At 65.7% G+C, this 56,244-nt stretch carries 56 protein-coding genes, 1 tRNA gene and 1 pseudogene (2 of these 58 cut by a window edge); 28 read left to right on the top strand and 30 right to left on the bottom strand.

The genetic code is table 11. The annotated features are described in order from the left end of the window. Positions 1-61, top strand: a tRNA-Leu gene (locus AC5Y30_RS07330); it begins 22 nt to the left of the window's first position. Positions 62-138: 77 nt separating this feature from the next. On the opposite strand, the gene AC5Y30_RS07325 is transcribed toward AC5Y30_RS07330, so the two are convergent. Both AC5Y30_RS07325 and AC5Y30_RS07320 read right to left on the bottom strand, forming a co-directional pair. Then, a complete protein-coding gene (locus tag AC5Y30_RS07325) occupies positions 139-498 on the bottom strand; it encodes a nuclear transport factor 2 family protein (RefSeq protein ID WP_499917410.1) in 360 nt (119 codons plus the stop codon). A gap of 56 nt (positions 499-554) precedes the next feature. Further along, entirely contained in the window at positions 555-1,049 is a 495-nt protein-coding gene (locus AC5Y30_RS07320) for a DinB family protein (RefSeq protein ID WP_499917409.1), read from the bottom strand. A 297-nt stretch (positions 1,050-1,346) separates the two neighbouring features. On the opposite strand from AC5Y30_RS07320, the gene AC5Y30_RS07315 reads away from it, so the two are divergent. The 3 genes from AC5Y30_RS07315 to AC5Y30_RS07305 all read left to right on the top strand — a co-directional run bounded on the left by AC5Y30_RS07315 (position 1,347) and on the right by AC5Y30_RS07305 (position 4,347). Then, positions 1,347-1,955, top strand: a complete 609-nt coding sequence (locus AC5Y30_RS07315) for a GNAT family N-acetyltransferase (protein ID WP_499917408.1) — start codon at positions 1,347-1,349, stop codon at positions 1,953-1,955. A 125-nt stretch (positions 1,956-2,080) separates the two neighbouring features. Beyond that, positions 2,081-3,913, top strand: coding sequence for a putative alpha/beta hydrolase (locus AC5Y30_RS07310; RefSeq protein ID WP_499917407.1), 1,833 nt, complete (start codon positions 2,081-2,083; stop codon positions 3,911-3,913). A 2-nt stretch (positions 3,914-3,915) separates the two neighbouring features. Further along, positions 3,916-4,347, top strand: a complete 432-nt coding sequence (locus AC5Y30_RS07305; protein WP_499917406.1) for a hypothetical protein — start codon at positions 3,916-3,918, stop codon at positions 4,345-4,347. Between the two features lie 633 nt (positions 4,348-4,980). On the opposite strand, the gene AC5Y30_RS07300 is transcribed toward AC5Y30_RS07305, so the two are convergent. From AC5Y30_RS07300 to AC5Y30_RS07285, 4 genes are all read right to left on the bottom strand, one after another. Then, positions 4,981-5,310, bottom strand: coding sequence for a GNAT family N-acetyltransferase (locus AC5Y30_RS07300; protein WP_499917405.1), 330 nt, complete (start codon positions 5,308-5,310; stop codon positions 4,981-4,983). Beyond that, a complete protein-coding gene (locus AC5Y30_RS07295; protein ID WP_499917404.1) occupies positions 5,297-6,292 on the bottom strand; it encodes a pirin family protein in 996 nt (331 codons plus the stop codon). The genes AC5Y30_RS07300 and AC5Y30_RS07295 overlap by 14 nt, the downstream gene beginning before the upstream one ends. A gap of 63 nt (positions 6,293-6,355) precedes the next feature. Then, entirely contained in the window at positions 6,356-7,738 is a 1,383-nt protein-coding gene (locus AC5Y30_RS07290) for an acyl-CoA dehydrogenase family protein (protein ID WP_499917403.1), read from the bottom strand. A 93-nt stretch (positions 7,739-7,831) separates the two neighbouring features. Continuing rightward, the gene (locus tag AC5Y30_RS07285) at positions 7,832-8,248 is read right to left on the bottom strand and encodes a WhiB family transcriptional regulator (protein ID WP_499917402.1); all 417 of its coding nucleotides are present in this window, start codon (positions 8,246-8,248) and stop codon (positions 7,832-7,834) included. A 143-nt stretch (positions 8,249-8,391) separates the two neighbouring features. On the opposite strand from AC5Y30_RS07285, the gene AC5Y30_RS07280 reads away from it, so the two are divergent. The 6 genes from AC5Y30_RS07280 to AC5Y30_RS07255 all read left to right on the top strand — a co-directional run bounded on the left by AC5Y30_RS07280 (position 8,392) and on the right by AC5Y30_RS07255 (position 12,661). After that, the gene (locus tag AC5Y30_RS07280; RefSeq protein WP_499917401.1) at positions 8,392-9,174 is read left to right on the top strand and encodes a helix-turn-helix domain-containing protein; all 783 of its coding nucleotides are present in this window, start codon (positions 8,392-8,394) and stop codon (positions 9,172-9,174) included. Then, positions 9,171-10,001 carry a C40 family peptidase gene (locus tag AC5Y30_RS07275; protein WP_499917400.1) on the top strand — a complete coding sequence of 277 codons (831 nt, stop codon included), beginning with the start codon at positions 9,171-9,173 and terminating at the stop codon, positions 9,999-10,001. Before AC5Y30_RS07280 ends, AC5Y30_RS07275 begins: the two co-directional genes overlap by 4 nt. A gap of 48 nt (positions 10,002-10,049) precedes the next feature. After that, on the top strand, positions 10,050-10,412 hold the full coding sequence (locus AC5Y30_RS07270) for a DUF4226 domain-containing protein (protein WP_499917399.1): 363 nt from the start codon (positions 10,050-10,052) through the stop codon (positions 10,410-10,412). A 132-nt stretch (positions 10,413-10,544) separates the two neighbouring features. After that, positions 10,545-11,990: a DUF4226 domain-containing protein gene (locus tag AC5Y30_RS07265; RefSeq protein ID WP_499917398.1), complete on the top strand. Its 1,446-nt coding sequence runs from the start codon at positions 10,545-10,547 to the stop codon at positions 11,988-11,990. Between the two features lie 45 nt (positions 11,991-12,035). Then, on the top strand, positions 12,036-12,353 hold the full coding sequence (locus AC5Y30_RS07260; RefSeq protein ID WP_499917397.1) for an ESX-1 secretion-associated protein: 318 nt from the start codon (positions 12,036-12,038) through the stop codon (positions 12,351-12,353). Beyond that, the gene (locus AC5Y30_RS07255) at positions 12,350-12,661 is read left to right on the top strand and encodes a DUF2694 family protein (protein WP_499917396.1); all 312 of its coding nucleotides are present in this window, start codon (positions 12,350-12,352) and stop codon (positions 12,659-12,661) included. The genes AC5Y30_RS07260 and AC5Y30_RS07255 overlap by 4 nt, the downstream gene beginning before the upstream one ends. Positions 12,662-12,685: 24 nt before the next feature. Here AC5Y30_RS07255 and AC5Y30_RS07250 read toward each other — a convergent pair whose 3' ends face one another. After that, on the bottom strand, positions 12,686-12,829 hold the full coding sequence (locus AC5Y30_RS07250; RefSeq protein WP_499917395.1) for a hypothetical protein: 144 nt from the start codon (positions 12,827-12,829) through the stop codon (positions 12,686-12,688). Between the two features lie 82 nt (positions 12,830-12,911). Here AC5Y30_RS07250 and AC5Y30_RS07245 point away from each other — a divergent pair, with 82 nt between their 5' ends. Beyond that, positions 12,912-14,612: a DUF5632 domain-containing protein gene (locus AC5Y30_RS07245; RefSeq protein WP_499917394.1), complete on the top strand. Its 1,701-nt coding sequence runs from the start codon at positions 12,912-12,914 to the stop codon at positions 14,610-14,612. 72 nt (positions 14,613-14,684) lie between these two features. Beyond that, positions 14,685-15,005: a DUF2710 family protein gene (locus tag AC5Y30_RS07240; RefSeq protein WP_499917675.1), complete on the top strand. Its 321-nt coding sequence runs from the start codon at positions 14,685-14,687 to the stop codon at positions 15,003-15,005. Positions 15,006-15,124: 119 nt separating this feature from the next. On the opposite strand, the gene AC5Y30_RS07235 is transcribed toward AC5Y30_RS07240, so the two are convergent. Further along, positions 15,125-15,898 carry a TIGR03084 family metal-binding protein gene (locus tag AC5Y30_RS07235; RefSeq protein WP_499917393.1) on the bottom strand — a complete coding sequence of 258 codons (774 nt, stop codon included), beginning with the start codon at positions 15,896-15,898 and terminating at the stop codon, positions 15,125-15,127. Positions 15,899-15,948: 50 nt separating this feature from the next. Continuing rightward, a pseudogene (locus AC5Y30_RS07230) lies at positions 15,949-17,281 on the bottom strand (MFS transporter). Positions 17,282-17,380: 99 nt separating this feature from the next. Here AC5Y30_RS07230 and AC5Y30_RS07225 point away from each other — a divergent pair. Then, positions 17,381-17,986: a YqgE/AlgH family protein gene (locus AC5Y30_RS07225; protein WP_499917392.1), complete on the top strand. Its 606-nt coding sequence runs from the start codon at positions 17,381-17,383 to the stop codon at positions 17,984-17,986. A 20-nt stretch (positions 17,987-18,006) separates the two neighbouring features. Here the strand turns inward: AC5Y30_RS07225 and AC5Y30_RS07220 are convergent, their stop codons facing one another. Together AC5Y30_RS07220 and AC5Y30_RS07215 are read right to left on the bottom strand one after the other, a co-directional pair. Then, positions 18,007-18,348: a hypothetical protein gene (locus AC5Y30_RS07220; protein ID WP_499917391.1), complete on the bottom strand. Its 342-nt coding sequence runs from the start codon at positions 18,346-18,348 to the stop codon at positions 18,007-18,009. Between the two features lie 68 nt (positions 18,349-18,416). Then, positions 18,417-19,577, bottom strand: a complete 1,161-nt coding sequence (locus tag AC5Y30_RS07215; RefSeq protein WP_499917390.1) for an LpqN/LpqT family lipoprotein — start codon at positions 19,575-19,577, stop codon at positions 18,417-18,419. 185 nt (positions 19,578-19,762) lie between these two features. Between AC5Y30_RS07215 and leuS the strand changes: the two genes are divergently transcribed. Continuing rightward, entirely contained in the window at positions 19,763-22,672 is a 2,910-nt protein-coding gene (gene leuS / locus AC5Y30_RS07210; protein ID WP_499917389.1) for a leucine--tRNA ligase, read from the top strand. A gap of 6 nt (positions 22,673-22,678) precedes the next feature. Here leuS and AC5Y30_RS07205 read toward each other — a convergent pair whose 3' ends face one another. The 7 genes from AC5Y30_RS07205 to AC5Y30_RS07175 all read right to left on the bottom strand — a co-directional run bounded on the left by AC5Y30_RS07205 (position 22,679) and on the right by AC5Y30_RS07175 (position 29,464). Next, the gene (locus AC5Y30_RS07205) at positions 22,679-23,350 is read right to left on the bottom strand and encodes an SDR family oxidoreductase (RefSeq protein WP_499917388.1); all 672 of its coding nucleotides are present in this window, start codon (positions 23,348-23,350) and stop codon (positions 22,679-22,681) included. A gap of 58 nt (positions 23,351-23,408) precedes the next feature. Then, positions 23,409-23,912 (bottom strand): MarR family winged helix-turn-helix transcriptional regulator, encoded by a 504-nt coding sequence (locus tag AC5Y30_RS07200; protein ID WP_499917387.1) that lies wholly within the window; start codon positions 23,910-23,912, stop codon positions 23,409-23,411. Positions 23,913-23,977: 65 nt separating this feature from the next. Beyond that, positions 23,978-24,727 (bottom strand): amino acid ABC transporter ATP-binding protein, encoded by a 750-nt coding sequence (locus AC5Y30_RS07195; protein ID WP_499917386.1) that lies wholly within the window; start codon positions 24,725-24,727, stop codon positions 23,978-23,980. After that, positions 24,724-26,538 (bottom strand): ABC transporter substrate-binding protein/permease, encoded by a 1,815-nt coding sequence (locus AC5Y30_RS07190; RefSeq protein WP_499917385.1) that lies wholly within the window; start codon positions 26,536-26,538, stop codon positions 24,724-24,726. The genes AC5Y30_RS07195 and AC5Y30_RS07190 overlap by 4 nt, the downstream gene beginning before the upstream one ends. Before the next feature lie 49 nt (positions 26,539-26,587). Further along, positions 26,588-27,328: a GntR family transcriptional regulator gene (locus tag AC5Y30_RS07185; RefSeq protein WP_499917384.1), complete on the bottom strand. Its 741-nt coding sequence runs from the start codon at positions 27,326-27,328 to the stop codon at positions 26,588-26,590. A 113-nt stretch (positions 27,329-27,441) separates the two neighbouring features. Then, positions 27,442-28,254: an LLM class F420-dependent oxidoreductase gene (locus tag AC5Y30_RS07180; protein WP_499917383.1), complete on the bottom strand. Its 813-nt coding sequence runs from the start codon at positions 28,252-28,254 to the stop codon at positions 27,442-27,444. A gap of 19 nt (positions 28,255-28,273) precedes the next feature. Further along, positions 28,274-29,464, bottom strand: a complete 1,191-nt coding sequence (locus AC5Y30_RS07175) for an NADH:flavin oxidoreductase (protein ID WP_499917382.1) — start codon at positions 29,462-29,464, stop codon at positions 28,274-28,276. A 49-nt stretch (positions 29,465-29,513) separates the two neighbouring features. Here AC5Y30_RS07175 and AC5Y30_RS07170 point away from each other — a divergent pair, with 49 nt between their 5' ends. Continuing rightward, a complete protein-coding gene (locus tag AC5Y30_RS07170) occupies positions 29,514-30,530 on the top strand; it encodes an NAD-dependent epimerase/dehydratase family protein (protein ID WP_499917381.1) in 1,017 nt (338 codons plus the stop codon). On the opposite strand, the gene AC5Y30_RS07165 is transcribed toward AC5Y30_RS07170, so the two are convergent. From AC5Y30_RS07165 to AC5Y30_RS07125, 9 genes are all read right to left on the bottom strand, one after another. Further along, entirely contained in the window at positions 30,468-31,076 is a 609-nt protein-coding gene (locus AC5Y30_RS07165; protein WP_499917380.1) for a TetR/AcrR family transcriptional regulator, read from the bottom strand. The genes AC5Y30_RS07170 and AC5Y30_RS07165 overlap by 63 nt on opposite strands. A gap of 6 nt (positions 31,077-31,082) precedes the next feature. After that, positions 31,083-31,997 (bottom strand): Rv0045c family esterase, encoded by a 915-nt coding sequence (locus AC5Y30_RS07160; protein ID WP_499917379.1) that lies wholly within the window; start codon positions 31,995-31,997, stop codon positions 31,083-31,085. A 21-nt stretch (positions 31,998-32,018) separates the two neighbouring features. After that, entirely contained in the window at positions 32,019-33,227 is a 1,209-nt protein-coding gene (locus tag AC5Y30_RS07155) for a DUF1214 domain-containing protein (RefSeq protein WP_499917378.1), read from the bottom strand. Positions 33,228-33,229: 2 nt separating this feature from the next. Continuing rightward, a complete protein-coding gene (locus AC5Y30_RS07150) occupies positions 33,230-34,033 on the bottom strand; it encodes a sugar phosphate isomerase/epimerase family protein (RefSeq protein ID WP_499917377.1) in 804 nt (267 codons plus the stop codon). Between the two features lies 1 nt (position 34,034). Then, positions 34,035-35,204, bottom strand: coding sequence for a sulfotransferase family protein (locus tag AC5Y30_RS07145; RefSeq protein WP_499917376.1), 1,170 nt, complete (start codon positions 35,202-35,204; stop codon positions 34,035-34,037). Continuing rightward, positions 35,201-36,328, bottom strand: a complete 1,128-nt coding sequence (locus tag AC5Y30_RS07140; RefSeq protein ID WP_499917375.1) for an LLM class flavin-dependent oxidoreductase — start codon at positions 36,326-36,328, stop codon at positions 35,201-35,203. Before AC5Y30_RS07140 ends, AC5Y30_RS07145 begins: the two co-directional genes overlap by 4 nt. A 146-nt stretch (positions 36,329-36,474) precedes the next feature. Further along, entirely contained in the window at positions 36,475-37,581 is a 1,107-nt protein-coding gene (locus AC5Y30_RS07135) for an inositol-3-phosphate synthase (RefSeq protein ID WP_499917374.1), read from the bottom strand. A 56-nt stretch (positions 37,582-37,637) separates the two neighbouring features. Next, positions 37,638-38,180, bottom strand: a complete 543-nt coding sequence (locus tag AC5Y30_RS07130; protein WP_499917373.1) for a PadR family transcriptional regulator — start codon at positions 38,178-38,180, stop codon at positions 37,638-37,640. 155 nt (positions 38,181-38,335) lie between these two features. Beyond that, positions 38,336-39,214: a DUF1707 domain-containing protein gene (locus AC5Y30_RS07125; protein WP_499917372.1), complete on the bottom strand. Its 879-nt coding sequence runs from the start codon at positions 39,212-39,214 to the stop codon at positions 38,336-38,338. A 120-nt stretch (positions 39,215-39,334) separates the two neighbouring features. Here AC5Y30_RS07125 and AC5Y30_RS07120 point away from each other — a divergent pair, with 120 nt between their 5' ends. The 8 genes from AC5Y30_RS07120 (at position 39,335) to rplI (ending at position 46,541) form a co-directional block, all read left to right on the top strand. Continuing rightward, on the top strand, positions 39,335-39,769 hold the full coding sequence (locus tag AC5Y30_RS07120) for a DUF5318 domain-containing protein (RefSeq protein WP_499917371.1): 435 nt from the start codon (positions 39,335-39,337) through the stop codon (positions 39,767-39,769). Continuing rightward, positions 39,762-42,419 carry a transglycosylase domain-containing protein gene (locus AC5Y30_RS07115; RefSeq protein ID WP_499917370.1) on the top strand — a complete coding sequence of 886 codons (2,658 nt, stop codon included), beginning with the start codon at positions 39,762-39,764 and terminating at the stop codon, positions 42,417-42,419. Before AC5Y30_RS07120 ends, AC5Y30_RS07115 begins: the two co-directional genes overlap by 8 nt. Further along, positions 42,416-44,077, top strand: a complete 1,662-nt coding sequence (locus AC5Y30_RS07110; protein WP_499917369.1) for a glycosyltransferase family 87 protein — start codon at positions 42,416-42,418, stop codon at positions 44,075-44,077. Before AC5Y30_RS07115 ends, AC5Y30_RS07110 begins: the two co-directional genes overlap by 4 nt. Beyond that, positions 44,074-44,715 carry a DJ-1/PfpI family protein gene (locus AC5Y30_RS07105; RefSeq protein ID WP_499917368.1) on the top strand — a complete coding sequence of 214 codons (642 nt, stop codon included), beginning with the start codon at positions 44,074-44,076 and terminating at the stop codon, positions 44,713-44,715. The genes AC5Y30_RS07110 and AC5Y30_RS07105 overlap by 4 nt, the downstream gene beginning before the upstream one ends. A gap of 134 nt (positions 44,716-44,849) precedes the next feature. Continuing rightward, the gene (rpsF, locus tag AC5Y30_RS07100; RefSeq protein WP_007771721.1) at positions 44,850-45,140 is read left to right on the top strand and encodes a 30S ribosomal protein S6; all 291 of its coding nucleotides are present in this window, start codon (positions 44,850-44,852) and stop codon (positions 45,138-45,140) included. 89 nt (positions 45,141-45,229) lie between these two features. Further along, positions 45,230-45,754, top strand: coding sequence for a single-stranded DNA-binding protein (locus AC5Y30_RS07095; protein ID WP_499917367.1), 525 nt, complete (start codon positions 45,230-45,232; stop codon positions 45,752-45,754). 43 nt (positions 45,755-45,797) lie between these two features. Further along, a complete protein-coding gene (gene rpsR, locus AC5Y30_RS07090) occupies positions 45,798-46,052 on the top strand; it encodes a 30S ribosomal protein S18 (protein ID WP_003874730.1) in 255 nt (84 codons plus the stop codon). A 30-nt stretch (positions 46,053-46,082) separates the two neighbouring features. After that, positions 46,083-46,541, top strand: coding sequence for a 50S ribosomal protein L9 (rplI, locus tag AC5Y30_RS07085; RefSeq protein ID WP_065029504.1), 459 nt, complete (start codon positions 46,083-46,085; stop codon positions 46,539-46,541). Here the strand turns inward: rplI and AC5Y30_RS07080 are convergent. Next, the gene (locus AC5Y30_RS07080) at positions 46,538-46,783 is read right to left on the bottom strand and encodes a hypothetical protein (RefSeq protein WP_499917366.1); all 246 of its coding nucleotides are present in this window, start codon (positions 46,781-46,783) and stop codon (positions 46,538-46,540) included. The genes rplI and AC5Y30_RS07080 overlap by 4 nt on opposite strands. A gap of 289 nt (positions 46,784-47,072) precedes the next feature. Here AC5Y30_RS07080 and dnaB point away from each other — a divergent pair, with 289 nt between their 5' ends. Further along, positions 47,073-48,449: a replicative DNA helicase gene (gene dnaB / locus AC5Y30_RS07075; protein WP_499917365.1), complete on the top strand. Its 1,377-nt coding sequence runs from the start codon at positions 47,073-47,075 to the stop codon at positions 48,447-48,449. A 153-nt stretch (positions 48,450-48,602) separates the two neighbouring features. Further along, positions 48,603-49,751, top strand: a complete 1,149-nt coding sequence (locus tag AC5Y30_RS07070; RefSeq protein WP_499917364.1) for a toll/interleukin-1 receptor domain-containing protein — start codon at positions 48,603-48,605, stop codon at positions 49,749-49,751. Between the two features lie 128 nt (positions 49,752-49,879). Here the strand turns inward: AC5Y30_RS07070 and AC5Y30_RS07065 are convergent, their stop codons facing one another. After that, a complete protein-coding gene (locus AC5Y30_RS07065; RefSeq protein WP_499917363.1) occupies positions 49,880-50,347 on the bottom strand; it encodes a hypothetical protein in 468 nt (155 codons plus the stop codon). A gap of 456 nt (positions 50,348-50,803) precedes the next feature. Between AC5Y30_RS07065 and AC5Y30_RS07060 the strand changes: the two genes are divergently transcribed. Further along, the gene (locus tag AC5Y30_RS07060; protein WP_499917362.1) at positions 50,804-53,572 is read left to right on the top strand and encodes a P-loop NTPase fold protein; all 2,769 of its coding nucleotides are present in this window, start codon (positions 50,804-50,806) and stop codon (positions 53,570-53,572) included. A 126-nt stretch (positions 53,573-53,698) separates the two neighbouring features. Here the strand turns inward: AC5Y30_RS07060 and pdxR are convergent, their stop codons facing one another. Next, positions 53,699-55,108 (bottom strand): MocR-like pyridoxine biosynthesis transcription factor PdxR, encoded by a 1,410-nt coding sequence (gene pdxR / locus AC5Y30_RS07055; RefSeq protein WP_499917361.1) that lies wholly within the window; start codon positions 55,106-55,108, stop codon positions 53,699-53,701. A gap of 86 nt (positions 55,109-55,194) precedes the next feature. Between pdxR and AC5Y30_RS07050 the strand changes: the two genes are divergently transcribed. Both AC5Y30_RS07050 and AC5Y30_RS07045 read left to right on the top strand, forming a co-directional pair. Continuing rightward, a complete protein-coding gene (locus AC5Y30_RS07050; protein WP_499917360.1) occupies positions 55,195-56,082 on the top strand; it encodes a class I SAM-dependent methyltransferase in 888 nt (295 codons plus the stop codon). 27 nt (positions 56,083-56,109) lie between these two features. Further along, on the top strand, positions 56,110-56,244 hold the beginning of the coding sequence (locus AC5Y30_RS07045; RefSeq protein WP_499917359.1) for a nuclear transport factor 2 family protein. 369 nt of this gene lie beyond the right edge of the window; 135 of the gene's 504 nt are visible here — the first part of the coding sequence; the start codon lies at positions 56,110-56,112; the stop codon falls past the right edge of the window.

Here is a 56,244-nt window from a genome sequence, read left to right as displayed (position 1 = left end):
CGCGCTGGCTTCAGGTGCCAGTGTCCTTCGGGACGTGGGGGTTCAAGTCCCCCTTCGCCCACACTGAGCGGTTCGACGACAGGTCACGGCCTCGAAAGGGGTCGTGACTTTCGTTTTTGTGGAACTGCATTCGCCTCGCTACGTACCGGCGAGGCGATAGGTTCCGTGTCCCTCGACGATCGCGCCGTCCTGGAAGGTCAGGACCTCGCTTACCGGGTCGCCGTTCTGGTTGCGGTATGCGATGACGATCGTGTCGATGCCTTGGTAGACGCCTTCGACGGAGAACCTCAGATCCGGCATGCGTGCCAAGGCCCCTGTCCAGTACTGGCGCAAGGCTGCCTTGCCGCGGACGACGCCCTGCGTTTCCGGGAAGAGCTTGGCTGCCACCGGCGATGTGAATACGACGTCGTCATGAAAGTCGGCGAGGACGGCTTCGACGTCGTGAGCGTTCCAGTTGCGCGCCCACCGTTCGCTGAACGCGACCGCATCGACATGCATGTCGGCACTGTAGCGCCGGGATTCAGCGACGCTTCTAGCCGAACGCCGGGTCGGGGTCATAGTTGGCGACGAATGTCGAGAAGATGGTGCTGCACTTCGTGCGCGGTGTGCACCGCGACCCAGCGTAACGACCGCTCACTGGTTTCGGGGTAGTGATAGACGAGCGTGCGGTCCCAGTCATCGGCGGAGAGCCGGGCTAGCACATTGCTGAATAGCGTTGCGGCGTCGGCCAATTGACGAGCAACTCCGACGGGATCCTGCTCGTTGTAGCCGTCGTGCTCGGCGCGTACCTCGCGACCCATGGACGCGCAGTCGGCGCCATTGACCCGCCGCGCCGCGAGCACCCGCTCGCGTTGCACGAGCAGCACATCGCGTAGATGGCACCCGTACTCCAGCGGAGACCACACGTCGGGCCGCGCACGCAACCGTACGTCGCCGTCACTACAAAGAAGCGCACCGACTTCGGCTGCCCCTTCGCGGATGTCATCGCCGGCGGTTGCGGCACGCCGCAGGTCATAGCTGAAACCGCATTCGGCGCAGGGGCCCGTCACGGGATCATCATTTCAGACCGGACCTTGAGCGTCCGCACCAAACGGTGAGAGTGACGGCACGATTCAAACCTGTTGTGGCTGTGGTGATTGCCAGCAGGCCCAGGCCCACAGGATGCGGGCCGCCGATCGCCGGCGCGATCGGGCGGCTGATGGCCTCGACCGAGATTGAGACACGCCACCCAAGGGCGGGTCAGGGTAGCCTAACCTAATTTGACGCGGTAGGGTCCGACCCGTGACGTTGACTAATCCCCCTCGACCCCGCGCCGTCGACGATCAACCGCTCGGCACTCTTCCGTCGTGACCGGCGTACCTGTAGCCGCGCTCCCCCGCGAGCTCACCCATATCTCCGAGGCGGTCCGCCAGGTTCCTCCTCCGCCGGTTCCAGAATTGTTGCCGCCAAACATGATTCGCGTCGCCGACCCCGACGGAGCAGACGCAGAGATCGTGGCGGAGTGGATGAACCGCCCGCACCTGGCCACCACCTGGGAGTACGACTGGCCGGTGACCCGTTGGCGCAAACACTTGCGAGCACAGGTCGACGGCGCCTACTCGCGGCCGCTGATCCTCAGCATCGACGGTGTGGACCGCGGCTACTTGGAGATCTACCGGGCCGCCAGGGACTCGATCGCTCGGTGCTACGACAGCCAGCCACACGATCTGGGACTGCACGGGGCAATCGCAGACGAGGAGCTGATGAACCGGGGCCTTGGTCCCCTGATGCTGCGCAAGGTCATCGCGAGCCTTCTGGTCAAAGACCCTGCGTGTCAACGGATCATGTTCGATCCAGACCACCGCAACACGACGGTGCGCCGCCTCTGCGAGTCGCTGGGTTGCGAATTCCTCGGCGAACATGACATGCCGAATCGGCGGATGGTGCTGTACGCGCTGGAGCGCTCAACTGCTTAACCGGGCTCCGCGAGCAGAGTGAATTGACCCGCGTCCAGTGATAAGTAACGTTATGGGCAGCTCAGACGGTTGGAAATTTCTGCCCGCGATGAGATGCCCGCAGCTCGCTAGCCCTCAACGGTGTCATGGGACTTCCCTACATAGATAAGAATGCGCTGATCGCTGAAGCTGGCGGCGACCCATGGGCGATCAACGCGAGTCTGCAGGCCGGCAGCCCTCTGCAAATTTCCAATCTAGCCAAGGCATTCCATCGCGCAGGCCGATGCACTGCGGAATCCGACAACGCTTTCCAGCAAGCCCTCACCCGCTTTGAAGCCGCCTGGAATCACCAGGATGGCGGTCATCCGATCAACGACTCCGCAGAAGTTCAACGGGTCGTGCAATCCCTGGGCGCGCAGTCCTTGCAACTGCCCAAGATCGGTACAGATCTTGAAAACATCGCTGCGGCATTGGCCGATGCACAAAAGGCAGGCGGCGCGCGGATCACCACCCTAGATGCGCAGCTGAAAAACATTTCAGACTCGGTAGTCCACGCTGTGGCGCTGCTAAACGACACCAGCCTCAGCGGCGCCGATAAGGACGCGATACATGCCTTCATCAACACCTGCGAAGACGACGCCCTGCGCGACACCAAGGCGGCACTGGCTGCACTGCAATCAATTCGCAACGGCTATTCCGACGGCCTGCAGAAGTCGCTGACCAATCTTCACGCCGAAGGGTACGACGGTGCGCCACTCCACGGTGCCGACGCTGACGGCGTCGCTCCGCCGTCTCCCGACCAGCAAGCCGCCTTGGCCGACATTCGCCAAGCCATAAAACAGGCGGTAGCGGACCAACTGGCCAAGGTGCGCGCTGCGCGAGACGCGCTGAACAAAGCCGCGGCGGACCTCTATATCCACGGTCCAGGCTCGCCGGAAGGTGATGCCGCCAATGCCAGGCTGCCCAAACTGAAGGCAGACCTTAAGGAAGCACTCGACGGCCTGCGCAAGATACCCGACTACGACGGCATCGACCCCGCATCGATAAATGTCACTCCCGACGGGCATTTCATGTTCACCTACGACGTCAACGGGCAGTCCGTACAAGCTTTCGGCCAGCTCAAGAACGGCACGGGTGAGTTCTTCGACCAAGCCACCGGTACGTACTACACCTTTAACGGCGGCAAGTTGACCGGCATGCGCACGCCGGACCCCGGGCAGGTGCAGGCCACGCCCGAACCGCTATGGACCGCCATCACCCTTGCCGTCGGTGGGCCAGGGCTGAAGGCAGGCGGGGAGGCACTTTTACAGGGCGCGAAAATGCTGTTCGGCCGTGAAGCTTTCGAGGGACTGACATCGGAAAGTCTGGCGGCCCAGAGCCTCAGTGGCACACAGCTGCGTGAGGCTTTTGATCTCCCCCCGCGCAGCACGCCTGGGATCGGCGGTGAACCCGTTCCCGGCACTCACCCGCTTGAGCCGCCCTCAGTAGAGCATGCGCCCCCAGCCGACGCGCCCGTCGAACACGCGCCCGCGGCGCCTCACGTCGCGGTGTCAGATGCTCCGCCGCCGGTGGTTGATCCAGCGCATCCGGAATTTCATCTCGACGATCCGCTCAAGTACATGCCACCGGACTTGCGAGCGCTATCTGAACAACACCTGACCGGGAGCGGCGAAACCGTTCTGGGACCATATAAAAACCCGTTGGGGGGACCTTCGTACATCGATTTCGCTCAACAGCGTGGCGCAAGCTACTTCGACATCGGGGACGCATGGAATTCGGCCACACCCGTTGAGCGGCTCGCTGCTAATCAGCATGTCCTCGACATTGCAATCGCAAATCGGGACACTATTAAACTGTCGACTTCTATCGATAGGATTTTAGACAATACATATACGGCTGCGGAACTTAACTACCTGAAGGCGCACGGATACCAAGTAATAGATGGCTATACCCTCGTACCACCGAAGATCGGAGGATAGCGATGAAGACACTGTTAGAATTCATCGTCCATTATGCAGGCTTTCTTTACCTCAACCCCAGGTATAGGATCACAGACTCGTCTACCCGTGGCCTCGAGGACATTGATGCATCAATTTCGTTTTCCAGTGAACGGCTCAAATGGGATATCGTGAATGACCGCGGCATAATTTACCTGGCAGCAGTACCACTATTTCAAGATGGCTCCGATTGGTTTGCGCTTTCGCTCATTCGCCAGTACTTGGAGCGGAGCGACGACGCAGGACAGGGCCAGCCAGTGGAACAGGCCAATTGGCTGTCGCAAAACCTGAACCATGTTGAGCAGCTATTCGCGGACAAGTCAACCGCAGCCCGCGTGTGCGACGAGCTGACTGCTTTACGCCGCGCCAACTCATCCAAAAGGTGGGGATGGCCGAAACCAGACGGCGAGGGCTAGCTACATTTACAGCCGGCAATCTAGGGAAAACCGATCGCAAAAGCTTTACGTTCTCTGTCGGCGTCGTGCAGCAGTCGATTCACGTTACCCGAAGGAGCGCGATAATAGTGAAAACCCTTCTAGAATTCTTTCTACGGTATTTCGATTTCCTGTATCTAAGTCCCGACTACCGCATTACCGACTCGACCACTTCAGGAAGCCCATCTATTAACGCTTCCCTGAGCTTGGCTGGGCCGGTCGTCAGCTGGGATCTTTCCAACGACAGGGGTTAGGTTCGTTTTGCCGTTGCACCAACCAAGTTGGCAACGGTGCCAGATAACTGGTTTCGGATACCGCTAGTCCGGCAGTACCTGGATGGCTTCGATGAGATGAGCTCCGTATCTTCAGAGGAAACAGCAGCTTGGATTCGCGAAAACTTGGCACGCCTCGTACAACTTTGTAGTGACGCAGAGACGGACCGATCGTGTCAGGAACTTCTAAATTTGGCGAAGTCGCTTACAATTAAATACTTTGGTGCTCCGGAGGGCGAGTAGCCGAGCCTGATAGGCGAGCCACTTTTCGGGTTTGATGCTTCGATGGTTGGGGCACAGCAGCGAGCGACCGCTAAATGTGGCTCACCGCTGAACTTGCCACCTACGAGCGCACCCACTGCGTGATCTCCGGAGTGACCGGGTCGGTGATGTCGTCGAATTCAGGATGCTTCTTGAGCACCGTGCCGATCATCGAGCACACCGGAACGATGCGCTTGCCCTCATCCCGCGCCTCGTTGAGCGCCTCCTCGACGAGGATGGTCGCCAGCCCGCGTCCGCCATACGCCGGATCGATTTCGGTGTGGTAGAAGACGCGCTGATCACCGCGGTCGGCGAAATCGGCCAGCCCTACCGTCTTCCCCTCGACGGCGATCGTGTACTTGCCGTCCTGAAGGCTAACGGTGGCTTCCGCACCGGTCTTATCGGTTGTCATCTGTGCTTCCCTTTCTTTGCGGTGTAGGCCTGGGCCGCAGCCGAGCGGTCGGCAACGGCGGGGCGGGTAGGCGGGCGAGCGCTCCCCGGTATCCCTGGACGGCGCCGAATCGGTCGTCGGCGTCCTCCCACAGTCGGCGGTAATTGACGATGTCCTCGTGGCTTCGTCCGACGAAGTTCCACCACATCACCAATTCTTCGGTGAACGGGGCACCGCCGAGCAGCAGCACCCGCGCGGGTCCCTCCCCCGCGTTGTGCACCTGCAAATGGGCCCGGCCGGGACCTCGGTAGGCCAACTCGGCGATCGCCAGGGCCGTCCCGTCCACGTCTACGGTCCCCGAATCGCACAGCACCCCATGCTCGAAGGCCGGGTCCACGTCGATGTCCAGCGTGGCCGAAGGCTCGAGGTCAATCTGGGCGCCCAGCAACGGCGTAAACGTCGGTACCGGCGATCGGCTGCCGGCCAGCTCGCCCAAGAAGACGCGCGCCTGCGCACTCGCCAGCGCCACGGGCTCGGGCGCGTAATGAGCGAAATCTCGCGCTGTTTCGCGAGCGGATGCGGGCAACGCGACCCAGAGCTGGACACCGTGTAGTCGGGCGTCGGAATCAACCGAAACTTCCGAATGGCAGATGCCCGCCCCCGCGGTCATCAGATTCAGCTCGCCGGGCCGAACGGCCGCACGCACGCCGGCGCTGTCACGGTGCTCCACTTCCCCACCGAACAACCAACTGACTGTTTGTAGTCCCGTGTGGGGGTGCGGAGGAACGTCCATTCGCGCGGCGACCGGCCCGTAATGGTCGATGAAGCACCACGCCCCGACGAGCGAACGCTGCCGTTGCGGAAGGGTACGTTGCACCCGGATCGCCCTGGGGCCGCCCAACGGGACGTCCCGCGGTTGCAGGATTTCCACCGTCGGTGAATCGCCCAGATGTTGTGAAGCAGCACAAGCGACTTCGGCCGGGGCGGCTTCAAGATTGCTCATCCTCCACCCTCCGTCGCGGGCCTCCTCATGCGGCGCCTTCCACCGCGACCGTACCCGGCGTTCTTACTTGCGCGGCGGCCGCAGCACCTTCATGGCAAGCCGCATGACGGGCTCGGGCACGCGATCCTTCACCGACAGGGCGTTGTCGGCGACGCGGGATCGCAGCGGAGTCCCCCGCCCGAATACCCGGTTCAGCGGTCCGCCGGACGGCTCCAGCACCACATGTAGCGGCGGGGTGCCCACGGCGGCGCCCAGCGCGTTGGAGATGACCATCCGCTGAATCTCGCTGGTGCCCTCAAAGATGGTGTACAGCTTGGCATCCCGATACCACTTCTCGACCGGATGATCGGTGATGTAGCCCCAGCCGCCCATGGTTTGGATCGCACGTTCGGTGGCCCTGACCGCGACTTCGCTGGCGGCCATCTTCGACATCGAACCCTCGCCCCGTTCGAAGGGAACGTTATTGGCCGCCATCCACGACGCACGCCAGGTGAGCAGCCGAGCGGCGTCGATCTGGGTCGCCAACTCCGCCAACGGGAAGGCGATGCCCTGGTTGTCGATGATGGGTCCACCGAAAGCCTCGCGTTCGGTGGCGTACGCGGTGGCATACTCGAGCGCCGCGCGAGCGATGCCAATGGCTTGAGCCGCCACCATCGGGCGGGTCTGCTCGAAGGTGCCCAGCGTTGCCGATCCGGACCGTTTTCCACCCGCTACTACTTCTCTGGCTTTGGCGAGCTTGTGTTCGAGCTTCTCTTGTCCGCCAAGCAAATTGGCGCCCGGAACGCGAACGCCTTCGAAGAGCAACTCGGCGGTATGAGACGCCCTGCAGCCCAATTTGTCCAGCTTTCGCACCAGTTTCAGTCCGGGTGTACCACCGGGCACAACGAACAGGGCTTGGCCGCGATGGCCGAGCTCCTCGTCGACCACGGCGTTGACCACGTGAACATTGGCGATGCCGCCATTGCCGATCCACATCTTGTGGCCGTCGATGATCCAGTCGTCACCGTCGCGCCGCGCGTGGGTGCGCAGGTTGCGCACGTCACTGCCGCCCTCGGGTTCGGAGATGGCTAGGGCGGCAAGCTTGAGATCTCCTGGTGTGCCGAAACATTCGGGCGCCCATTCCAGCATTTGTTCCGGCGAGGCGGCCTGACCGATCGCTGAAAGTGCCAACGCCGGCATGACGATGGCCAAGCCGATGCCCGCACAGCCCCAGAACAGCTCCTCCATGAACATGGGCAACGAGATGCCGGTTGGATCGCCGATCAGATCGCGGTAAAAAAGCGGACTGTAAAAACCTTGTTGGGCCGCTTCTTCCAGCACTGCCCAGGGAAATTCCTGCCGCTGGTCGTAGTCCAGCGCTACTGGGCGTATTACTGATTCGGCGAACTCGTGCGTACGCCGGGCAAGGTCGTGTTGTGCCGCCGTCGGGGTCAGGTCGAACGTCATGTGGCGCCTCTAGGTCGACAGACTGGTCTTGCCGACGCGGACTACCCCGTTGACGGGCTTAGCAAACTGCCACCACCGGCTTCGGACGAGATGTCAGGCAGCCGAACGAGGTTTGATTTGCGCCAGCGGCAGGTGGAGCACGACCGCCGGGACGGCGACCGACTCGTGTTCGTGGCGTGCCAGCAGAGCCGCGTTCTCGGGCAGTTGTCGAGCATTGACCTCGCCGGCAGCGATACGTCGTAGGACGTCGTGTGCCCGAGCGAGCTGGTCACGCTTGCGGTACTGGCCACCCGGCAGCTTCACCCCGGCCCACACGCCGTACTCCTCGCGGTGCGCGATGGCGTGCGCGGCGCAGCGGCGCTGCTGCGCGAGCGGGCAGCGGCGCAGGCACTGGATGCGAGCCTCGGTGGCCGACCGCTCGTATGCGCGCGCCTTCGCGGCGCCGTCGCCGCCGTCGTCGTCGGGGTAGCCGAACCAGAGTTCCGGATTGGCTGCGCAGGGGTGTCCCATGTCGGTCTCCTTGTCGAGCGTGAAACGTAGGCAGAAGCGTATACATAAGTGGCGGCCGGCCGCAAGAGAAACGTGACAAAAACGTATATAGCGATATCGGAGCCGCTGGCTGTGTAATATCCGGCCCATGGCCGGAGCGTGCGGTGACCCGTGAGTCGGCCGGCGCGGCCATCCGCGCATTGCGTGAATCACGCGATTGGTCACTGGCTGACCTCGCGGCCGCGACCGGGGTCAGCATCATGGGACTCAGTTTCCTCGAGCGGGGTGCCCGAAAGCCGCATAAAAGTACAGTTCAGAAGATTGAGAATGGGCTCGGTCTTCCGCCGGGCACCTACTCGCGGCTATTGGTGGCCGCCGACCCGGAGGCCGAGCTGGCGCGCCTGATGTCCGCGCAGCCACCGGCGCCCATGCCCGCGCGACGCAGCGGCCCGGTGGTGGTTGACCGTCATAGCGACACAGAAGTGCTGGAAGGCTATGCCGAAGCGCAGCTCGATGCCCTCAAATCCGTCATCGATCGATTGCCCGCGACAACATCAAACGAATATGAGACGTATATTCTGTCTGTGATCGCGCAATGCGTGAAGGCAGAGATGCTCGCCGCCAGCTCCTGGCGGGTGGCCGTGAACGCCGGCGCCGACTCGACCGGCCGGCTGATGGAGCATTTGCAAGCTTTGGAGTCGACGCGTGCGGCGCTGTTGGAGCGAATGCCCACCAGCTTGAGCGCGCGTTTTGATCGGGCATGCGCCCAGTCGCCCTTACCGGAGACGATCATCGCCGCCTTGGTCGGCGTGGATGTCGACGAGATGTGGGACATCCGCAATCGGGGGGTGATCGCGCCGGGTGCGCTTCCCCGCGTCCGCGCCTTCACGGAGGCGGTCGAGTCGGGCCGAGACGAGGCAAGCCAGGACGACAAGGGGGCGTCGTGAGTCGATCCGAAATCGCGGCGCTGAGCCGTGCACACCAACTGTTCGCCGGCACCACCCAGCCGCCCTCCCTGAACGCAGACACCGTGCATTTCCGCAACCTGTTGCAGCGAGCCGCCACGTTGAGCGACAGGATGGCCCACGGCGGTTATCAACTCGCGGTGGTGCACGGCCGGCAACGTTTCACCGCGGCGGCTGATACCGACGCCGCGGCCACCGACATCATTGCCGGCGCGCACCGCGATCGAGCACAGGCCGGTGACCTGACCCGAAGGGTCCTGGATGCGGCCCGGGCGGATAACGATTGGCCGGGGACACCGCTGGCCCAGCGGGAGGCCGCGCGCCGACGCGTGACTCGCCTGCGGGCCCAGCGGGCGCATGTGGTGTCGGCGCGCGCGCGTGCGCGACACCGCAACGCCGAACTGCTGGCCTTACGTTATTGGCTCCGGCACGATCGCCGGCTTGGGGTATCGAGATTGCGCGGGCTTCGGAATGATCGGGCCGGACTGGCGGTGCGCGCCGCTTTGTCTCGACTGGGCCGACCTTACGTCTGGGGTGCGACCGGACCCGACCAGTTCGACTGTTCCGGGCTGGTGCAGTGGAGCTACGCGCAGGCCGGTATTCACCTGGATCGCACCACTTATCAGCAGATCAACGACGGCATCGCGGTGCCCCGTTCCCAGGTGCGGCCGGGTGATCTGGTGTTTCCGCACGCCGGCCATGTGCAGCTGGCCATCGGGAACAATCTCGTAGTGGAAGCGCCCTATTCGGGCGCCTCGGTGCGAATAAGCCGGCTGGGCAACAACGTTGCGATCCGCCGACCGGTATGACGAGCCACGACCGCCCGGTGACGCGGGCACGACGACGGGGGTGAGCCGATGACGGAGCAGCCGGGGCCCTCATTCGAGGCCGTCGAGGCGCGGCGGTCGGCGCTGGCGGGTAAGCACGGCATTGCGTCGGAAGCCGATCGGGTGCTGAACGAGGTGCTGACCAGCGCTCACGACGCAGCGCGCGAGAGCGTCAGGCGCCTGGATTCCATCGCCGAGCAGATCGACCACGCAACCGTGAACCAGGCGGACCTCGCCCTGGATACCCCCATGGGCGCACGCGAGTTCCGGAAGTTTCTACTGGACAAGCAACGTGAGATCGCGTCGGTCGTGGCCGAAGCCCGCGAGTTAGGTCAGGCGAAAGCCGCTGTGTTGCAGAGCCTTCGGATCCAGTACGGCGCCGATAGCGGTTAACCCGAAATAGTCCACACCATGCAGCAGAGTGAATTGTCGGCACTTATGCCCCTGAGTACTGTCGCCGGACATGGAGGGGTCGCGTCGTTTCCCGCACCAGCTTTCGGGCAAGCCGCGCCGGCTGTTTGGCTGATGTCGGTCTACGACGACCTGCTTGCCGCGGTCGAATACGTCCGAGAACGCACCGGCGATCCGAGCGCATGGCAGGCGGGATTGGCGCCGGCCGAAGTGACCGCAGCGCTCAACCCGACCACCCGGCCCGAACAAATCGAGGCCATCCTGCGCAAGATCCGCCAACAGCACGCCGTCGTATTCGGCGCCGAAAAGACGGCCAACCCGCCGGCGCGGCCATCCGCCGAAGCGCCGGCACCCCCGGATCGCGAAACGGGCGATGCGGCCGATGCCATCGCTAACGCCGAAGCTGCTCTTGCACAACAGAATTCGGCGAGCTCGCAATTGGACCTGCAGGTAATCTCGGCGATCCTCAACGCGCATTTGCATGCGGTTGACGGCAGCGAAGCCCTCACCAGATTGCAGCACGAGACCGAAGCCGCGGTGCGGATCAGGTCGGACCTGGACACCCCGGCCGGGGCGCGTGACTTCCAGCGGTTCCTCATCGGCAAGCTCCGGGACATTCGCGAGGTTGTCCTGAACGCCAGCCTGGATGACACGTCGAAGTCGGCGTTGATGGCCGCCTGGACGTCGCTCTACGACGCCTCCAAAGACGAGCCGAACGCCGAGGGCGAACGCCCGCGAGCTCCGGCGCCGGCTGACCCTTCGGCCACAGGCGAAGGGACCGATGGCGATGCCGACTGGGATCCGCTGCTGGACTCCTTGTTGGCCGACGATGACGCCCTGTCGGGCGATGTTCCGGGGCCGGATCCGGCCGGTGTGGCCGCGATGCCGGCCGTGCCGCAGCAGCCGATGGCGCCCGCCGTGCCCAGCCTTGGCGGCGGATCGCTCCCCGGGTTTGGTTCTCTGCCCGCATCGATGGCTGGTTGGGAAGGACCCGGCAGGCTCCCGCTGTCCGGGCTGCAGGGCGGTGACGGGACCGAACCTGGTCTGGACGAGCTGGCCGACGAGGAGCTGCCGGACGAGGACCAGAGCTCGCGCGACGGATCGAACGAACCGGGCGACGAGGCCGCTGGGCCGCCACGCGAGGCATCCGATGAACCGTCGGCCCATCCGACAACGGTGACGTTGCCTGACGGGGAAACGGTCACCGCTGCCAGCCCACAGCTGGCAGCGGCGATCACGGCCGCCGTCGGCGGCACCCCGATAGCGGAGGCCTTCCAACAGCAGGGGATGACCATTCCCCCACCGGGAACCGCGGTCGCCAGCCCGATCGATTCCCTGCAGGTTGCGCCCGGCGATATCGGTATGTTCACCGATCGTCACGCGCTCGCCCTCGGCCCCGGCAAGGCGCTTCTGGATGGCCAAATTCAACACATCGCCACCGTGAGCGGGCCCAGCTTCCTAGGCTGGGAGCACCCGCCGGCGTCGAATGCGGCAGTAACGGAGCCGGCCAAGCCTGACCCACCGACACCCACGCGGCCGGCGACTACGTCGACCACCTGACCAAGCTCTCCGGAACAACCGGCGATCGTCAACAGGAGACAGCGGATGGCAGATTCGATTCATGTAGTGCCTGCGCACCTACGTCAGGCTGCCGCGCATCACCAGGACACCTCGGAGTACTTGCGTACCGTTCCGTCGTCGCACGCCGCGATCCAGGAGAGTCTCGATTCCCTCGGGCCGATCTTCAGCGAACTGCGCGACGCAGGCCGTGAGCTGCTCGAACTGCGACGCCAGTGCTATGAGCAGCAAGCTGCTGACCACGCAGATCTTGCCGACAAACTCAACGTATCGGCCACGATGTGGGAACAGCACGAGCAGGAGGCGGCCGGAAAGTTCGGCGACATCGTCGACCGCGGTCGATGACCGACGCGAATCCCGCTTTCGACACTGTCCACCCGAGCGGACACATCCTGGTCCGCTCCTGCCGCGGCGGCTATATGCACAGCGTCGCGCTGAGCGAAGAGGCGATGGACACCGACGCCGAGACGCTGGCGCAGGGCATCCTGCTGACCGCCGACGTGTCATGCCTCAAAGCGTTGCTGGAAATCCGAGACGAGATCGTCGCGGCCGGGCACACCCCGTCCGCAGCGGTCCCGACCCCCCGGGATCTCGATGCGGCCATCGAGAAGTTGCTGGCACACAAACTGCGTCGCCGTAGCGGCGCGATCTAGCGGCCTGGCAGGCGCGCCGCCGACCTAGCGTAAGCGTGGCTTGGCGACGCTGGGATCGGGAGCGATACCCGCTGGCGGCTCTACCGGATTGGGGCCGAACAACTCTCGCGCGCGAGCGAGAAAGGCACGCACCTCATCGAGTTGCTGCTGCAGTGCAGAATCAGCCATGTCCTCACGCTACCCAGGGGCGTGCGACCGCACAATTCACCGACCGCATAAGTCGCCGGCCGGCTCCCGGTACGCTTAGCCAGTGGCGGTCTTCGGTCGGATGTCGGCGCGTCAGCGCCTCCGGAGAGCTACCCGGGAATCACTGGCGACGCCCGCTTTCAGCTCCCCTATCGACTGCACCCCCTGGGTGACAGGCGGGTTGTGGCCTGCCGAACTGTCGACGGTCACCCCCGAAACCGCCACTCTCGCTGAGCATCTCAAGGCCGACCTGCAACGAATTGCGCACGCCGCCAACGACGAGCTGAAGCTGCTGAAGCGATCCGGGATGACCGACCCTGCTCGCCAAGCGGCGGAGGCGCGGGTCATCGACGAGGCACGCGGCCGTGCGGTACGCCGAGTCGAATCGACGATTCGCTATCTGCACGCCATGCGGAGCGGGGCCCAAGCCCCCGCCATTCCCCCACCGAGGCGCGAGCCGTCCGACGCGGATCTGAAGAAGACGCAGGTACTGCCGACAATCCGCGAGGCCAAGCCCGCCGCCGAGGCGCCCGCGCGGCTTCCACCACCCGAGGCAGCCCCACGCACGGGAAGACGGCGGCGTCGCGAGCCCGCGGTCGAGCCGGTCGCCGACCCCGGTACACCGCTGTCAGCCCGGCAGGGAGCGCCTGCCGACGATGCCGCCCGTCGCGCCGCTGAGGTGGCGCATCTCGGCGAGACCCAAGTCATCCCGGTGGTCAAGGACGAACCCGAATCAGCGATGCCCGCGCAGCCCGACCCCGAACCGGCTCCGGACCGGGCCGATTCCGGGCGCCACCACGCGATCGTCGAGCCGGCCGATGAGGATGAGCAGCGCGCGACCAGCGGCCCGGCCACCACCGAGGGTGACGCTGCGGGCGCCGTCGACGCGTTGCACCTCGAGCAGACGCAGGTCATTCCGGTGGTCACACAGGCGCAGCCGGTGTTCGAGGCACCCGTGCAGGGTGCGCCCGGGCCGGCGCCGGACCAGGCCGACTCCGGGCGACACCACGCGGTCATCGATGAGCCGGTCACCGTTGAGCCGACGCCGCAAGCGGTCGCGCAGGAACCGACTGCAGAAGCCGCGCCCGCCGCGGACAGCGACAGGGCCACCTCCGCGACCCACCCTCGCGCCGAAAAGCCGTCAATATCAAGGGGTTTCGACCATGAGCGGCTGAACCGGCTGCTCGAGTTCGTGGTCCGGCAGGAGCCGCGGCTGAATTGGGCGATCGGGGATCGTGCCGACGGTACGACGGTACTGGTCACCGATCTCGCGCACGGATGGATACCTTCAGGCATCACCCTTCCGGCGGGCGTGCGGTTGTTGGGGCCCGAGCGTCGCAGCGGCAGGGTCGCCGCACTGATCGGCGAAACCGTGCGCGCCGTCACTTACGCTCCCGGTGATTCGTTGCACCGCTCGGTCAACTTCGCGGCGACCAAGTCCTCGGTGGAGCCGCGCGCGCTGCCCACGATCGACGATCTGGCGGGCGTGCTGAGCGCGGCCACGCGTGGGCGCGGTGATCTGCCCAAGATCGTGTCGAGGTTGGCGCAAGCAGCCGCCGCCGGAACGGTTGTCGTCGATCAGGAGGTCGACGTACTGCGCGTCCATCTCGACACCTCGCGCTACCAGCTCCTGGTTCAGTATCCGAACGTCAATCCCGCGCTCCTGCTCAAGTGCCTGCTGATGGCCGCCACCGAGGGCATCGCCAGCGGAGATGCTGTGTCGGCGAACTACCACCTCGCCTGGTATCAGAAGCTTGCCGGGTGAGCGCCTGGCAGGTTGGCCGCGAACCTGCTCGCATATGAATTGACGCTGGTCGGAGGGGTCGACGATACTGTCGTGGTGGCGGGTTCGGGCAGTCGCGCGAATCTCAGCGAGAAGGATCTCGTCGAATCGGTTCTTCGGGAACTGAGCGAGGCGGCTGACAAGTGGGAAGCCCTTGTGGCGCACGCCGAAGCGGTCACTTACAGCGTCGATCTGGGTGACGTGTATGCCGTCGCGAACTCCGATGGCCGGCTGCTGAAACTGACCTTGCATCCCGGGGTGATGACCGGATATGGGCACGTCGAGTTGGCCGAAAGGTTGAATCTCGCGATTGCCGCGCTGCGCGAGGAGGCCGAGGCCGAGAACCAGGCGAGTTACGGCGGGCCGCTGCACTGACACGCGCTCATCGACCGGCGCTTGATCGGATGGGGCCCCGGCTCTCTTCGCGCGTTAACGCGCTCATCGACCGGTGCTTGATCGGATGGGGCCCCGGCTCTCTTCGCGCGTTCACGCGCTCATCGACCGGTGCCCGGAGGCCCCGCGAAAGCCTGAGCGATCTCCAACCAGCGCTGGGCGTCGGGGCCCCGGGCCGTGATGTCGAGGGCTCTCAATGGACGCCGTTGGGTGACCAGGAAGCAGAAGTCCTGGGCGGACCCGCTGACCCGCTGCTCGGCTTCGGGCGGCCCCCAGGTCCACGTGTCGCCGCCGGGACCGCGCAGCTCGACCAGAAACGGTTCGGCCGGTGGCACCAAATCGTTGACCGCAAAGGCGAAATCGCGGGTGCGGACTCCCAGGTGAGCGATCGACCGCAGGCGCTCCGTCGCGGGGCGGGTCACGCCCAGGGCGTCGGCGACATCGAGACCGTGCGCCCAGGTCTCCATCAGGCGTGCGGTGGCCATCGACGCCGCACTCATCGGTGGGCCGAACCACGGGAGCTTGCGACCGGACTGCACCGTGAGCAGCGCGTCGTGCAGCCGCGCCCGCGTGAGCCGCCACTCGGCGAGCAGCTCGGCCGGCGCCAGCGCCGCCAGCTCCTCGGCGCCGTGGTCGACGAAGCCCGCCGGGTCGGCGGCCGCGTCCGCCAACACCTCGGCGAACCCAACCTCGTCGGTAACCGCGATCAGAGCCACCCGATCGGTCCACAGCAAGTGGCCTATCTGGTGTGCGATGGTCCAGCCGGGCGCCGGCGTCGCCTCGGCCCAGCGGTCGGGCGACAACGGCGCGACCAGCTCGTCGAGCGCGTCGCTTTCGGCGCGCAGGTCGTCGACCATGGGGGCGGGACCGGTCATCGCGGGCCTGGACCGTCGGCCGCGGCCATCGCACAATTCACGTCTGTACCTTAACGATCGCTCGCTGGGCCGCCGCCGCGCCCGATGATGCCGTGCACGACCAGGCCGATCAGGTACAGCACCGATCCGAACAGCGCGAAGGTGGGCGCGTGCCCGTCGTCGGGAATCAAGATGCCGGCCACCGTGATCGAGACGATGAACGCGACCCAGAACAGCGCGTCCTGCACGGCGAACACGTGCCCGCGAAGCGCGTCGTCGACGTCGATCTGGATCGCGGTGTCGGCACAGAGCTTGACCATCTGCCCGGTGATGCCCAGCAAGAAGCCGCACGCGACCATGATCGGGACGAGCAGCTCGGCGCCGGCGACCTCGATGATCGCCGACGTGGCCAGCGCGCCGTTCGCCGTCGCGTAGCGCCCCCACCGGCGGATCGCGGGTGGTGTCAGGACGTTGGCCAAAAAGGCGCCCAGGCCCGCGGCGCCGAAAAACATCAGGGCGGTGCCGAATCCCCCACCTTTCAAGTTGGGCATGTGATGGACCAGCAACAAGACCAGCAGCGAGTTGATGCCGACGACCATCCGGTGGGCGGCCAAGCCGGACAGGGTGGCGGCGACCGTAGGACGCTGCGCCACCGTGCGTGCGCCGTGCAGCCAGCCGGTGATCACCGCGTAGATGACGGGTCCGTGGATCGCTCGCCGGGTGTCGTCGGGGCCCAGCACCCGCGCACCGAACCGCCAGGACAACAGCAACGCGATCGACACGGGAATCGCCGTGAGGAACACGATCACCGAGGCGCCCTTGTCGCTGGCCCCCAAAATGAATCGGGGCACCAGCATGAAGTTTGCGCCGAAGAACGCCGCGATGGCCCCGGCCGCGGTGGCAACCGAGTTCATCGTCACCACCTGCTCGCGCGGCACCACATGCGGCAGCGAGGCCGACAGCCCGGACCCGACGAACCTGGCCAGACCGTTGGCGAACAGGGCGCCCAGCAGCAGCGGCACATCACCAGCCCGGACCGCCAGGATCGTGCCGATCGCGACGAAGAGGATCAGCCGGCCCACGTTGGCGCCGACGAGCACCAGCCGCCGATCCCAACGGTCCATCAACGCCCCGGCGAACGGACCCAGCAGCGAATACGGCAAGAACAGAACCGTGAAGGCGCGCGCTATGGAAAGAGGATCGGCGGCCCGATCGGGGTTGAACAGCAAGGCACCGGCCAGTGCCGCCTGAAACAGACCGTCACCGAACTGGCTCGCGACACGCACCTGCAGCAGCCGCCAGAAATCCGGCAAGCCGCGCACCGACCGCCACACTTCAACGGGTGCGCTGGACTGCATCCGGGTAGGGATCACCGAAACCGACTTCCACGATTGGGGCTGACAATGCTCGCGCGATCAGAGCCGTCCAACCACAGTACAAATCTCCGTGGCCCACGGTCTCGATTGGCCCGGGCCACGATGCGCCGGATGCGATGATGGTGGGGTGCCGCCGCCGGAGGATCCAGAGGACTACGTCGCACCCGCCGCGCAACGGGTGCGTGCGGGCACTTTGCTGCTCGCCAACACCGACCTTCTCGAACCGACGTTTCGGCGCAGCGTGATCTACATCGTCGAGCACAACGACGGAGGGACGTTGGGCGTCGTCCTGAACCGCGCCAGCGACACCGCGGTGTACAACGTCTTGCCGCAGTGGACCAAGTTGTCGGCCAAGCCGAAGACGATGTTCATCGGCGGGCCGGTGAAGCGTGATGCGGCGCTGTGTCTGGCGACGCTTCGCGTCGGCGCGGACCCCCAGAACGTGCCCGGCTTGCGGCATGTGGACGGGCGGGTGGTCATGGTCGATCTCGACGCCGATCCCGACGTGATCGCGCCTTCGGTGGAAGGGGTGCGGATCTTCGCGGGGTACTCGGGCTGGACTATCGGTCAGCTGGAAGGCGAGATCGAGCGCGACGATTGGATTGTGTTGTCCGCCTTGCCATCCGACGTGCTGGTGGGTCCGAGGTCCGACCTGTGGGGCCAAGTCCTGCGTCGCCAGCCGCTGCCGCTTTCGCTGCTCGCCACCCACCCCATCGACATCAGCCGGAACTAGGGCCTCTCCCCCGGCTCAGATCAGTGGCACGACTGCGTGCATCCGGCGCAGCTGCCGGCGCAGGCGGGCGCGGCCGCTTCCTGGCGCAGCGCGAAGCGCGCGCTCTGCCACGAGCCGGCGGCCAACGTTCCCAGCGCGCCCACCACACAGACGACGAGCACAACCAGCGCGGTGTCCGGGACCGCGGCCACCGCCACCGCGCCACCCGCCGCCAGCATCACGGCGGCCGCCAATTGTGTCGGCGCCATCGCGCGCAGCGCCAATGCGGTGGCGCCGAAACTCCGGTTATGCGCCAGCGACCAGGTGCCGAACCCCGCCGAGACCACCGCCGCACACACGCACAGCACGCCCGCAATCAGCATGGGCTCACAATACGAGCCGGTTCACCGGCCCACGCACCCGGCTCTGCGGGCGCCGGCGCGGTCGTCCTTCAGTGCTGGAGGAACGAGAAGTTCGGTAGCGGGGGCAGTCCCGGCAACATCGCCAATAGGCTGGGTGTGCGCTGCGGATTTGCCGCCGGCGCCTGCGCGGGAAGCCCGACCGGGGCCGCGGGTGACGTCTGGGCCAGCGGTACCAGCGGAGCGGCACCGGGTGCCGGGGCGGCAGGCGCGGCTGGGGCCACTGCGGGTGCCGGGGAGACCGGAACGGCGGCCGGTGCCGGAGCGGCAGGCGCGACCGGTGTAGCCGCGGGAGGCTGGGCGGGCAGCCCGACCGGAGAGGCGGCGGGAGCCTGGGCCGGCGCCGGGGCGGCCGCGCCGGGGGCGCTGACGCGGAATCCGTTGATGATGGCGTCGGTGGCGGGCGCGTCGGCGACGCTCACCGCGCGATCGGTGGTCACCGACAGCGACACCAGGTACTTGTCGTGTCCCGACGTGGCAATGACGTGGCGCCGCGACGTGTTGAGCGTCAAATCGCCGTCGCGGTAGGTGCCTTCGACGACTGAGGACGGGAAACCGCCGAAATCGGCCATCGATGCGTTGGTGGGCTGCCAGGCCAGCAGCTTCTGACTGTCGACGTAGCCGTGGGTGATGGCCTCTCTGGGGTCGACGGCACCGACGAGTTTGTACACCACCACCTGGGCATTCGATGAATAAATGCTGCTCCCGTGCCGGTCGGCGATGACCGCGAACGCATCGGGGACGTTGGGGTCGGGCACCTGGGTCCAGCGCGGGGGCATCGGCAGGGTGATGTCGAGTGCGTTGAAGCCCTGGGGCTTTTGCGCCTCCAGCTTCACGCCCTTCGACTGCAGGAATTCGTGAATCGTTCCCGACGTCGCCGGAACCGGGGCCGCCGCCGGAACCGCGGCCGGAACCGCCGGGGGGACCGCGGCCGGAACCGTGGTTGCGGGGGCCGGGGCGGTGGCCCGCGGGGCAATCTGATTGGCGGCCGGCGGGGCCGCGAGGTATCGGCTCGGTGGCACGAGCTCTGGCCCGAGGTTCTGAGGTGCCGGCGCGGGGACCGTGGGGGCGGGCGCCGGCGCCGGAGGCAACGGGTCTGCCGATGCCGTGCCGCCCGCGACAACCGCCAGGCCGATCAGGCCAGCGACCACACCGCCGAGGAGTGCCCGGTGGGCGGGGACGATCTCAATCATCTGCGTCGGTCCTTCCAATGGCTCAAGTACCAGAAGCCGTCGATAGTGGCTGACTGTAACTAGAGGTCAAAGGCGGTGAACAGGCTCGAAACACACCTGGGATGAACCTCTGATCGGCGCGCAACGGAACCGAGACCAACCTGTAGCCCGGCGGGGCCGCTGGGGTTCCCTTATACCCTGTTCAGGTGACCGACTCCCCGACCGCTTCGCCGGCGAGCAGCTCTGGCGCCGCCGTGCCCGAATCTGACGCGCCGCCGCATCGCTACACCGCGGCGTTGGCGGGCCGTATCGAGGCCGCGTGGCAGGAGAACTGGGCGAAGCTCGGGACGTTCAACGTGCCCAACCCGGTCGGTTCGCTGGCTCCGGCAGATGGAGCCCCGGTCCCCGACGACAAGTTGTTCGTGCAGGACATGTTTCCCTACCCGTCGGGGGAGGGGCTGCACGTCGGCCACCCGCTCGGCTACATCGCAACGGACGTGTACGCCCGGTACTTCCGGATGACCGGCCGTAATGTGTTGCATGCGTTGGGGTTTGATGCCTTCGGGTTGCCCGCCGAACAGTACGCGGTGCAGACCGGGACCCACCCGCGCACCCGTACCGAGGCCAACGTCGTCAACTTTCGGCGCCAGCTGGGACGCCTGGGCCTCGCCCATGACAACCGGCGCAGCTTCTCCACCACCGACGTCGAGTTCTACAAGTGGACCCAATGGATCTTCCTACAGATCTACAACGCCTGGTTCGACACCGCCGCCAACAAGGCCCGACCCATCGCCGAGCTGGTCGCCGAATTCGCTTCCGGTGCCCGCGGCCTCGAGGACGGGCGCGACTGGGACGCGCTGTCGGCGGGGGAGCGGGCGGACGTCATCGACGCCCACCGACTGGTCTACCGGGCCGACTCGATGGTGAACTGGTGTCCCGGTCTGGGCACCGTGCTGGCCAACGAAGAGGTGACCCCCGACGGCCGCAGCGATCGCGGCAACTTCCCGGTGTTCCGGAAACGACTGCGGCAGTGGATGATGCGAATCACCGCATACTCCGACCGGCTGCTCGACGACCTCGACGTACTGGATTGGCCCGAGCCGGTCAAAACCATGCAGCGCAACTGGATCGGCCGGTCCACCGGCGCCAAAGCGCTGTTCGCGGCGACCGGCGCCGACGGTGAGACCGTCGATGTCGAGGTGTTCACCACGCGCCCCGACACTTTGTTCGGCGCCACCTACCTGGTGCTGGCGCCCGAGCACGACCTGGTCGACAACTTGGTGGCGGCCGCATGGCCGGACGGCACCGATGCACGTTGGAAATACGGCGCCGCCACACCGCGCGAGGCCGTCGCCGCCTACCGGCAGGCGATCGCATCGAAGTCGGACCTCGAACGCCAGGAGAGTAAGGCGAAGACCGGCGCCTTCCTGGGCAGTTACGCCGTCAATCCCGCCAACGGGAAACCGGTGCCGATCTTCATCGCCGACTACGTGCTGGCCGGTTATGGCACCGGGGCGATCATGGCGGTTCCCGGTCACGATCAGCGCGACTGGGACTTCGCCCACGAGTTCGGGCTGCCGATCGTGGAAGTCATTGCCGGCGGTGACATTTCGGAGGCCGCCTACGCCGGCGACGGGGTGCTGGTCAACTCCGGCCACCTCGACGGATTGGCTGTGGCCGCGGCCAAGGAGAAGATCACCGCGCGCCTTGAGGCTGAGGGTCGTGGCTGCGCGCGCATCGAATTCAAGTTGCGCGACTGGCTTTTCGCCCGGCAGCGCTACTGGGGCGAACCGTTCCCCATCGTGTACGACACGGACGGGCGTGCGCATGCGCTCGGCGAAGCCGCGCTGCCGGTCGAGCTGCCCGACGTGCCGGACTACTCGCCCGTGCTGTTCGACCCCGACGACGCCGACAGCGAGCCGTCGCCACCGCTGGCCAAGGCGACGGACTGGGTGCACGTCGAGCTGGACCTCGGCGACGGCCTCAAGCCCTACAGCCGCGACACCAACGTGATGCCGCAGTGGGCCGGCAGCTCCTGGTATGAACTGCGCTACACCGATCCGCACAACTCGGAACGGTTCTGCGATAAGGAGAATGAGGCCTACTGGATGGGTCCGCGGCCGGCTGAGCATGGGCCGCAGGATCCCGGTGGCGTCGATTTGTACGTCGGCGGCGCCGAACACGCGGTGCTGCATCTGCTGTATGCGCGGTTCTGGCACAAGGTCCTCTACGACCTGGGCCATGTGAGCTCTCGGGAGCCCTATCGCCGGTTGGTGAACCAGGGTTATATCCAGGCCTTCGCCTACACCGACGCGCGCGGCTCGTACGTCCCTGCGGAAGAAGTGGTCGAGCGGGACGGCCGGTTCGTCTACCCGGGACCCGGGGGAGAGGTCGAGGTCTTCCAGGAGTTCGGGAAAATCGGTAAGAGCCTGAAGAATTCGATATCACCCGACGAGATCTGCGACGACTACGGCGCCGACACGCTGCGGGTCTACGAGATGTCGATGGGCCCGCTGGAGGCCTCGCGCCCCTGGGCGACCAAGGACGTCGTGGGAGCCCACCGCTTCCTGCAGCGCGTGTGGCGCCTGGTGATCGACGAGCAGACCGGTGACACCCGCGTGGTCGACGACCCGGCACATGAGTTGGCGACCGACACGCTGCGAGCACTGAATCGGACCGTTGCCGGGGTCGCGGAAGACTATGCCGCACTGCGCAATAACACCGCTGCGGCCAAGTTGATCGAATACACCAACCATCTCACCAAGGAGCATCGCGACGCGGTGCCCCGGGCGGCTGTCGAGCCGCTGGTGTTGATGCTGGCGCCCCTGGCCCCGCATATGGCCGAGGAGTTGTGGCTGCGACTGGGCCACCAGACCTCGCTGGCGCACGGCCCCTTCCCGGTCGCCGATCCCGCCTATCTGGTCGACGACACGATCGAATACCCGGTGCAGGTCAACGGCAAGGTGCGCGGACGGGTGCTGGTGGCGGCCGACGCCGATCAGGACACGCTGAAGGCCGCCGCGCTGGCCGACGAGAAGGTCCAGGCGTTTTTAGCGGGTGCCAACCCGCGCAAGGTGATCGTGGTCCCGGGCCGACTGGTCAACCTGGTCGTGTAGCGGCACCTAGCGCTCGGCGGGCCGCAGCACCACCTCGTGCAAGTGACCGTCGGGCGGGGTGGCCACCGCATTAGCGACGGCGGCCGCGACCGTTTCGGGCTTCAGGAAGTCGGCCGGGTCATAGCTGCCGCCCTCGAACTCGACGAGTTCTCGCTGCATGTCGCTGTCGGTCCGTCCCGGATAAACGGTCGTCACTTTCAAGTCCGGTTCGCCGCTGCGCAGCGAATCCGCGAAGGCGCGCAGCGCGAACTTACTGGACGAATAGGAGGCCATACTCCGCGAAGCGGTCCGGCCGGACCCGGAATTGATGAACACCACCCGCCCGCGGGCGCGCCGCAGCGCCGGCAGCAGCGCCAGCGTAAGTTCCACCGGTCCAAAGACGTTCACGGCGAAGGTGGCACGCCAATCGTCGACGTTGGAGTCGGCGACAGTGCCGGGTATGGACACCCCCGCGTTGTGCACCAGCACGTCGAGTTCGTCCACGATTTCGCAGGCGGCCTGGATATCGCCGGAGTCGGTGAGATCCAGGGGAAACGTGGTGGCCCCCAGTCGCTGCGCGACCGCGTCGAGCCGATCGGACGGGCGGCCCGCCAGCAGCAAGGTGTGCGTGGGTGCCAGCGCTGCGGCGATGGCCGATCCGATAAAGCCGCCGGCGCCGGTGATGAGTGCATTGGGCATGTCCTGCAGTTTACCGATGTCCCAGGATCAACTGAAAAGCGTTGATGGGGTGCGCTTTTCAGGCTTCCTTGCGTTTGGGTGGCACGCCGGCGGGTCCAGACGTCGGGTCACCGGAGGCCAGCCGCTCCAGCGGGGCCAGCGCTTGCATCAGGGTGTTGAGGTCGGACGTCGGGAGCTGGCTGAGCATCGCGGCCAGCGAAGCGCGCCGATTGGCCAGCGATTCGCCGTGGACCGCCCGCCCCCTCGGGGTGATGTCCACGAGCACCGCACGCAGGTCGGACGGGTCGCGGGAGCGCTTGACCAGGCCCACCTTCTCCAGCCGCCGGATCGCCACGGTCGTGGTGGGAGTCCGCACCCGCTCGTGTGCGGCGAGATCGGTCATCCGAATGGGCCCTTGATCGAGGAGCGTGACCAGGATCGACAACTGGGCGAGGGTCAACTCTCCGGCCGCAGCGCCGCTGGGGTCTCCGCGGCGCAGAATGGCAAACAATTTGGACAAAGCGCGGTGCAAACCTTCGGCGAGTTCGGCTACCTCGGCCGGGGTCGATTCGCTGTCTGCCATAAATCGGGAGTCTATCCCGATATGAGGGGCATACAAGGGAGCTATCGCGCACTCGATAGTGCAGATCAAAGCACTTGGGACAGAAAACGCTGCAGCCGTTCGGTCTCCGCGGCGTCGAATATCTGCTCAGGGGGGCCCGATTCCACGACCTTGCCGTGATCCATAAACACAACGGCGTCGGATGCCGACCGCGCGAAACCCATTTCGTGAGTCACCACAACCATTGTCATGCCGTCGGCGCCGAGGTCGGCAATGAGTTGCAGTATTCCCTTGACCATTTCGGGATCCAACGCCGAGGTCGCCTCATCGAAAAACATCACCTGCGGCGCCATCGCCAGCGCACGGGCGATCGCGACCCGCTGTTGTTGCCCGCCGGACAGCATGCTGGGCCGGGCACCGGCCTTGTGCTTCAGGCCAACTCGGTCCAGCTGCATCAGCGCTAGGTCGCGCGCCTCGTCGGCGGGCAGGCGGCGTAACTTTCGCGGAGCGATCGCAACGTTTTTCAGAACGCTGAGGTGCGGGAAGAGATTGAAGTGCTGGAACACCATGCCGATACGCTGGCGCAGCTCGTCGGGATCATCGCGCAGCACCGATCTGCCATCCAGCAGGATGTCCCCGCTGTCCGGCTCATACAAGCGGTTCAAGGTACGCAGCAGCGTCGACTTGCCCGAACCGGACGGCCCGATGATCGCCACGGTGCTGCCCGCGGGCGCCTCGATGTCGACGCCGCGCAGCACCTTGCTTGCGCCCAGGGTTTGGTGAAGGTCTTTGGCCGCCAGCGAGACTGACGCGCGTGCGTGAATGCCGGAGGTCACGTGATTTCCTGGCCGAATGTCGTCGCAAGCATGTCGGCGTCGTCCTCGGGCGCGTCGGCGCGCCGGCCGCGGCGAAGGCGAGTGTCGATGTAATTCACCAAATGCGTTAGCGGAATGGTTAATAGCAGGTAGAACAGACCGGCGGCCACCAACGGCGACAGGCTGCCGGTCTGCGCGTTGAGGTCTCGGCCGACCTGAAAAAGCTCTCGCTGATCGGCGATCAGGCCGAGAAAGTACACCAGCGCAGAGGCTTTCAGCAGCCCGATGGCCTGATTGACCAGGGCGGGCAGCACGCGGCGGATTCCCTGCGGTACCACCACCAGCCGCATCGCGGTGACATAGCTGAAGCCCAGCGCCCGGGACGCTTCCAGTTGCCCGGGATCGACGCTTTGGATTCCGGAGCGCAAAATCTCGCCGATGTAGGCGGCGGCCATCAACCCCAGCGCGGCGATGCCGAGCGGGTAGGGATCTTTGTCGGTCAGCCCGCCGACCAACGGGCCGACGCCCATCCCGATCAGCAGGATGATCACCACTTCGGGCAGCCCGCGGAAGATGTCGGTGTACACCCGCGCCGGCCAGCGCAGCCAGCGCCGGTGCGAGATTCCCGCCATCGCCAACACCATCCCCAGCGCCAGGCCGATCACGAGGGCGCTGTTGGTCAGAATCAAGGTATTGGGCAATCCGGTGGTGAACAGAATGGGAATGGCCTGCCGGTACATATCCCAGTCGAAGAACGACTCACCCAACTGCGCCAGTGGTGATTTCGGGGCCGGCGGCCCCGCGGCCGAGCGGTGTTGTTTGGCGATCGCGGCGAAGTCCGGCAGTTTGGGGAAGGGCGCGGCTTTGGAGCCGGGCTTCCAGCCGGGCGGCATCGTCCGCGGCACCCATTGGGTGTACAGGCGCGCCCAGGTTGCGTCGGCGATGACGGCGTCCAGCCCGGAATTGAGCGCGTCGATCAGACCCTTGTTGCCTTGTGCGACCGCATAGGCCACGAAATTGCCTGGGCTGTAGGTATTTGCGGCGACCACCGCCGGGTCACCCGGGCGGATGACGGTCGCCGCGAGGGCTCCCGGCGCCACCCACGCATCGATCTGGCGGGATTTGAGGCTGGCGTACAAAGTGGCAAAGCCCGGGTACTTCACGGGTTGCAGATGCAGGACGTCGACGACGTAGGACTCCTCGACGGTGCCTTGCACGACGCCGATGCGTTGGCCGGCCGCCAGGTCGCTGAACTTGTGGATGGCCGAACCGGGCGGAACCACCAGCGAATAGAAGCCGAAGTCGTAGCCATTGGTGAACGAGACGGTGCGCCGACGGGCGTCGGTGGCCTTCACCGCTGCCGAGCCGACGTCGAATCGCCGCGACGCCACCTGGGCGAGCAGCGCGGAAAAGTCGGTGCTGACGAAGCGGACCTGCAGGCCCAGCTTGTCGGCAATGGCGCGCAGCAATTGGTTGTCGAATCCGCTGAATTCGCCGGTGGGATTGATGCAGATGTTGGGCGGGGCGTCCGACAGCGTGCCGACCGTCAGGACGCCCGGGGTGCTCAGGCCCAGGCCGTCGACGTCGACCGCGCCGATCGGCTCGACCGATGCCGTTGTGTCGCGGTCGTCCTCGCCCGTGGTCGGGTTCTCGGCCAGGTCTTTGGGCAGGGTCCGCGCGCTGTCCACGCCGGCCGGTGCGCATTGATTCGAGTCGGCGGCCGCCGGCGCAACCGGTCCGCCCAACACGACGCCGCATACCATGAGCACTGTCGCGGCCAGGCCGAACGCCCTCCCGCGGCGTTTGGTGTGCCGGCCCACGCGCGAACTCATCAGAGTCACCGTAACGACTGAACGGCGGCAGGGCCCGATCAGCGTCCGTTCACAGCGACAGCGGCGCTCCGCGGCGGGCGGTGTCCGCATCGGAGATGACCTGTGGCGGGCCCGCAACCACCCGACTGAAGTCGTCGGTCGGGGTGAAGACCCGCCGCCGGAACAGTTCGGCCAGCATCGTCTGGGCCATCAGGTACGAGCGGTCGACGCACGCCGCCCGCGCGGCTTCGGGGTCGCGCCGTTGTATCGCCGCGGTCTCGTCTTCATAGAACGGCAGCATCTCGTCGCGCCCGCTTTGAAAGGTCGTCCAAAACAGGCGGGGGATGAGGTTCTGCGAGGCGCGGATCGTGGCATGCAGCCGCGGACCGGCGTACTCGTCGTTGACGGTGCGCCGGTATTCGGCGGCGGTGTCGGTGAAGGCGCGCGAATCCTTGGCGGTGCGAAGCGAGCGCATGAGCCCGTCGAGCTGTCCCAGAATCCGAGGCGTTGGACTGGTCGCCGCGCGGGCGGACGCAATCCCGTTCAGCAGCCCGTCGAGTTCGTGGTGCTCGAGGACGGTGTCTTCGTCGAACCGCTCGACGAACGCGCCACGGTGGTAACGCGTGGACACAATGCCGTCGTGTTCGAGTTGGACCAGCGCCTCTTGAATAGGGACCCGGCTCACTCCCAGGCCCACTGCGATCTCATTGCGATCGACGCGGTCCCCAGTGCGCAGCTTCCCGGTCAACAAAAGGTGGAGGATGTGCGAAACAACCAGGTCCTTTTCTTTGACCCCGTATTTCTTCGGCATCTTTTGTTGAGTCTCTTTCACACCCGGCTCGGCCATCTGGCGGTGGAAGTTTCTCACGAATTGGCGCGTGCGTTTAGGTGTTTGGCCGATCAATTCAATGCCGCGCGGCCGGATTATCGACTATCGCGCCACTTGCACAGCGCTTCGGCGGCGGTCAGGTCGTATTCCGGCCCATTCACACCGACGGTCAGCAGCGTCACGCCCAGCGAGGTGAGGCCTTCGGCGTTGGCGATCAATCCGTCGACGCCCTCGCCGCGGCGAACGCCGCTGTTGTCCTCGACGCCGGCTGACCTCTGGATGGTGGACGGGTCGCGCCCTACGGCGGCGCAATGGTCTTCCAGCGCGGCCGCCGCGGCCGGATAGGTCTCGACGGTGGTGAAGCCGTGCCAGATGTCGCCGTACTCGGCGACCATTCGCAGCGTCTTTCGTGGGCCCTTGCCGCCGATCAGGATAGGGAGGTCGCGGGTGGGAGCCGGGTTCAATTTGGCCAGTCGAGCTTGGATTCGAGGTAGTGCGGTCGCCAGGTCGTCCAGGCGGCTGCCGACGGTCCCGAATTCATAGCCGTACTCGTCGTAGTCCTTTTGTTTCCAACCCGAACCGATGCCCAGGATGAGCCGGCCGTCGGAGATGTGGTCGACGGTGCGGGCCATATCGGCCAGCAGCTCCGGATTGCGGTAGGAGTTGCACGTCACCAGCGCGCCGATCTGGATGCGCGATGTCTGTTCGGCCCAGGCCCCGAGCATCGTCCAGCATTCGAAATGCGCGCCGTCGGGATCGCCGTAGAGCGGAAAGAAATGGTCCCAGTTGAAGGCGACGTCGACGCCGATGTCCTCGCAGCGGCGCACGGCGTCGCGGATCTGGCCGTATTGCGGCGCGTGTTGCGGCTGCAGCTGGACACCGATGCGGATCGGAAACGCAGAGGTCATGGCACCACCGTAGGCCCCGTCAACCTGCCGGCGCCGCCTCAACCTGCCGGCGGACGACGCAATGCGTTCCGCTGTAGACGGTGGGCATGCATTTCATGCAGTGGATACACAGGCCCTCCGTCGCCGTCTCCTCGCGAAATCCGTTGACCAGATAGGGATCTCGAAGCAGCGCACGGGCCATCGCCACGAACTGGAAGCCCTCGTTCAGTGCACTTTCCACCGTGTCGAGCCGGTTGATGCCGCCCAGGAGCATCAGTGGCATCGACAGCGCGGTGCGAAACTGACGCGCGAGCGGCAGGAAGAATGCCTCTTCGAAGGGGTAGCTGCGGAACAGCCGCCGGCCGATTGCCCGAAGGCCCAGCCCGACCGGCCGGGGTTGAGAGGCGATGAATTCGTCGAGTGGAACGTCGCCGCGGAAGTAGTACATCGGGTTCAGCAGCGAGCTACCGCCGGTGAGCTGTAACGCGTCCAGGTGTCCGTCGTGCTCGAGAAGCCGCGCCGTGGGGATGCTGTCGTCCAGCCAGAAGCCGCCGCGAACCCCGTCGTCCATATTGAACTTGGCGGTGACGGCGACGGACTGACCGACGGCGAGCCGGACCCGTTCGGCGACGCGACGCGCCAGCTCCGCGCGGCGCACGGTGTCGCCACCGAAGCGGTCGTAGCGCCTGTTCAGATTCGGGCTGAAGAACGAGCTGAGCAAATAGCCGTGCCCCATGTGGATTTCGACCGCATCGAATCCGGCGTCGACCGCGTTTTGGGCGGCGGCGCCGAAGTCGTCGACGACAGCTCCGAGTTGTTCGCAGGTGGCCGCCCGAACCAGTCCCATCGCCGGTGCGCTGACGCGGGTGGACGGCGCCAGGGTCGCCGTCCGGTTGGACAGCGTGTTCGCGACCAGTCCCGCGTGACCGATCTGGGCGCACACCAGCGCGCCGGCCGCGTGTACGGCGTCGGTCAACCGGCGAAGCTGCGGCACCCTTTCGCGATCCAGAACGATGGTGTCCCGGTGCACACGGCCGCCGGGGGAAATCGCGCAGTAGGCGACGGTCGTCATGGCGACCCCGCCGCGGGCCACCTCGGTGTGGAAGTCGATCAGCGCGTCGCTGACGCGGCCGCGCGGCATCACGCCCTCGAACGTCGCCGCTTTGACGAAGCGGTTTTTCAGGTGCAAGGGCCCCAGGCGAAGCGGGGTGAAAGCCACTTTCGATACCATTGGCACCGAAATATAGCACGACGGCGGATCCCAGGGCGGAGAATGATCGATGCATGTCGCGGTGACGGGCGGAACCGGATACCTCGGGGCGCATACGGTGCGCGCATTGCTCGAGGCCGGTCATCACGTGAAGCTGCTGGCGGCGCCCAACGAGCCGAGCACCGTCATCGACCGGCTACGAACGCTCGGGCCAGTATCGGTCCTCGCCGGTGACGTGCGGTCCGCCTCGACGGTCGACGAGCTGCTCGCCGGAGCCGACGCGGTATTGCATGCCGCCGGCGTGGTGGGCACCGACGAACGCCGCGCCCAGTTGATGTGGGACGTCAATGCCTATGCGACCGAGGCGATCTTGACCCGCGCGGTCGACCTCGGGCTCGACCCGGTGGTGCTCGTCAGCAGCTACAGCGCGCTGTTCCCCCCACCGGACGGCATCATTTCCCCCGACACTCCCACGGCGCCCGGGCGCAGCGCGTACGCCAAGACCAAGGGGTACGCCGACCGCGCCGCCCGGCGGTTGCAGGAGACCGGCGCGCCGGTCGTGGTTACGTATCCCTCGAGCGTCGTGGGGCCGGCCTTCGGCACCGCCGCAGGCGTCACGGAGCAGGGCTGGGCGCCGATCGTGCGCTGGGGAATCGCCCCGACAGTGCGCGGGGGCATGCAGATGGTCGACGTGCGGGACGTGGCCGAGGCGCACGCGCGAATCATGCAAAGCGGCCGGGGCCCCCGCCGCTACGTCTGCGGAGGGCGGCTGCTCACCTTCGACGAGATGATCGACGCACTCGAAGAGGGGCTGGGTCGGCGGGTGCGGCGGGTCCCCACGTCGCCCGGCGTGCTGCGTGCCATCGGTCGTCTTGCCGACTTCGTCGGCCGATACGTCGCGCTCGGCGACGGGCTCAGTTACGAAGCGGCGGTGCTGCTTACCGCCGCCACTCCCACCGACGACAGCAAGACCGTGCAGGATCTCGGCGTCACCTGGCGATCCCCTAGAGCGGCGATCGTCGAGTCACTGCTCGCCGGTGGACGCGCTGACGGCCGTCACCAACAGGGCCGCGATCCGGCGCCGTAGCGCTTCGGAGTCGTCGTCACGCGCGACCGTCGTGACGAACAGCGCCGCGCCGGCCGCCATCGCGAGCGACGCCCGCGCGTCGAGATCGGCACGCCGCCGTTGCGACGGCGTGTTCGGGTGCACTCGCTCCGCGAACAACTCCACCGCCGGGCCGCTGAAGCTCTCCCACAACCTCTCCCGAAGGCCATCGTTTTCGCGCAGCGCCAGCAGCAGACCCGGCACCGCGGCCCGCACGTCGGGCCTGCTGAACAGCTCGTGACTGCCGCGCACCACCCAGTCGATCCAGCCGCGCAGATCGGTGCCGGAAAACGGTGCCAAATCGGGTGTTTCGCCCAGGATGGCGTGCAGCACAAGCTCCGCCTTGGACGACCAGCGACGGTTGAGGCTGGACCGTCCTACGCCGGCGCGTGCCGCGACCAAGCGCACGCTCAGCTCGTCCCAGCCCACTTCCACCAGAAGCTCACGCGTCACCGACAGAACGCGGTCGTCGATCGAGGCGTCGCGCGGCCGCCCGGTGGATCTGGTGCGGCGGTGGTGGTCGGTCATGATGGCTCAGCGCGCGTCGAGCACCCCGCGCAGTATGTCGATCAGCGCACGCGGCTGGTCGCTTTGGACGGAATGGCCGGAATTCTCGACGACGTGGGCAGAGCGGAATTGCTTTGCGCGACGGCTGAGCTCGGCCGCGTCCTCGTCGCTGACGAAACCCGATGAACCGCCGCGCACCAGGGTCACAGGAGCGGACAAGGCGTCGACGTCGTCCCACAGGCCGGCGAAGTCGGGAAAGGTGCGGATGGCGTCGTAGCGCCACGTCCACTTGCCGTTTTCCAGCTTGCGCGAGTTGTGGAACACCCCGCGGCGCAGTGCCTTCACCTCGCGGTGCGGCGCCGCGGCGACCGTCAAGTCGAGCATCGCCTGGAAGCTGGGGAACTCGCGTTCCCCGTGCATCAGTGCCACCGTGCCCTGCTGCTCCTTGGTCATCTCGGAATGTCGTTGCAGCGCAGACGGAGTGACGTCGATCAGCACCAGCTCTTTGACCAGTTCGGGCGCCACCGCCCCCAGCCGGATCGCGGTCAACCCGCCCAGCGACATGCCGACGACGAGGTCCGCCGACGCGGCGTGTTCGCGCAGAATCGGCAGCAAGGTGTCGGCATTGTGCTGCGGCGAATAGTCGCCGTCCTCGCGCCAGGCGGAGTGGCCGTGGCCGGGCAGGTCTACCGCCAGCGCGGGTTCACCAATGCCGACGATGATGGTGTCCCAGGTGTGCGCATTCTGCCCGCCGCCATGCACGAATACGATCCGCGGGGGAGTGCTGCCCCAGCGCAGGGCGCTGATTCTGCTTTCGCCCGTTCCGGACTCGACGCGCTCCGCTTCGGGCAGGGGCCCGGAGACTCCGGCCTGCTCGGCGTTTTCGGACAGCAGCGAGAATTCGGACAGCCCGGCCAGTTCGTCTTCAGAAATCTCGGTCACGATGTTTGACCCTAGACCTGGCTACAAAGGGTAACGGCGGCGAATGCCGTGGAAGCGTTCCCACATCGCGGCGGCGCGTTCTGATGCGCTCACCATGGCGGTGCCCTCGGGCAGGGCACTAAGCAGTTCGTCGTGCTTGACGACCCGGGTCTCCAGCACCGCGGGCTCGCCCTCGAGCATGTGCCGGTAGGTCAGGTTGCCGCGCTCGAAGCCCTGGGTGTCCAGCCAGTTGTGCACACCGGGATCACGGTGAGCCATAACCAGCCGGATGCGGCCGTCGTGGTCGACCTTGGTGCGGCTCGGCGTGTAGCTCACCGGGCGGTACAGGTAGTCCATGCTGTTGAAGAAGACGCCCATGTTGGTGAACATCCACAGCCCGTCATGGGCGTCGAACTCGACGATCAGCGCCTCGTCGGCCGCCAGCTCCCAATACATGTTGGCGGCGGCCCGGCCCCGCTTGTTGTCGGCGTCGCTGGCGCCGACGCGCGGAAACGCGTTCGGGTGCTCGGCGTCCACCCCGCCGTGGGTGAAGGGGAATTCGGGCCAATCGGACATCAGGCCGGCGACGAAATCACCGGCCCAGCGCATCGCGTCGACCATGTCGGCAGGGGCGGGCAATGGCTTGGGGGAGGCCATGTCGATGCGTTCGATGCGCATCTGCGCCGGTTGTTCGTCCCAGCGATCAAACCCTTGGCGGATGAACAGCTTTCGTGACTCCGGCGTGGTGGGCAGCCAGTTCGGTCCGCGTTCGGGCCCGCCGATGTACAGCTCGAACCGTCCGCCGTCATCGATATCGAGCTGCTGGCCGAGCAGGTTGGCCTGCGGTGTATCACCGAACGGTTCGTGCAGGACGCCCGGGCCGGGCGTGCGTCGCCCCTGCACGGTGACGTTGAAGAAGCGCGCGGTGCCGCGGGTGCCGGTGAGCCGATAGGTCGAGTGCCCGTCGATCCAGGCTTGCTGATAGGTGAAGTCGGCGCAGTCGCCGCCGAGCTTGCGGGTCGGGCCGCAGAAGGTGTGCAGCACCGGGTAGCCGGTGTCGCGGGTCTCGAGTGCGAGATCGAAGGCCTGCCCGAGGTTCTGGGTGAGGAATCGATAGGCGTCAACGCGCTGCACACCGGTGGGCGGGTTGGCGTCTTTGAAGACTTGTTCGCCCGCGCGTTGCAGCCTGGCACAGAATTCGGTCCACGCCGAGTGCAGTGCCTCGTCGTCGGGACCGTCGCCGAAAGCCATTGTCAGGCACCCAATCTGTTCAGTATCGCGCCGACGACGTCGCAGGCGCGTCGGGCGGATTGCAGGCGGCCCTCCGCGTCGATGCGGGGCCCGATCAGTTCCAGGTCGAATCCATGCGCGTAGCCGCCGGCCAGGGCTTGGGCGATGAACCTTTCGAACGGGATCACTCCATCGCCGGGCACCGCCCGACCCGGAAGCGCACGGTCACCCAGCACGTAATCGCTGAGCTGGATGAGCTCGGTTCGCGGCAGTGCCCGTTGCACCATCGCTTCGAAATCGCCCTCCGCCCAGCAGTGGAACAACTCGATGCAGATGCCCAGCCCGCTCATCTCGGCCAGCGCGACGGTGTCGCGCAGGGTGTGGGCGAGGTGAATGTCGGCGTACAGGCTCGAGGCGTTCTCGATCGCCAGCGCCACGCCGGCCTGCTTCGCGTGCTCGACGCACGGACCGATCATGGCGCTGAAGCGGTCGGCGGCCTGCGGCCAGGTGAGAGCGCCCCGACCGCCGGTCAGCAGGTAGACCACGCGCGCACCCACCCCGGCCGCGGCGTCGATCACGGGCAACAGGGCGTCGCGTGCCGCGTGCGCCCCGATGTCCAGTCGGCCGTGACCGAAGATGTGGCATACCGCCTCGACGGTGTATTTGTTGTGCCGCAATAGCTTTGGGAATGTCGGGTCGAGCAGTTCGCTGTCCAAGACGCTCAATCGCGACACACCGAGTTGCGCCCAATGCTGTTCCATCTCCGCCAGCGAAGCTCCGAAGAAGGTGACGTCGTGGACCGACAGACGTTTGTGGGGTGTCGTCACGTCAGTCAAGGGTTTCGATTTCGACGCCGAATCGTTCGCGAAACGGCCGGAATTCGGCATGCAGCGCGTCGAGGTCTTCGCCGATATCGACGAGCAACTGGGTGGAGTAGCGGAACTTGCCGTACCGGTCGCCGCGATTGTTGGCCAGGTAGTCACGCATGGCGGATTCGGCTTCGGGCGTGACCTCGCGGCCGGCGAATGCGTAATAGCGCCGCACCGTGCCGATTTGATCGGCGACGAAGTCGGTGTAGCGGATATGCAGAATGCGCGGATCGTCCACCATGGGATTGCTCATCGTATTGGCGACACCGGCGCGGGTCAGCTCCAGATGCTGCTTCGCCAGGGCGTGGAGGTCGACCGGACCGACCATGCCCTCGGCGATGTCGGCCATCATCATCGTGCGCGAGGCGGCGACCTGCACCGGATCGCGGTGCAGCCACACCAGCGTGGCGTCGGGGTAGGCGTCGAACATCTCTTTGAGCCGAAAGCCGTGAAAACCCTTCAGCACCCAATACTTTCGCGGCCGCTGGTATTGCAGCTGCTGCAGCATGGCCTTGTGCAGCCGATACTGCGCGGCCGGGTCGGTCGCCAAACCGCCGACCAGCGACTGCATCGGCACCCGCCACCACGCGGTCGGGGTCATCACCCGGAAATCGAACGCCCAGGTGCGTTCGTCTTCGGGAAGGCCGTCGCCCAGCATGTCGTTGTACGGGTGGCTGCGCAGCCACTTCGGCATCTTGGCGTTGATCTCGCGCCAGTCGGCGTCGGCGCGCCTCCGGCGGTCGTCGTCGGGTGCGGCCAGCCCCGGTGGCGGGGAGGGATACATCACCTCCCAGAACCGCAGCGCCCGGGCGCGCGGGTCGACCGACATCAGGGCGTGCATAAGCGTTGTCCCCGAACGTGGTTCGCCGGTGACGAACATCGGCGACTCGATCACTTCGGCGCCAATCGGGTAGCGGTTGCGGTCCTCGATGAATTCGAGGCGCGACGTCAGCAGCCAACGACACACCTGCGCGGCTTCGAAGCGACCATCGGCATCCATGCCCAGATCGTTCAGGTGGTCGACGGCGACAGCGAAGCGTTCGGGCAAGGTGGGATCGCCGTAGTCGCGCAGCCCGGTCTCCGCCCCGGCGGCGACGAGCATCTCTGCGGCGTCCAAATGTGTTGTCACGGCAGGTCTCCGCAGAGTTGTATCAGTTCGTCCTCGGCCGCGCGCACGTTAGCTGCCGAAACCTGTGCGTATTCCAAGCCGGCCATGGCGCCGTAGTCGAGGATCTTGGGCACGCGCAGGCCCGCGTCGACGTACGTCTTGACGATCTTGGCGACCTGTTTGGGTGTGCCATGGGGGACGAGGGCCAGAATCATCTCGGGGTGCACGTTGTCCAGAAACTCCGCGATTCGCTCTCGGGTGAGGACGGCCGGGTCGATGTCCTGGAAGCCCCGCCAGTTCTCACCCATCGGATGCTCGAAGCCGAAGTCGCGCAGCGTCTTTGCTGAAACTTGCAGAAGGAACGCCTTGACCAGGGGCGCCCGCAGAATCTCGGCGAGGGCGGCGTCGTCCGCACCGATCAGGCACACCTGGATGAAGCAGGGGGTGATCGCCATCGGATCACGGCCGGCGCGTTCGGCGGATGACCGCACGGCCGAAAGCATCTGGGCGTAGTGCTCGGGAGTCCAGGCGCCCGCCGGCCACCACCCGTCGGCGTACCGGCCCGCGATGTCGAGCATCCGCGGACCGCTTGCGCCGATCCAGATCGGCGGCAACCTGCCTTCGTAGGGTTCGGTGTCCAAGCGGGCATGGTGCAGCGAATAGAACTGGCCGGCGAAGTCGACCGGGTCGTCGCTGCGCCACAGCAACTGGATCACCGCCAGCGCCTCCTCGAAACGGCTGACCGCCCGCGAGAAGTCGAAGCCGTAGGGCACCGTGTTTTCGCTCTCGCCGCTGCCCAGTCCCAGGATGAAACGCCCCTTGGCGAGGTGATCGATGGTCAGCGCCGTCTGCGCGAGCATGGCCGGGTGGCGGCGCACGGTGTCGACCACGGCGCTGACCAGAGGAACCCGCTCGGTCAGCACGGCCGCCGCGGCCGCCACCGCCAGGCCGTCCAGGTGGCGGTGCGGCGAGGGGGACGCGGTCGCGAGGTCGGTGAACTCAGGCGTCCAGATCGAGTCCGGCCAGAAGCTGACCATGTGATCGGGCAGCCAGAGGGAGTGGTAGCGACCGCTGTCGAGTCCGGCGAGCCCGGACAAGTCGAGGGGGAGGGTGGTGCGCAGAAACGCTGCGGGCTGAACGGTCATCGAGACATGATGCTAAGCAGCTGCACAGCATCGTGTCGATGGTTCGGCGATCGCGCCGCACCGACCCCGGCCGAACGTCGAGTTGTTGGGCTGCCTTATGGGGCATTGCCGCCGCAACAACTCGACGTTCGCGGGCGAAAGGGTGCTTAGCCCGAGATGATGAACTCTTCGAGCTGGGCGCGGGCGATGTCGTCCGGCAGCTGCTGCGGCGGGCTCTTCATCAGGTAGGCCGACGCCGGAATCACCGGCCCGCCGATGCCGCGGTCCTTGGCGATCTTGGCGGCGCGCACCGCGTCGATGATGACGCCCGCGGAGTTCGGCGAGTCCCACACCTCGAGCTTGTACTCCAGGTTCAGCGGCACGTCACCGAAGGCGCGGCCCTCGAGCCGCACATAGGCCCACTTGCGGTCGTCGAGCCAGCCGACGTGGTCGGACGGGCCGATGTGCACGTCCTTGGTCTTGAACTCGCGCTGCAGGTTGGAGGTGACGGCCTGCGTCTTGGAGATCTTCTTGGACTCGAGGCGCTCGCGCTCGAGCATGTTGAGGAAGTCCATGTTGCCGCCGACGTTGAGCTGCATGGTGCGGTCCAGCTGCACGCCGCGGTCTTCGAACAGCTTGGCCATCACGCGGTGGGTGATGGTCGCGCCGACCTGGCTCTTGATGTCGTCACCGACGATCGGGACGCCGGCATCGGCGAACTTCTTGGCCCACACCGGGTCCGAGGCGATGAAGACCGGCAGCGCGTTGACGAACGCCACGCCTGCGTCGATGGCGCACTGGGCGTAAAACTTGTCGGCCTCTTCGGATCCCACCGGCAGGTAGGACACCAGCACGTCGACCTTTGCCTCACGCAGCGCCGCGACCACGTCGACGGGCTCGACGTCGGACACCTCAATGGTGTCGGCGTAGTACTTACCGATGCCGTCCAGCGTCGGGCCGCGCTGCACCGTCACGTTGGTGGGCGGGACGTCGGCGATCTTGATCGTGTTGTTCTCCGACGCAAAGATCGCCTCGGACAGGTCGAAGCCGACCTTCTTGGCGTCCACGTCGAACGCGGCGACGAACTTCACGTCGCGGACGTGGTACTGGCCGAACTTCACGTGCATCAAACCGGGCACGGTGCTGTTGGCATCGGCGTCGTAGTAGTACTGCACGCCCTGAACCAGCGAAGACGCGCAGTTACCGACGCCGACAATGGCGACTCGTACCTCCGACTGCGCTCCTTCCGCCTTTGGCGGCTGATGCTCACTCATATGGGCGTTCTCCTAACCTCTAACCACTGACTGGGATGCTGCGTTCGTGCCGGGGTTTACTTTTGCTCGGAGAGGCCGGGCATAGCCCGCTCCGCAGCGATGAGCTCGTTGAGCCACTTGACTTCGCGTTCACTTGACTCGAGCCCCAATTGATGAAGCTGGCGGGTGTAGCGGTCGAACGAGCTACTGGCCCGCGCAACGGCTTCGCGCAGACCTTCCCGCCTTTCCTCGACCTGACGGCGGCGGCCTTCCAGAATGCGCATCCGCGCCTCTGCCGGAGTCCGGTTGAAGAAAGCCAGGTGTACCCCGAAGCCGTCGTCGGTGTAGTTGTGGGGACCGGTGTCCGACACCAGCTCCCCGAAGCGCCGGCGGCCCTCGTCGGTCAGCTGGTAGACACGCCGGGCCCGCCGAACCGGCGTCCCGGCCGGGGCGGCATTCTCGGCAATCAGCCCCTCGCTCTGCATGCGCCGCAGGGCGGGGTAGAGCGATCCGTACGAAAACGCCCGGAACGCGCCGAGTAGACCGGTCAGCCGCTTGCGCAACTCATAGCCGTGCATGGGCGACTCGATCAGCAGACCCAGAATGGCAAGCTCCAGCAATCGAATCACCTCCCTGAAGGATTTGCGTGGCCGGTTACGACGGTTCGACGCCTCGCGCAATCGTATCGTCTCGATATATTAGCCACAACACCACCAAGTGTTGGTTTGGAGTTCGTCACACAGCCTGGGCGCGGAAAGCGCCGGGGGACCGGCCTTTACGTGGGCAGACTGGTCTGCTTGACGGTGCCGTCACCCGAGAAGATGACGTGTCCGCCGCCGTAGTCGCTGGAGACGTACACGGACAGCGAGAGCGCGCCCGGAGTGGTCGGATCGGTCGCCGGCTCGACGATCAGGTACGTGGATTTCACGTCAGACGGCCTCATGTGCAGCGTCTCGGGGGCGCCGCGCATGATGCCCACCGTCTTGGTCACGTCGAATCTGCTCAGGTCGACGGGGACGGGGCCGTCCGTGGAACTCTTGGCCGAACTAGTCGGATCGCCCCAGCCGCCGCGGTAGGTGTAGTCCAGTTTCCGGCGGTCGTCGGAGGGGTCCGGGCGGTCCAACACCGCGTAGGTCGGGTAGATCACCAGCCGATAGCCGATGGTGTCCCCCATCCGCTTGCGCATCTGCTCGAACAGCCCGGTGAGCCCGCCGACCGAGTGCAGCTGTGTCGGCGCCGTCAGCACCACGGCGTTGACGCCGTCCGGCTTGGCTCCCGGGTCGGTAGTGAAGTCCAGCGGCGAGCGGGTGTTCCCGTACAGCCCCCACCCGATCCCCATGCCCAGCAACACCGACACGACGAAGGCGGCGGCCAGGACCCCCCACCCGCCGACTCGCGGCACCTTCGGCCCCGAGCCGAGCGCGGGCTGTGGCCGCCCGGCATTGGTCTGCAGATCGTCCAGCAGGGCATGCAACTCGCCCAGCGTCACCGCCTTGGTGGCCGCGCTCACCCTCTCCCGGTGCTCCTCGGCGGAGAGTTCGCCATCGGCCAGGGCGTCGTCGAGGAGCGTGCAGGTGTCTTGGCGGTCGGTGTCCTTGGCGCGGGTAGTCGTTGTCGCGCCGCGCGCCAGCGGTGTCCCGAGCCATTTCGCCACGGGGATGATCGTAGAAGTCCGGTCCCGGTTCGGCGCAGGAACCGCCGTCGACTCCCTTGGACGGACCGCCACGCTTCGGTTGCGTATCCCTGCTCGGGATGGCGACGTACTCTGGTGGGCGTGCGACTGCAGCGACAAGTGGTGGACTACGCGCTCCGGCGGCGCTCACTGCTGGCCGAGGTGTATTCGGGCCGCACCGGCGTGTCCGAGGTTTGTGACGCGAACCCGTATCTGCTGCGCGCCGCCAAGTTTCACGGGAAACCGAGCCAGGTCATGTGCCCGATCTGCCGCAAGGAGCAGTTGACGCTGGTGTCATGGGTGTTCGGGGAACACCTCGGCGCGGTGTCGGGCTCAGCGCGCACGGCCGAAGAATTGGTGATGCTGGCAACCCGCTTCGACGAGTTCGCCGTCCACGTGGTGGAGGTTTGCCGGACCTGCAGCTGGAACCATCTCGTCAAGTCGTATGTGCTCGGCGCCGCGCGCCCGGCACCTCCGCCCAGGGGCACCGGACGCACGCGGACGGCGCGCAACAACGCCCGCACGGCCATTGAATAACGAAGGACGCCACAGTCAGTCGTCCGGTGACCAGCGTGGGCCAGCGACTGAGCGTGTGGGCAATCAGAGTGCTGACGAGCGTCCGGGGCCCGACCGCCCGGCCGCCGATAGGCGGGATCCCGAGCGCCGGGAGCCGCCGCCGACGATCAACCGTCGCCGTCAGGCCCCGCCCGATGATCGGATGACGACGATCCTGCCGCCGGTCAGAGATGACCGGGCGCCCCGGCGCTCCGATCCCATCGAGGAAGTCAAAGCCGCGCTGGCCGGCCCCCCTTCGACGCCTCTGCGGCGCGACGCGCTCGACGAGGTCAAGGCCGCACTGGACGGCCGGGGTCCGGCGTCCGGCCGGCAGGAGCGGGCCAGCCTCGGCGGTGGTCCGCCCGGCGGACCGCCCCCAGGGCCACCGCGCCCCGGGCGTCCGGGAGGCCCTGACGGCCCCGGCGGGCGGCCCGCCCCACCGTGGCGCGACTGGGCCTGGACCGAGCGGATCAACTGGCTGTGGGTCCGGCGCGGGGCTTACATCGGCGCGGCGGTGCTGGTGCTGCTGCCGATCGTCACGTTCGCGATGGCCTACTTCATCGTCGACATTCCGAAGCCGGGAGACCTTCGCACCAACCAGGTTTCGACGATCCTGGCCAACGATGGCTCGGAGATCGCGAAGATCATTCCGCCGGAGGGCAATCGGGTCGACGTCAACATCAACCAGGTTCCCGTGCATGTGCGCCAGGCGGTGATCGCCGCGGAAGACCGCAATTTCTACTCGAACCCCGGGTTCGATTTCAGCGGCTTCGCCCGGGCGGTGAACAACAACCTGTTCGGTAGCGGTGACCTGCAGGGCGGGTCGACGATCACCCAGCAATACGTGAAGAACGCGCTGGTCGGATCGGCCCAGCACGGAGTCAGCGGCCTGATGCGCAAGGCCAAGGAACTCGTCATCGCCACCAAGATGTCGGGGGAGTGGTCGAAAGACGAAGTGCTGCAGGCCTATCTGAACATCATCTACTTCGGCCGGGGCGCGTACGGGATTTCGGCCGCCGCCAAGGCCTACTTCAACAAACCCGTCGAACAGCTCACCGTCTCCGAAGGCGCGCTGCTGGCGGCGCTCATCCGGCGCCCGTCGACACTGGACCCGGCGGTCGATCCGCAGGGCGCCCGTGCGCGCTGGGCGTGGGTGCTCGACGGCATGGTGGAAACCAAGGCGCTGTCTTCGAATGACCGTTCCGCGCAGCAGTTTCCGCCGACCGTGCCGCCGGATCAGGCGCGCGCGCAGAACCAGACGACCGGGCCCAACGGGCTGATCGAGCGTCAGGTGACCCGAGAGTTGATGGAGCTGTTCAACATCGACGAGCGCACCCTGAACACGCAGGGCCTGCAGGTCACCACCACCATCGATCCCAAGGCTCAGCAGGCCGCGGAGAAGGCGGTGTCGAAGTACCTCGACGGCCAGGACCCCGATATGCGCTCGGCGGCGGTCTCGGTCGACCCGCACGACGGCGCGATCCGCGCATACTTCGGCGGCACCGACGCCAACGGTTTCGACTTCGCTCAGGCCGGACTGCAGACCGGGTCGTCGTTCAAGGTGTTCGCGTTGGTGGCCGCACTCGAACAGGGCATTGGGCTGGGATATCAGGTCGACAGTTCCCCGTTGACGGTCGATGGCATCAAGATCACCAACGTCGAAGGCGAGAGCTGCGGGACCTGCAACCTCGCCCAGGCGCTCAAGATGTCGCTGAACACCTCTTACTACCGGCTGATGCTCAAACTCAAGGGCGGCCCGCAGGCCGTCGCCGACGCCGCGCACCAAGCCGGTGTCGCCACCAGCTTCCCCGGCGTGGACCACACCCTGTCCGAGGACGGCAAGGGCGGCCCACCGAACAACGGAATTGTGCTCGGCCAGTATCAAACCCGGGTCTTCGACATGGCCTCGGCCTACGCCACGCTGGCCGCCTCCGGCGTCTATCACCAACCGCACTTCGTGCAGAAGGTCGTCAACTCCGACGGCCAGGTGCTCTTCGACGCCGCCAACTCCGACAACAAGAGCGAGCAACGCGTCCCCAAGGCCGTCGCCGACAACGTCACCGCGGCCATGGTGCCGATCGCCGCCTACTCCCGCGGCCACGCGCTGGCAGGCGGTAGGCCGTCGGCCGCCAAGACCGGCACCACCCAACTCGGCGACACCACCTCGAACAAGGACGCCTGGATGGTGGGCTACACGCCGTCGCTGTCAACGGCGGTGTGGGTGGGCACGGCCAAAGGCGATAGCCCGCTGGTAACCGCTTCGGGCGGAGCGGTTTACGGTTCGGGGCTGCCGTCGGACATCTGGAAATCCACCATGGACGGGGCCCTGAAGGGCACCTCCAACGAATCCTTCCCGAAGCCGACCGAGATCGGCGGCTATGCGGGCGTGCCTGTCGCGCCACCGCCGCCACCGCCGCCCTCGGAGACCGTCATCCAGCCCACCATCGAAGTGGCGCCGGGCATCACCATTCCGGTCGGTCCGCCCACGACGATCACCGCGGCGCCACCGGCGCCCGGCGGCCCGCCGGTTGGTCCGGAGCCGGGCGGCCCATTCGGCGGCCCCCCGTTCGGTGGCCCCCCGGGTGGTGGCGTCCCGCCGGGTGGACCCCAAGCGCCGCAACCGCCACCGTGACCGACGCCGCGGGGGTCGGCGCGACCACTTCACCGCAGCCGCTGGCGGCGGATCTGCGCAGCGCCGACACCCGAGATTGCCCGAGCCGCAACGACTTTCTGGGCGCCGCGCTCGCCGACGTCGTCGGTGGTCCGGTGGGCCGGCACGCGTTGATCGGCCGCTCGCGGCTGATGACCCCGCTGCGGGTGATGTTCATGATCGGGCTGGTCTTCCTGGCGCTGGGCTGGTCGACGAAGGCGGCCTGCCTGCAAAGCACCGGCACCGGGACCGGCGATCAGCGGGTGGCCAATTGGGACAACCAACGCGCTTACTACGAGTTGTGCTACTCCGACACCGTGCCGCTCTACAGCGCAGAGTTGTTGAGCCAAGGCAAGTTTCCCTACAAATCGAGCTGGATCGAGACCGACTCGACCGGCGCCCAGCAGATCCGCTACGACGGCCGGCCCGCGGTGCGCTACATGGAGTATCCAGTGCTGACGGGGGTCTATCAGTACGTGTCGATGGCACTGGCGAAGACCTACACCGCGCTGAGCAAGCTCGCCCCGCTTCCGGTTGTCGCCGAGGTGGTGATGTTCTTCGATATCGCGGCATTCGGGCTGGCGCTGGCCTGGCTGGCCACCGTCTGGGCGACTGCGGGCCTGGCCGGGCGGCGGATTTGGGACGCCGCCTTTGTGGCGGGCTCGCCGATATTGATCTTTCAGATATTCACCAACTTCGACGCGCTGGCAACGGCTTTCGCGATGGCCGGGCTGTTGGCGTGGGCGCGACGAAAACCGGTGCCGGCCGGCGTGCTGATTGGCCTGGGTGCCGCGGCGAAGCTGTATCCGTTGCTGTTCTTGGGCCCGATGCTGCTGCTGGGAATCCGGACCGGGCAGCTGCGCGCGTGGGTCCGCACGACGGTGGCCGCCGGGGTGACCTGGCTCGTGGTGAACCTGCCCGTGCTGGTGTTCTTCCCCCGCGGCTGGTCGGAGTTCTTCCGGCTCAACACGCGGCGCGGCGAGGACATGGACTCGCTGTACAACGTCATCAAGTCCTTCACCGGTTGGCGGGGATTCGATCCCAAGCTCGGTTTCTGGCAGCCGCCGACAGTGCTCAACACCGTCGTCGCGGTGTTGTTCGTGGCGTGTTGTGCCGCAATCGCTTTCATCGTGCTGACGGCACCACAGCGGCCGCGGGTGGCGCAGCTGTTGTTCTTGGTGGTCGCGGCCTTCCTGCTGACCAACAAGGTGTGGAGCCCACAGTTCTCGCTGTGGCTGGTGCCGCTGGCGGTGCTCGCGCTGCCGCACCGGCGGCTATTGCTGGCATGGATGACCGTCGACGCGCTGGTTTGGGTGCCGCGGATGTATTACCTGTACGGCAACCCCAACCGCTCGCTGCCCGAACAGTTCTTCACCACCACCGTGTTGCTGCGCGACGTCGCGGTTATCGTCTTGTGTGCGTTGGTGATTCGCCAGATATACCGCCCCGGCGAGGATTTGGTGCGATGGGGCGCGCGGGCGGACGATCCGGCGGGCGGACCGTTCGACCGCGCGGCTGACGCCCCGCCGGGCTGGTTGCCGGACTGGCTGCGACCGGTTGGGTCGCGCCGTTCGAGCATCCCGGCGTCCGACGACGAAGCCGACGAGCAACCCGCACTGGCAAGCGGCGCCAGGTCATGACCCAGGTCGCCATCCCGATCTTTCCCCGATTCACCGCACTCGACGCGGTGGGTCCGTACGAGGTCCTGCAACGCATTCCGTCGATCGACGTCGTGTTCGTCGGGCACCACCGCGGTGAGGTGCGGACCGAGAAGGGAATGCTCGGCGTCAGTTGTGACGCCACCTTCGAGGAGGTGGGCGCTCCCGATGTGGTGGTGTTCCCCGGCGGCATCGGCACCCGGCAGCTGATTCACGACGAGGCCATCCGGGGGTGGCTGCAGGCGGTGCACCCCAACACCAGGTTCACCACCTCGGTGTGCACCGGCGCGCTGCTGCTGGCCGCGGCCGGCCTGCTCGACGGGCTCACCGCCACCACCCACTGGCGGGCCGCCGAACTCCTCAATGGTTTGGGCGCCCGCTACGTTGCGGAGCGAGTGGTCGAACACCTGCCGCAGCGGATCATCACCGCCGCCGGGGTGTCCAGCGGCATCGACATGGCCCTGCGGCTGGTGGAACTGCTCGTCGATCGCGAGGCCGCACAGGCGGCTCAGCTGCTCATCGAATACGACCCGCACCCGCCCTTCGACTCGGGCGCGCTCGCCAAGGCGGCTCCCGCGACGGTGGCAAGAGCCGAGGAATACCTGGCCGCCCGGCAATAGCGAGGTTGCCAAATCAGCCGGATTTTTCTGGTCAGCCCACTATCCGGTAGCCTGATCCGGTTGCCGACGCAGGCGACCCTCCTGCCACGGAATGCCCGTGGCCGCTTGAGACCAGAGGAGGTGGTGAGGTTTCCATGCGTCCATACGAAATCATGGTCATTCTTGACCCCACGCTCGACGAACGCACCGTGGCCCCATCCCTGGAGACGTTCCTCAACGTCGTCCGCAAAGATGGTGGATCCGTCGACAAGGTCGACATCTGGGGCCGGCGCCGCCTGGCCTACGAGATCGCCAAGCACGCCGAAGGCATCTATGTCGTCGTCGACCTCAAGGCCGAGCCGGCGACGGTATCCGAGCTCGACCGGCAGCTGAGCCTCAACGAGTCGGTACTGCGCACCAAGGTGATGCGCACCGACAAGCACTAACAGCTTCGGCTGCGTCGCGGGTCCACCGTGGGTGGACTTGCGTAGGCTCAGCCAGGACACCGTCTCAGAAGCGGCCCCAGGAGGAAATTGTGGCTGGTGACACCACTATCACCGTCGTCGGAAACCTGACCGCCGACCCCGAACTGCGGTTCACCCCGTCGGGTGCCGCCGTCGCGAACTTCACCGTGGCGTCGACGCCGCGGATCTATGACCGCCAGAGCGGGGAATGGAAAGACGGTGAGGCGCTGTTCCTGCGGTGCAACATCTGGCGCGAGGCTGCCGAGAACGTCGCGGAGAGCCTCACGCGTGGTGCCCGGGTGATCGTGACGGGCCGGCTCAAGCAGCGCTCTTTTGAGACTCGTGAAGGTGAGAAGCGCACCGTCGTCGAGGTGGAGGTCGACGAGATCGGCCCGTCGCTGCGGTACGCCACAGCCAAGGTCAACAAGGCCAGCCGCAGCGGCGGTGGCGGTGGAGGCGGCGGCTTCGGCGGTGGCGGTGGCGGTGGATCCCGCCAGCAATCGGCGCCGGCGAGCAGCGCACCCGCGGACGACCCGTGGGGCAGTGCGCCCGCATCGGGTTCGTTCGGCGGCGGGGACGACGAACCGCCCTTCTGATTCGACAAAACTTCAGTAATAGAGAACGGAAAGAAAGACAGACATGGCCAAGTCCAACAAGAGGCGGCCGGCTCCAGAAAAGCCGGTCAAGGCACGCAAGTGTGTCTTCTGCGCCAAGAAGGATCAAGCGATCGACTACAAGGACACCGCGCTGCTGCGTACGTACATCAGCGAGCGCGGCAAGATCCGGGCGCGTCGGGTCACCGGCAATTGCGTGCAGCACCAGCGTGACATCGCCATCGCGGTGAAAAATGCCCGTGAGGTGGCGCTGCTGCCCTTTACCTCCTCGGCGCGATAGTCGCCGCAGGCCTACCGAAAGTACGAAACGATGAAGCTGATTCTGACGGCTGACGTCGACCACCTTGGCACCGTCGGCGACACAGTCGAGGTCAAGGACGGTTACGGCCGCAACTTCCTGCTCCCGCGCGGTCTGGCGATCGTGGCCTCCCGCGGCGCGCAGCGGCAGGCCGACGATATCCGCCGGGCCCGCGAAACCAAGGCCGTGCGCGACCTCGGGCACGCCAACGAACTGAAGACGGCGATCGAGGCGCTCGGACCGGTCTCGCTGCCGGTCAAGACCGCGGCCGATTCCGGGAAACTGTTCGGCTCGGTCACCGCCGGCGATGTCGTCGCCGCGATCAAGAAGGCCGGTGGTCCCAACCTGGACAAGCGGATCGTGCGGCTGCCCAAATCGCACATCAAGGCCGTCGGGACCCACCCGGTGGCGGTGCACCTGCACCCCGAGGTCGACGTCGAGGTCGCGCTCGAGGTCGTCGCGCAGAGCTAAGCACGCGACGTTTGCTCGTTGCCGGCGGTGGCCTTGATCGGCCGCCGCCGGGCTTCGTTGTACTGCGGCCGCGAGGGCGCCATCCGTTGGTGCGGATCGCGGACGCGCGCGCTGGCGAACAATTTCTGGGGTGCGTTTCCCGGGGGCGCTTTACCGGCCCGTAACGCTGGGAAAATATGGCGGAAAGCCAACACGCCCGGCGCAGTAACCTGCGGCGACACGCCGTAGAGATTCTTGTCCACACGATTTTGATGCCGTTGTATGGCCGGTATCTGCAGTGATGTCCCAACCCTTTGCATTAATCCACAGGTTCTCCACACCCCGCTCAACACAGGTGTCGACGGATATGCACACACGATGCACACCTTCATGAACAGCACCCCCTTTGCGTACTAGCCAGCAACGTTTAACGTCGTCCCGGCGCCGGGCGTACGGGTGCTGTGCGGCGCAGGTTGTCAGGGTCTTGACCTACGCTCGCTGTCGGCTATCGAATGTATGTTCGGATGCGTGAACCAGGGGAGGAGGGAACCCGTGGCGGTCGTCGATGACTTGGCGTCAGGCATGGATTCCCCGCCGCCGAGCGAGGACTTCGGGCGGCAACCACCCCAGGACATGGCGGCCGAGCAGGCGGTGCTTGGCGGCATGCTGCTCAGCAAGGACGCCATCGCCGACGTCCTCGAGCGGCTGCGGCCCGGCGACTTCTACCGGCCCGCCCACCAGAATGTGTACGACGCGATCCTGGACCTGTACGGGCGCGGCGAACCAGCCGACGCAGTGACGGTCGCCGCGGAACTGGACCGGCGCAACCTGCTGCGTCGCATCGGTGGGGCACCCTATCTGCACACCCTGATCTCGACGGTGCCGACCGCGGCCAACGCGAGCTACTACGCGACCATCGTGGCCGAAAAGGCGCTCCTGCGGCGCCTCGTGGAGGCCGGCACCCGGGTTGTGCAGTACGGCTACGCGGGCGCCGAGGGTGCCGACGTGGCCGAGGTGGTCGACCGCGCGCAGGCCGAGATCTACGAGGTGGCCGAGCGCCGGACGTCGGAGGATTTCGTTCCGCTCGAGGATCTGCTGCAGCCGACCATGGACGAGATCGATGCCATCGCCTCCAACGGCGGTGTGGCGCGCGGTGTCCCAACCGGTTTCACCGAACTCGACGAGGTGACCAACGGTTTGCACGCCGGCCAGATGATCATCGTGGCGGCCAGGCCCGGGGTGGGGAAATCGACGCTGGGTCTGGATTTTTTGCGATCATGCTCGATCAAGCACCGCATGGCCAGCGTCATCTTCTCGCTGGAGATGAGCAAGTCCGAGATCGTCATGCGGCTGCTGTCGGCGGAAGCGAAGATCAAACTCGCCGACATGCGGTCCGGTCGCATGAGCGACGAGGACTGGACGCGGCTGGCGCGGCGGATGAGCGAAATCAGCGAGGCGCCACTGTATATCGACGACTCGCCCAACCTGACGATGATGGAGATCCGCGCCAAGGCGCGTCGGCTGCGGCAGAAATCCGACCTGCGCCTGGTCGTCGTCGACTATCTGCAGTTGATGTCGTCGGGCAAGAAGGTCGAGTCGCGACAACTCGAGGTATCCGAATTCTCGCGCCAACTCAAGCTTTTGGCCAAGGAGCTCGAGGTGCCCGTCGTCGCGATCAGCCAGCTGAACCGCGGTCCCGAGCAGCGCACAGATAAGAAGCCGATGCTGTCGGACCTTCGCGAATCCGGTTCCCTGGAGCAGGATGCGGACATGGTGATCCTGCTGAACCGCCCGGACGCGTTCGAGCGCGATGATCCACGCGGGGGAGAGGCGGATTTCATTCTCGCCAAACACCGCAACGGCCCCACCAAGACGGTGACGGTCGCGCACCAGCTGCACCTGTCGCGGTTCACCAACATGGCGCGCTGACGTAGCAGCGAACGTGGTGGTAGACGGCGAAATTTCCCTAATTGCAAGACTTTCGGCTGCGGCGAAACACCGTCTGGAGCGCGTCCCCTCGAAGAATACCGGTGGAGAGTTGCGGCGCCGTTTCCGGTAGCGGCGTTTCGGTAAGGTCGAGACGTGGCGCATTCAAAAGACTTCTTCATCAGCTATAACAAAGCGAACCGTGCTTGGGCTGAGTGGATCGCGTGGGTGCTTGAAGCCGAAGGGTATAGGACGGTAGTCCAGGATTGGGATTTCAAGCCCGGCGGTAATTTTGTCGTGGAGATGGACACCGCCACTAAAGAGTGCGCGCGGACGATTGCGGTCCTGTCGCAGGATTATCTAGATGCCGAATTCACCGTGCCGGAATGGGCAGCGCAGTTCGCAACTGATCCGAAAGGTCTGAACCGCAGGCTTGTTCCGGTGCGCGTGGACTCCTGTGACATCGAGGGCCTGCTCGGCCAGGTCATCTACTGTGATCTCGTTGGCCTCGATGAGGAAACTTCGCGAAAGCGTCTATTGTCACAGCTGAGCCCGGGACGTACGAAACCCGCTGTCGCGCCGCCATTTCCAGGTGCCTCAAGTGGCACACCCTTCCCCATTCCGAAACAGCCGAGTAGCTCAAGCAAACGAGCGCTCTGGAGACCTCTGGCTAACCCGATTCATCCCCAATGGAGGGGAGACACCATGCACGCTGGATACTCGCGATCGACGCTTGAGCTGCACAGCATCCCAATCGATCAACAGACCCTCGAGGCTCGGTCACTACGGGAGTTGGCCAACGCCCTGCCAGCACTCGGTCGACAAAGCGGGTTGTTCGACCAGGCGGAAGCTGTCGAAGCTGATGCAGCAGAGGACCGTGCCGAAGCACATGCAACCGGTGCCCACGGCTGGCGTGGCTCAAAAGGGATTGCCGTTGAGAGAGATCGGAGTGTGAGCAGTTGGCTCCCGTTGCCACACGGAAGCCTCGGGTCGGTCTTCGACGAGGAAGACGTAAGTAATCGCCTGGTCGCCGCGTTGGCACTGCACGCAAGCACGGGTCTGCACGAAGAAGGGGAAGTGGCGCTGGCACTTTCGATCGAGCCGATCAGCATGTTAATGGTAGGACGGGCGGGTGAAGTTGAGACGCGTTCCTCTGCGCAATTGCTCTACACGATGGCGCCAAAGTCGGCACTCCGCATAGAACCGACCGATTCAGTCCCCGTCTCCGCGCTGGGGGCTCGCGCGGCGGAGATCGCGCACGAACTGACGGCCAGGCTGGTGCTACGTCTAGCCGCGATTCGCTGAGGAAATGGGCGGTACAGCGGTGTACGACGAAAGGCTCAAGTGTGAACGTCTTGCTCTAACGCTGAGCAATTCTCGGGCGCAATCGTCGCGCGGCAATCTGTTCCGCACAACGCCCTCGGTATCGGAGCTCATGAGTCGCCTGGACTGGATTTGGCCGCGATCGCTGCGACAAGGGCGTCGATGAAGCCATCAGCGCGTAGGCGTAGGTGTCCCGTGCAGCTTTCCACGTCCACGACTAGATCTTCGCCGCCATCGACGACGACAGTTATTTGGCGGCGGCCATGGCCAAAGTGGTAGTCGTCGAGGGTGACCTCGGCGGCTAAGTGCACTGTTCTGATGTTGGAGATCAGGTGAATCGAGCCGGTGACCGTCAACGCATTCTCGTCGCCCCTCGCCGTCAGTTGTCCGAGCGCGTTGCCCTTCAGCCAGTAAAGTTTTCGCAGACGCCCTTGCTCGTCTCGCATGCCCGCCCAGGCATCAACCGGCCAGCCTGTAAAACTGTTGACAGCTAACGCGAATGCCGAACTGGCTTCGCCATCTGGCGACCATCTGTCGCCTCCAGTCAGTTCCTCACGAATCGCCTCAACATCGTTCATAGGTGCGGACAATATGCGCTCCGACCGACAAGCGCGCTCCCCGGCGGCAAACCCATCTCGAGGGTTGCTCTGATGGCGCTCCGCGGCGGGGTCAGCGCCATAGCCTCTGATTTCTCGATCCGGCAGGAGCAGCCACGTGTGCTCACGGCTATTTCGCTTCGAGCGAAAGTCTCAGCTCGCATACGTGGAACGGGGACAATATGAGCTAATGCTTGAATACGAGTGTTCAGCGAGCGGGCAGCCGGTATCCGGCACTCCGCCGACCAGTATGTCGTGCCCAAGTTGTGGCAGATCCGTGAACACCGTCCAGGACATAGATGGTGCCTGGGTCGTCGAGATCCACAGCATGATGGCCGCAACCGAGAATCGGCGCCGCCAGCACGACACGTCGTAATTCGAAACGTCTGAGCGTGCGGCTAACCGGTTCTGTCGGATACAGCTGGGAGGGTGATCCCTATGCGCCCCGAGGTGTGGCAGGTGGTTACTAGCACCGCGCCCGTTGTGCTCGTCACCGGGGACACCGGGACCGGAAAGTCTTCGGTCCTTCAATCAACTCTCGCGGAGTACGCGAGCACGGTCGTGGCGCCGCCGGTATCAGTGTGCCTTTTCGACAGTGGGGCGCTGCAAGTGGCGCTGTTTGAGGCTTTGGCGACAGTGCTTGCCACTGCGGGACCCGGCGAATCAAAGTGGCGCGATCTGGCGAAGCGCTTTCGGCATGCGACCCGTGAAGCGGCCCTCGAGGTCGGGAAGGCACTCGCGGATGCGGTCGCCGAGGAGGTGGTTGAGTTCGCGAAGACCAAGCTTGGTGAGAACGCCGGCAAGGGATTGCTCAAGTTTTGGAAGTCACTGAAAAAGGATACGAGCCCAGACCTACGACGTACGCTCCGTGCGCAGTCCGACACCAACGTCGTTCGACTGCTAATGCAAATGAGCGACGAAGTCGCCAGCGTTGTTGGTCGAGACCTCGTCATCACCCTGGATGAGGGCAACCGTCTGCGCGATGACGATCAACGAATTCTCGCTTCTATCGCTGCCGCACCGGCGCGTCGCGTTCGGATCGTGATCGCGTGGTCGACTGCGGAAATCGATTCGTTGCCGGGCTTGGTGAGACTCAGAAAGTTGAGCGTGCCGGAGATTGAGGTCGCGGGCTTAAGTCGTGAGGACATCGAACGGTGGCTCACGAGTGTGGGTATGGCACAGATGACCGACGACATTCACGCGCTAACGGCGGGCTACCCGCTATTGGTTGAAGGCCTCGTCGCATACCTGCGAAGCGGCGGCCCCCTCGACCGATACTCAGCACCAACGCTTTTCAACGATGTGCTGGCCGACGCGCTCACGCGACTGCCGACAGACGCCCATCATGCTGCACGCAGACTGTCTGCTTTCGCGTACCCGCTGCCCGAGAGCGAGATTCCGGGCTATCTCGGTGTTGACGCTGTCGCGTGGGGTGCAATGCGCAATGCTCTTGAACGCGAAAAAGTTTTCTCCGTGCCCTACCCCGACGGCACGTGGTTCCACGAAACACGGCGCGCTTACCTATGGGGCGCTGTCTTAACCAAGCCAGAACGCGAGCAAGTCGGGCAGTCGGCATATTCGCGGCTACTCGAGCAGCAGCGCCGTGCCGAAGCCACCTACTCCGCAGGCCTTTTTCGGCAGATATCTGCCCTGGCTCCCTACGCCCACGAAAGCCTTGCCGCCAGCCCCACATTGGCGTCGGTTATAGGCCTGGATGTCGACCAGCTGGGCGTACTCGCAGCCGTCATCGAATTGACCAACGTCGAATCAGGATCACCCACGCCTGCAGACCAGGTGGTTATCCATGCGCATACCGCATACGGGGTCGATCGAGCCAAAGCGATCTACGCCCTCCAGGCCCTTCAAGAGTTGAAAATTGTTGATTTAAACGAGATTTCAAGCGATCCGCCCGATACTGCAGAGTCGGTGACAGATCTGCTGCTCGATTACGAATCCGACATCGTCGCACGGGGTCGGATCCAGGCAGTATTGGGCAAGGCCGCGGTGCCCCATTTGGCTGATCACGTCGTCCGCGCTCATCTGGAGCGTGTGAGGCTCGAGTCATATGCAATGATCACCCAGGTTGGCGACGCCGACGCTATGCAAGTCATCGATAATGCCAATCTCGTTCGCGCGCCGGCACTATTCCGGCGTGTCGGCGATCCAGCTCTCGGCATATGGCTTCGCTACGGCGACCAACCAGTAACTGTGGTCGGAGTTTTCAATACGACCGCCGACCGCGCTGCCGCCGAGCGCGAGATCGCCGACCTTTCGAGCAGCTCATTCGGCCGACGCGTAGTAGTAGACCGAACCTTTAAAGATCCGACACACACAATCCCTTCGCTCAGGTTCATGCGAGCTGTCTATTTCGCGACAGGTCTCAGCGTCCATTCCGATCATCGCGAATACTGGCTCGACCATCCGCCGCCGCTACCGATGCTCGAGTTCGCGCAAAGGCAAGTCGACCTACTCGGCCTATTGCGCTCGGAGACAGACGAACTCGAACGCGAAGTCTACGGCCTAACCCAACTATCCGGAGTTGCCATCGCACGCCAGGGCAAGACGGAATACCGCCTTGACGTCCAGGGAGCAGCACACGTCTACTCGATGGACTTTAATAAGACAACTGACATCCTGGCAAACAGGTCACTCGTGTCAGCCCGAATGGAGCTGGCGCTTGGCCTTACATCAACTGCCTCGACGAAGCACCTAACCACTCAGACATGGCAAGGAGAGCGGACTCAAGATCCCGTGGTCGAACTGCTGGGCACGCTTCGGAAGCAAGCCGAAAAATTCAATACGCGTCAACCGCGTACCGTCGTACGGCTCGAAAAGGGTTTACTGCAAGCTCAATTGGCGGAAGCACACATCCGCGAGCAACATCTCGCGCGTAAGTTATCTGAGACAATCACCATCGGCGGCGAGCGCGGAATTCGCCCCATGAGAGCACTGCGTGTCGCGATATTGACGCATGGGCGCCGGGATCGACCAACTCAGCGTGGAGCCATCTGCGCATGGCCTGAAGGAGACCCGGATGACGTCGAGATTCGCTACGTGTCAGATGTACCGCACGACACCGCGGAAGGTGCTTACAAGGCGGCATTCGGCACTGACGCCGACACGACGGACCTCCACGGCAGCATGCTGCCGGCAGTGCTGGCGTCCCTACTAGGTTTTGCCGATAACGAGATCGAGCTCGCGGATTGATTCGATAGGTGGCTGAACTGGGGTTATGCAGCGAAGATTAGCAAGCCTCTGCGACACGCCGAAGTTTTGTCAAAGTAGCCAGGCGTGTCTTGTCAATCTTCGCTGCATCTCGACAGCAGTTACGCATTATCGGCGCGCATTGACAGCGCGCAGTAAGTGTCCGAGACGTTCGACTGCCGCTGGGTATTCGTGTTCCGACGGTGTCCCGTAGCCCACCACTATTCCGGCAGTGCCGGGGTCGCGGTGCCAGAACGGCGCCAACGCGGTTAGGGCAATCTCCCGCTTGCGCGCAGCGACCATGACGTCAGCCTCCGTTAGTCCCGCGGGTAACGAGACGACAGCGTGAAGACCGGCGGCGACCCCATGTACCGACATCGCCGGCGCAGCGTTGCCGAGGGTGGCCAGTAGAGCGTCGCGGCGCTGCCGGTAGCGCCGGCGCATCCGTCGGACGTGGCGGTCGAGCGCGCCCGACTCGATCAATTCGGCGAAAGCCAATTGGGCGAGGATGTCGGTGCCGCGGTCGGCGCGGCGCTTGGCCTCGATGACCGCGCCGAGCAAATCGGCAGGCAGGGCGAGCCACCCTAGGCGGATGCCTGGAGCCAGAATCTTGCTGGCACTGCCTGCGTAAACGACATGCTCCGGGGCGAGTCCTTGCAGCGCGCCGACGGGATGGCGGTCGTAGCGAAACTCCCCGTCGTAGTCGTCCTCGATCACGTACGCGCCGCGTTGCGCGGCGATGCGGGCGAAGTGGGCGCGCCGATCGGCGGCCAGCGTCGCGCCCAGCGGGGCTTGGTGGGCGGGGGTGAGGACGGCTGCCGCAACCGATGATGTGCTGAATCCTTCCGTCCGGGCGCCGCCGTGGTCGACGTCGAGGGGAACGACCTCGAGCCCGCTGGCGATGGCTGACGCGCGGTGATCGGGAAGGCAGGGGTTCTCCAGGGCGATGGCCTGGGCTCCGGCGGCGGCGAGCGCGTCACACACCAGCCGCAAGCCCTGCGTGAAACCGCTGCAGATGACGATCTGCTCGGCGCTGGTGAGCACTCCGCGCACCCGGCCCAGGTAGTTAGCGAGCACAGCGCGCAGCCGCGGGGACCCGCGCGGATCCAGCGGACCGAGTTCGGAATGCGGGGTGACCTGGAAGGCTTGCCGCAGTGCGCGCAGCCACTCCGTGCGGGGAAACATGCTCAGGTCCGGGCGCCCGAGGCGAAAATCCGCGACGATGCGGGGAGCAACCGGTTCGGCATCGGGCTGTGGCCGCGGATGCAACGCGTGGGCCACCTCGGTGCCCGCACCGGGCCGAGTACGCAGGTATCCCTCGGCCACCAGCTGCGCATAGCTCTCGACGACGGTTCCGCGTGCCATGCCGAGTTGCTCGGCCAGCGCGCGAGAGGACGGCAACCGTTCGCCGGCGGCCAGACGGCCGTCGCGGATGGCCTGCCGCAGCGCATCTTCGAGCGCCGCGCGGCGACCGCGGCTCGGCGCAAGCTCCAGGTGCAGGTCGACGCCGGTGCCGATACTGGTCCACGAATTAGGCATCAAATTGGACCATACAGGCGAACCGGTTGCCTTGTAGTTTCGGACGCGTGATCGCGAAATCACCGCAGCGCGGAAGAGGAGGAGTGGTGACCGCCCGACGCGTGGAGACCAAGGCGAGTTTGACTGCCCAGGTCAACGCAGCGCAGCGGGCAGCAGAAACGCTGCAGTTCGCTCGCCGTGGCCTCCTCGACGACCCGTACTCGCGGCATTTCGTGCGTCATCCGGCGTTGCGGGCCATGCTGGTTCACCGGCTGCCGGCCGGCGCCGCCGTGCGGGTGTTCGACCGGCTCTGCGGTGGACTCCACGCTCACATCGTGTTGAGGGTCCGCTACACCGATGACGTCTGTCAGGCCGCGATCGGCGATGGCATCGATCAACTGGTGCTGCTCGGTGCCGGGTTCGACACGACCAGCCTGCGCCTGGCCGGGATCCCGCTGACCATCTTCGAGGTGGACGCGCCGACGACCCAGACGGATAAGCGCCCCACAATCGAGAGGCTGTTGCCGTCGTCCCGGAAGTGCCAAACGGTATGGGTGCCATGCGATTTCGAGCATGACGCGCTTCGCGAACGGCTACTCGCCAGCGGATTCGATCCGTTCAAGCGCAGCGTGATCGTGTGGCTCGGGGTCAGCCCGTACCTCACCGGCCACACGATCGAACAGACGCTTGCCGATCTCTCTGTCTTGTGCGCGTCGGGCAGTCACCTCGTCGTCGACTATGTCGATGCCGGGGTCATCACCGGCACCACCCGGTGGAAAAGCGCCCAGCGGGTGGCCCGGGTGGTGGCGCGGCGCGGCGAAGCGTACCGAAGTGGCTTCACCGCAGCAGATCTGGACGCTGTGCTGGCGGCCCATGGGTTTGAGCGCTGCGAGCATGCGACCGTGTCCGCACTACTACAGCGCTATGACTCGGCGCATGCCAGCAGATTGACCGGCGACGACTGGCTTGCGATCGCCTCGGCCCGCCGGGTCTGACCAATCCAACCGATCGAAACGAGGGAAATGACAGGAAAACTCGACGAACCAGCCTCAGCGACGGCAGCCGCATTCGTGCAACAATTTCGTGAGGTGTGGGCCGCACCCACGATCGGACGTCTGGACGCCCTGACCCACCCGGACGTCTGTTATACCCAACCG

The sequence above is a fragment of the Mycobacterium sp. NGS27 genome (assembly GCF_059813005.1).
Note: the sequence above shows the minus strand (reverse complement) of the source record. Positions and strands in the feature narration are given on the sequence as shown.

What these genes read in the sequence shown, in the direction of transcription:
- AC5Y30_RS07105 (WP_499917368.1), top strand. Translation starts at nt 44,074, where the DNA reads ATGACCCAGGTCGCCATCCCGATCTTTCCCCGATTCACCGCACTCGAC.
- AC5Y30_RS07155 (WP_499917378.1), bottom strand. Translation starts at nt 33,227, where the DNA reads ATGGCTTTCGGCGACGGTCCCGACGACGAGGCACTGCACTCGGCGTGG.
- AC5Y30_RS07060 (WP_499917362.1), top strand. Translation starts at nt 50,804, where the DNA reads ATGCGCCCCGAGGTGTGGCAGGTGGTTACTAGCACCGCGCCCGTTGTG.
- AC5Y30_RS07190 (WP_499917385.1), bottom strand. Translation starts at nt 26,538, where the DNA reads ATGAGTTCGCGCGTGGGCCGGCACACCAAACGCCGCGGGAGGGCGTTC.
- AC5Y30_RS07220 (WP_499917391.1), bottom strand. Translation starts at nt 18,348, where the DNA reads ATGCTGATTGCGGGCGTGCTGTGCGTGTGTGCGGCGGTGGTCTCGGCG.
- AC5Y30_RS07250 (WP_499917395.1), bottom strand. Translation starts at nt 12,829, where the DNA reads ATGGCTGATTCTGCACTGCAGCAGCAACTCGATGAGGTGCGTGCCTTT.
- rplI (WP_065029504.1), top strand. Translation starts at nt 46,083, where the DNA reads ATGAAGCTGATTCTGACGGCTGACGTCGACCACCTTGGCACCGTCGGC.
- AC5Y30_RS07180 (WP_499917383.1), bottom strand. Translation starts at nt 28,254, where the DNA reads ATGACCTCTGCGTTTCCGATCCGCATCGGTGTCCAGCTGCAGCCGCAA.
- rpsF (WP_007771721.1), top strand. Translation starts at nt 44,850, where the DNA reads ATGCGTCCATACGAAATCATGGTCATTCTTGACCCCACGCTCGACGAA.
- AC5Y30_RS07255 (WP_499917396.1), top strand. Translation starts at nt 12,350, where the DNA reads ATGACCGACGCGAATCCCGCTTTCGACACTGTCCACCCGAGCGGACAC.
- AC5Y30_RS07285 (WP_499917402.1), bottom strand. Translation starts at nt 8,248, where the DNA reads ATGGGACACCCCTGCGCAGCCAATCCGGAACTCTGGTTCGGCTACCCC.
- AC5Y30_RS07185 (WP_499917384.1), bottom strand. Translation starts at nt 27,328, where the DNA reads ATGCCGAAGAAATACGGGGTCAAAGAAAAGGACCTGGTTGTTTCGCAC.
- AC5Y30_RS07270 (WP_499917399.1), top strand. Translation starts at nt 10,050, where the DNA reads ATGACGGAGCAGCCGGGGCCCTCATTCGAGGCCGTCGAGGCGCGGCGG.
- AC5Y30_RS07310 (WP_499917407.1), top strand. Translation starts at nt 2,081, where the DNA reads ATGGGACTTCCCTACATAGATAAGAATGCGCTGATCGCTGAAGCTGGC.
- AC5Y30_RS07290 (WP_499917403.1), bottom strand. Translation starts at nt 7,738, where the DNA reads ATGACGTTCGACCTGACCCCGACGGCGGCACAACACGACCTTGCCCGG.
- AC5Y30_RS07065 (WP_499917363.1), bottom strand. Translation starts at nt 50,347, where the DNA reads ATGAACGATGTTGAGGCGATTCGTGAGGAACTGACTGGAGGCGACAGA.
- AC5Y30_RS07135 (WP_499917374.1), bottom strand. Translation starts at nt 37,581, where the DNA reads ATGAGTGAGCATCAGCCGCCAAAGGCGGAAGGAGCGCAGTCGGAGGTA.
- AC5Y30_RS07235 (WP_499917393.1), bottom strand. Translation starts at nt 15,898, where the DNA reads ATGACCGGTCCCGCCCCCATGGTCGACGACCTGCGCGCCGAAAGCGAC.
- AC5Y30_RS07295 (WP_499917404.1), bottom strand. Translation starts at nt 6,292, where the DNA reads ATGAGCAATCTTGAAGCCGCCCCGGCCGAAGTCGCTTGTGCTGCTTCA.
- AC5Y30_RS07200 (WP_499917387.1), bottom strand. Translation starts at nt 23,912, where the DNA reads ATGGCAGACAGCGAATCGACCCCGGCCGAGGTAGCCGAACTCGCCGAA.
- AC5Y30_RS07175 (WP_499917382.1), bottom strand. Translation starts at nt 29,464, where the DNA reads ATGGTATCGAAAGTGGCTTTCACCCCGCTTCGCCTGGGGCCCTTGCAC.
- AC5Y30_RS07300 (WP_499917405.1), bottom strand. Translation starts at nt 5,310, where the DNA reads ATGACAACCGATAAGACCGGTGCGGAAGCCACCGTTAGCCTTCAGGAC.
- AC5Y30_RS07140 (WP_499917375.1), bottom strand. Translation starts at nt 36,328, where the DNA reads ATGACCGTTCAGCCCGCAGCGTTTCTGCGCACCACCCTCCCCCTCGAC.
- AC5Y30_RS07215 (WP_499917390.1), bottom strand. Translation starts at nt 19,577, where the DNA reads ATGATTGAGATCGTCCCCGCCCACCGGGCACTCCTCGGCGGTGTGGTC.
- AC5Y30_RS07325 (WP_499917410.1), bottom strand. Translation starts at nt 498, where the DNA reads ATGCATGTCGATGCGGTCGCGTTCAGCGAACGGTGGGCGCGCAACTGG.
- AC5Y30_RS07260 (WP_499917397.1), top strand. Translation starts at nt 12,036, where the DNA reads ATGGCAGATTCGATTCATGTAGTGCCTGCGCACCTACGTCAGGCTGCC.
- AC5Y30_RS07165 (WP_499917380.1), bottom strand. Translation starts at nt 31,076, where the DNA reads ATGACCGACCACCACCGCCGCACCAGATCCACCGGGCGGCCGCGCGAC.
- AC5Y30_RS07305 (WP_499917406.1), top strand. Translation starts at nt 3,916, where the DNA reads ATGAAGACACTGTTAGAATTCATCGTCCATTATGCAGGCTTTCTTTAC.
- AC5Y30_RS07205 (WP_499917388.1), bottom strand. Translation starts at nt 23,350, where the DNA reads ATGCCCAATGCACTCATCACCGGCGCCGGCGGCTTTATCGGATCGGCC.
- AC5Y30_RS07170 (WP_499917381.1), top strand. Translation starts at nt 29,514, where the DNA reads ATGCATGTCGCGGTGACGGGCGGAACCGGATACCTCGGGGCGCATACG.
- AC5Y30_RS07265 (WP_499917398.1), top strand. Translation starts at nt 10,545, where the DNA reads ATGTCGGTCTACGACGACCTGCTTGCCGCGGTCGAATACGTCCGAGAA.
- rpsR (WP_003874730.1), top strand. Translation starts at nt 45,798, where the DNA reads ATGGCCAAGTCCAACAAGAGGCGGCCGGCTCCAGAAAAGCCGGTCAAG.
- pdxR (WP_499917361.1), bottom strand. Translation starts at nt 55,108, where the DNA reads ATGCCTAATTCGTGGACCAGTATCGGCACCGGCGTCGACCTGCACCTG.